Annotated in this window: 31 protein-coding genes; 15 read left to right on the top strand and 16 right to left on the bottom strand. The window is 58.0% G+C overall.

What is annotated here, in order from left to right; translation table 11 throughout:
* The first annotated feature begins 444 nt into the window (after nucleotides 1–444).
* A complete protein-coding gene (locus ABJK56_RS06510) occupies nucleotides 445–1587 on the top strand; it encodes a DUF1559 domain-containing protein (RefSeq protein ID WP_347243854.1) in 1143 nt (380 codons plus the stop codon).
* 153 nt (nucleotides 1588–1740) lie between these two features.
* Here the strand turns inward: ABJK56_RS06510 and ABJK56_RS06505 are convergent, their stop codons facing one another.
* Nucleotides 1741–2778 (bottom strand): GGDEF domain-containing protein, encoded by a 1038-nt coding sequence (locus ABJK56_RS06505; RefSeq protein WP_347243853.1) that lies wholly within the window; start codon nucleotides 2776–2778, stop codon nucleotides 1741–1743.
* Nucleotides 2779–3107: 329 nt separating this feature from the next.
* A complete protein-coding gene (gene ribB, locus ABJK56_RS06500; RefSeq protein WP_347243852.1) occupies nucleotides 3108–4331 on the bottom strand; it encodes a 3,4-dihydroxy-2-butanone-4-phosphate synthase in 1224 nt (407 codons plus the stop codon).
* 1137 nt (nucleotides 4332–5468) lie between these two features.
* On the opposite strand from ribB, the gene ABJK56_RS06495 reads away from it, so the two are divergent.
* On the top strand, nucleotides 5469–6923 hold the full coding sequence (locus ABJK56_RS06495) for a Mur ligase family protein (RefSeq protein WP_347243851.1): 1455 nt from the start codon (nucleotides 5469–5471) through the stop codon (nucleotides 6921–6923).
* A 284-nt stretch (nucleotides 6924–7207) separates the two neighbouring features.
* Here the strand turns inward: ABJK56_RS06495 and ABJK56_RS06490 are convergent, their stop codons facing one another.
* Together ABJK56_RS06490 and ABJK56_RS06485 are read right to left on the bottom strand one after the other, a co-directional pair.
* Nucleotides 7208–8323 (bottom strand): 16S rRNA (guanine(527)-N(7))-methyltransferase RsmG, encoded by a 1116-nt coding sequence (locus ABJK56_RS06490; RefSeq protein ID WP_347243850.1) that lies wholly within the window; start codon nucleotides 8321–8323, stop codon nucleotides 7208–7210.
* Nucleotides 8316–8891, bottom strand: a complete 576-nt coding sequence (locus ABJK56_RS06485) for a flavodoxin family protein (protein ID WP_347243849.1) — start codon at nucleotides 8889–8891, stop codon at nucleotides 8316–8318. Before ABJK56_RS06485 ends, ABJK56_RS06490 begins: the two co-directional genes overlap by 8 nt.
* Nucleotides 8892–9204: 313 nt before the next feature.
* Between ABJK56_RS06485 and ABJK56_RS06480 the strand changes: the two genes are divergently transcribed.
* Nucleotides 9205–11535, top strand: coding sequence for a serine/threonine protein kinase (locus ABJK56_RS06480; protein WP_347243848.1), 2331 nt, complete (start codon nucleotides 9205–9207; stop codon nucleotides 11533–11535).
* A 55-nt stretch (nucleotides 11536–11590) separates the two neighbouring features.
* Nucleotides 11591–13546, top strand: coding sequence for an adenylate/guanylate cyclase domain-containing protein (locus ABJK56_RS06475; RefSeq protein ID WP_347243847.1), 1956 nt, complete (start codon nucleotides 11591–11593; stop codon nucleotides 13544–13546).
* Nucleotides 13547–13629: 83 nt separating this feature from the next.
* On the opposite strand, the gene ABJK56_RS06470 is transcribed toward ABJK56_RS06475, so the two are convergent.
* Together ABJK56_RS06470 and ABJK56_RS06465 are read right to left on the bottom strand one after the other, a co-directional pair.
* Nucleotides 13630–13821, bottom strand: a complete 192-nt coding sequence (locus ABJK56_RS06470) for a DUF6800 family protein (RefSeq protein WP_347243846.1) — start codon at nucleotides 13819–13821, stop codon at nucleotides 13630–13632.
* A gap of 216 nt (nucleotides 13822–14037) precedes the next feature.
* Nucleotides 14038–15210, bottom strand: coding sequence for a hypothetical protein (locus ABJK56_RS06465; protein ID WP_347243845.1), 1173 nt, complete (start codon nucleotides 15208–15210; stop codon nucleotides 14038–14040).
* 594 nt (nucleotides 15211–15804) lie between these two features.
* Here ABJK56_RS06465 and ABJK56_RS06460 point away from each other — a divergent pair.
* From ABJK56_RS06460 to ABJK56_RS06445, 4 genes are all read left to right on the top strand, one after another.
* Nucleotides 15805–17019, top strand: a complete 1215-nt coding sequence (locus tag ABJK56_RS06460) for a right-handed parallel beta-helix repeat-containing protein (protein ID WP_347243844.1) — start codon at nucleotides 15805–15807, stop codon at nucleotides 17017–17019.
* Nucleotides 17020–17318: 299 nt separating this feature from the next.
* The gene (locus ABJK56_RS06455) at nucleotides 17319–18443 is read left to right on the top strand and encodes an N-acetyltransferase (protein WP_347243843.1); all 1125 of its coding nucleotides are present in this window, start codon (nucleotides 17319–17321) and stop codon (nucleotides 18441–18443) included.
* Between the two features lie 76 nt (nucleotides 18444–18519).
* Nucleotides 18520–19743 carry a GNAT family N-acetyltransferase gene (locus ABJK56_RS06450; protein ID WP_347243842.1) on the top strand — a complete coding sequence of 408 codons (1224 nt, stop codon included), beginning with the start codon at nucleotides 18520–18522 and terminating at the stop codon, nucleotides 19741–19743.
* Nucleotides 19744–20082: 339 nt separating this feature from the next.
* Nucleotides 20083–23628, top strand: a complete 3546-nt coding sequence (locus ABJK56_RS06445) for a Tex-like N-terminal domain-containing protein (protein WP_347243841.1) — start codon at nucleotides 20083–20085, stop codon at nucleotides 23626–23628.
* On the opposite strand, the gene ABJK56_RS06440 is transcribed toward ABJK56_RS06445, so the two are convergent.
* Nucleotides 23598–25124 (bottom strand): cation-efflux pump, encoded by a 1527-nt coding sequence (locus tag ABJK56_RS06440; RefSeq protein ID WP_347243840.1) that lies wholly within the window; start codon nucleotides 25122–25124, stop codon nucleotides 23598–23600. The two genes, ABJK56_RS06445 and ABJK56_RS06440, sit on opposite strands and share 31 nt — an antisense overlap.
* Nucleotides 25125–25644: 520 nt before the next feature.
* Here ABJK56_RS06440 and ABJK56_RS06435 point away from each other — a divergent pair.
* Nucleotides 25645–26814, top strand: a complete 1170-nt coding sequence (locus tag ABJK56_RS06435) for a uroporphyrinogen decarboxylase family protein (protein ID WP_347243839.1) — start codon at nucleotides 25645–25647, stop codon at nucleotides 26812–26814.
* Nucleotides 26815–26937: 123 nt separating this feature from the next.
* Here the strand turns inward: ABJK56_RS06435 and ABJK56_RS06430 are convergent, their stop codons facing one another.
* From ABJK56_RS06430 to efp, 4 genes are all read right to left on the bottom strand, one after another.
* Entirely contained in the window at nucleotides 26938–28503 is a 1566-nt protein-coding gene (locus ABJK56_RS06430; RefSeq protein ID WP_347243838.1) for a trypsin-like peptidase domain-containing protein, read from the bottom strand.
* Between the two features lie 593 nt (nucleotides 28504–29096).
* A complete protein-coding gene (locus ABJK56_RS06425) occupies nucleotides 29097–30548 on the bottom strand; it encodes an aspartyl protease family protein (protein ID WP_347243837.1) in 1452 nt (483 codons plus the stop codon).
* 417 nt (nucleotides 30549–30965) lie between these two features.
* Complete coding sequence (gene epmA / locus ABJK56_RS06420; RefSeq protein ID WP_347243836.1) at nucleotides 30966–31967, bottom strand: EF-P lysine aminoacylase EpmA; 1002 nt, start codon at nucleotides 31965–31967, stop codon at nucleotides 30966–30968.
* A 34-nt stretch (nucleotides 31968–32001) separates the two neighbouring features.
* Nucleotides 32002–32571: an elongation factor P gene (efp, locus tag ABJK56_RS06415; RefSeq protein ID WP_347243835.1), complete on the bottom strand. Its 570-nt coding sequence runs from the start codon at nucleotides 32569–32571 to the stop codon at nucleotides 32002–32004.
* 195 nt (nucleotides 32572–32766) lie between these two features.
* On the opposite strand from efp, the gene epmB reads away from it, so the two are divergent.
* The 3 genes from epmB (at nucleotide 32767) to ABJK56_RS06400 (ending at nucleotide 35937) form a co-directional block, all read left to right on the top strand.
* Nucleotides 32767–33954 (top strand): EF-P beta-lysylation protein EpmB, encoded by a 1188-nt coding sequence (gene epmB / locus ABJK56_RS06410; RefSeq protein WP_347243834.1) that lies wholly within the window; start codon nucleotides 32767–32769, stop codon nucleotides 33952–33954.
* A gap of 356 nt (nucleotides 33955–34310) precedes the next feature.
* The gene (locus ABJK56_RS06405) at nucleotides 34311–35120 is read left to right on the top strand and encodes a CpsB/CapC family capsule biosynthesis tyrosine phosphatase (RefSeq protein ID WP_347243833.1); all 810 of its coding nucleotides are present in this window, start codon (nucleotides 34311–34313) and stop codon (nucleotides 35118–35120) included.
* A 40-nt stretch (nucleotides 35121–35160) separates the two neighbouring features.
* Nucleotides 35161–35937 (top strand): hypothetical protein, encoded by a 777-nt coding sequence (locus ABJK56_RS06400; protein WP_347243832.1) that lies wholly within the window; start codon nucleotides 35161–35163, stop codon nucleotides 35935–35937.
* Between the two features lie 129 nt (nucleotides 35938–36066).
* Here the strand turns inward: ABJK56_RS06400 and ABJK56_RS06395 are convergent, their stop codons facing one another.
* From ABJK56_RS06395 to ABJK56_RS06380, 4 genes are all read right to left on the bottom strand, one after another.
* Nucleotides 36067–37800 carry an arylsulfatase gene (locus ABJK56_RS06395; RefSeq protein ID WP_347243831.1) on the bottom strand — a complete coding sequence of 578 codons (1734 nt, stop codon included), beginning with the start codon at nucleotides 37798–37800 and terminating at the stop codon, nucleotides 36067–36069.
* A 164-nt stretch (nucleotides 37801–37964) separates the two neighbouring features.
* On the bottom strand, nucleotides 37965–38969 hold the full coding sequence (xerC, locus tag ABJK56_RS06390) for a tyrosine recombinase XerC (RefSeq protein ID WP_347243830.1): 1005 nt from the start codon (nucleotides 38967–38969) through the stop codon (nucleotides 37965–37967).
* Nucleotides 38966–39211 carry a hypothetical protein gene (locus ABJK56_RS06385; RefSeq protein ID WP_095413974.1) on the bottom strand — a complete coding sequence of 82 codons (246 nt, stop codon included), beginning with the start codon at nucleotides 39209–39211 and terminating at the stop codon, nucleotides 38966–38968. Before ABJK56_RS06385 ends, xerC begins: the two co-directional genes overlap by 4 nt.
* 86 nt (nucleotides 39212–39297) lie before the next feature.
* A complete protein-coding gene (locus tag ABJK56_RS06380) occupies nucleotides 39298–40371 on the bottom strand; it encodes a hypothetical protein (RefSeq protein ID WP_347243829.1) in 1074 nt (357 codons plus the stop codon).
* Nucleotides 40372–40693: 322 nt separating this feature from the next.
* Between ABJK56_RS06380 and fliD the strand changes: the two genes are divergently transcribed.
* The 3 genes from fliD to ABJK56_RS06365 all read left to right on the top strand — a co-directional run bounded on the left by fliD (nucleotide 40694) and on the right by ABJK56_RS06365 (nucleotide 45001).
* Entirely contained in the window at nucleotides 40694–43462 is a 2769-nt protein-coding gene (gene fliD / locus ABJK56_RS06375; protein WP_347243828.1) for a flagellar filament capping protein FliD, read from the top strand.
* A gap of 66 nt (nucleotides 43463–43528) precedes the next feature.
* The gene (gene fliS, locus ABJK56_RS06370) at nucleotides 43529–44095 is read left to right on the top strand and encodes a flagellar export chaperone FliS (RefSeq protein ID WP_347243827.1); all 567 of its coding nucleotides are present in this window, start codon (nucleotides 43529–43531) and stop codon (nucleotides 44093–44095) included.
* Nucleotides 44096–44134: 39 nt separating this feature from the next.
* Nucleotides 44135–45001, top strand: a complete 867-nt coding sequence (locus ABJK56_RS06365) for an MqnA/MqnD/SBP family protein (RefSeq protein WP_347243826.1) — start codon at nucleotides 44135–44137, stop codon at nucleotides 44999–45001.
* 268 nt (nucleotides 45002–45269) lie between these two features.
* On the opposite strand, the gene ABJK56_RS06360 is transcribed toward ABJK56_RS06365, so the two are convergent.
* Entirely contained in the window at nucleotides 45270–45497 is a 228-nt protein-coding gene (locus ABJK56_RS06360) for a cold shock domain-containing protein (protein WP_347243825.1), read from the bottom strand.
* Nucleotides 45498–45545: the final 48 nt, after the last annotated feature.

Below are 45545 nucleotides of genomic sequence, written 5' to 3'. Positions count from 1 at the left end.
CACCGCTGGTTAATCCCAGCCGGCCGCAGGATTACACGGGCCCGTCGCTGTACGGCGTCTGGGGTGCCCTGGGAAGCGCTTACGGAAAGGAACCTGTGCAAGTTCCGTGATCGCACGCGGTTTTTAGAGCTCACGCATCGCTAAGACAACTCGCTCGGGTTGGCCTACGATTGGCCAACCCATTTTTATTTTCTTGTCCTGGCCACGCCCCCCTTCTCCCGTCGAGCTGTCGCAATTTGCTCAACTTGAGTGGATGGCGGGCAAGGAAATATCCGCCTTCGAAGGTTTGACGCGCACGTGCCGGGGGAGAGAAAAAAGAAACCATAGTACTTGCAAAACGCTTGACTGACATTAAGTAGTGCGGTTAAACTCCGTGTTTGGAAAAACACTTAGTTGTTATTCGGTTTGGGGATGGGTTCCGGTTCGTACAGAGGAGGAGGCGCCATGAGACACCTCAAGGTGTGTCGCCGCCCGGTTGACCAAGGCTTCACACTCGTGGAGCTATTGGTCGTCATTGCCATCATTGGCATCTTGATCGCATTGCTCTTGCCAGCGGTGCAAGCTGCTCGAGAAGCAGCTCGTCGTTCACAGTGCACGAACAATCTCAAGCAGATCGGCTTGGCACTTCATAATTTCCATGATGTTTATGGGAGGTTGCCGGCCTCGAGCCACGACCCGTTGTTCGCCCAGCCCCCCAATTCCGGGAACTACCCGAACGCTGCTGACCGATGGGGCTGGACTGTGCCTATTCTTCCTTACATCGAGCAGAAACAAGTGTATGATGACTTGATCCAAAATTACATCGGAAAACCGGGGACTCCTCCTTGGGGTGGATTTCGCCCGACCCAGACATGGCTGAATGTTTACATTTGCCCCTCTGATTATGGCAGCGCCAGACGGGTTCCCTCTCTCCAGGGTGGGCGCACGCCAATCAGCTATAAAGCCAACCGGGGAGACCAGTGGCTGAACTGGGACTGGTGGGAAAGCCGAGGAGCATTTGGTCGCGGGGATAAGCTCACCATCACGTTTGCCAATATCTCGGATGGAACAAGTAACACCATGGCCGTTTCGGAGGCCATTATCGGAGTTCCCGGAAGTCGGCTGGTCGGCGAGGGAATCGCGGTGAAAGTGGGCGTTTATAACAGTGCGCCACCATCCCTCTGCTTGGCGCGCGTGGGCCCCAACCGCGAGTTGATCGACCCTCTGGCACAACGGGAGTGGCTGACCGGTTGGCGTTGGCCCGATGCAATTAATCCCTACACATTGTTTTATCCCATGCTGCCGCCAAATGGGCCCAGTTGCAGCGGTGACAACGGTCAGCCCTGGACGTCCGAATTCTGGGGGTTGGTGACGGCGAGCAGCCGGCATCCGGGGGGTGTGAATGTCTTGTTCCTGGATGGGGCGGTGCGGTTTATCAGTGAGACGATCGATGCTGGCGATCCGACTCGCACGGCGACGGCCCCACCACCGGGCTTCCCACCGCTGGTTAATCCCAGCCGGCCGCAGGATTACACGGGCCCGTCGCTGTACGGTGTCTGGGGCGCCCTGGGAAGCGCGTTCGGTAAAGAGAGTGTGCAGGTCCCGTAGTTGAGGAGCCCTGCCTACCAGCGTAGTGGAAGGGCCTCACCACACGGTCGGCGCCCGCAGGTGCCGACCGTCTTTGCGATTGTGCCGTGGCTGAGCGGTGCCTGCGGCACTTTTTCCGGGCTCATTCGCGACCGGGCTGCGGCGGGTGTTGGACTACCTCACACCCAGTTGCGCCAGCTTCGAGCGCAGGAGCTGCACAAGCGACTGCGCTTCCGGGTCCCGATCCCAGGTGGCAGAGTCGCTGGCGTCTTCCGGGACAGTGCTGGCCGGGGAGGGGCGGAAAACCGATTTCCAGGGGATGGGGCGCAGGCCGTCGTGGTAAAACATGCAGTTGCGGCCTGCTTGCTTGGCGGCGTACAGGGCCTCGTCGGCGCGTTCGAAGATACGGTTCTCGTTGTCGGTTTCCAGAAATACCGCCACGCCGCAGCTTAATGAAACCGGTGGGGTGTCGCTCCAGTCCTCGCCCGCATGGTGGCACGATTGACGGACTCGCTCGGCTTCTTCCAGGGTTTGCGAAAGCTGAACGTGTGGCCAGATCAGGGCGAATTCCTCTCCGCCGATCCGCGCCAGCACGGAATGTGCCGGGGCTGCGGCACGCAGGGCCGCGGCAACTTTGACGAGCACTTTGTCCCCTATCTTGTGCCCATAGGTATCGTTGATTTGTTTGAAATGATCGACATCGAAAATGGCCAGTGCGAAAGGCTGACGCTGATCCCGAAACTCCCGTATGAAGCGGAATAACTCCTGATCGAAAACGTGGCGATTCGGCAAACCCGTGAGCGGATCGGAGCGAACTTCCCGCCATTGGGCCTGGAGCTCCTGATACTGCTGCGCGATTTGCGATTCGGCAAGCGCCAGTCGGTCCTGGAGCCGGCGATTGGTTTCAGCCAGCGTCACCAGAGCTGCCACGACGGATTCTGCCGTGACCTTATCGGGGCTCAGATCGTCGAGTTGTCCCATCGTGTGCTGGAGATCGCCACGATGTTCCTGGAGATGGGTTCTTAAAGTCGCCACGATGCCAGACAGCCGTCTGAGCAGGCGCTGAAGTGTCGGAGGAAAACAGTGGCTAACACTCGATTCGGAACGCGCTGTCTTACGACGGGATGGCGAGAAAAGGCCGGTCCAAGCAAATAACGCGACACAAATTCCCGCCACTGTTGCCAGGGTCGCCAATACTGACGATACCGCCATACCGGTCTAACCTCCCACAGATACCGCCGTAGAAAAGTTTGTTCCAGAATCAGATGAACATCACTCCTCTTGGATAAGAAATGGCTGTGAGGACAAGAAAACCTCTTGGCCCCTGATACGCGGGCTGAGATTGCTAAGTAACTATAGCATATTTAGAACAAACGTGCGGGCTTACCCGGCCGGACGATTATTCCAGAAAAATTGATCGTGCGGCCACGCAATCTGAGCGGGGAAGCGCCGGTGGCGCCCCAATCCTGGGTGGAGCGTTCAATGAGTGAGCCCAACGCAAATACTGGAATTTCTTCGAGGGCGCGGGCGTTCTGACCCGGTCAAAAAGAGTCGGGCAAGAGATGTCCCATCTTGTCCCGCTTGGTCGCCAGATATTTGGCATTGAATTCGTTGACAGGGCCGACAATGGGGATTTGATCGACCACCTGAAGGTCGAACCCACCGTAGATGAAAGCGTCTGCTTTCTTGGGATTGTTGGTGAGCAGGCGGACCTTGCTCAGTCCCAGGTCTTTGAGGATCTGAATCCCGATGCCGTAATCACGACAGTCCACCTGATGTCCGAGGGCGAGATTGGCCTCTACGGTATCCATGCCTTCGTCCTGGAGGTGGTAGGCTTTGATTTTTTCGACCAGGCCGATGCCCCGGCCTTCCTGGGGGAGATACACCAGCACGCCGGTGCCTTCCTGGCCGATCATCTGAAGTGCTAGATGGAGCTGATCGCCGCAATCGCAGCGGAGAGAGGCGATGAGATCGCCAGTAAAACACGAGGAATGAAGCCGCACCAGGGGCGCGGCGACCCGGGTGGGATCGCCGAACACAATCGCGATGGGTTCCTGGTTTTCGTATTTCACCCCATAAGCGATGATCTTGCCCAGTCCGTATTTGGTGGGGAGCTTCGCTTCGGCAATGCGGTAGACGAGTTTTTCTCGTCGGCGTCGATAACGGATGAGGTCTTCCACGGTAATGATTGTGAGGTGGAAGCGACGGGCAATTTCATGGAGTTCCGGGCGACTAGCGCGATCCCCGCGGTCGTTGAGGACTTCACAGAGGACACCGGCGGGTGCCAGCCCGGCCAGCCGGGCCAAATCGACCGCGGCTTCGGTGTGGCCGGCCCGACGGAGAACGCCCCCTTCTTTGGCGATGAGTGGATAGACATGTCCCGGCCGGGCAAAGTCCCCCGGTTTGCTGGTAGGATCGATCAGGGCGCGAATCGTTTTGGCCCGCTCCGCCGCCGTAATTCCCGTCCGGCAGGATCGATGATCGACAGGGACGGTGAACGCCGTTCCCAGCGGGGAAGTATTCTCTTTGACGATCAGAGACAGTTCCAATCGTTCGGCTACATCTGGCAGAATAGCCGCGCAGAGGAGGCCCCGGCCGTAGGTGATCATGAAATTGACGATCTCCGGCGTTACTTTTTCGGCCGCGCAAATGAAGTCGCCTTCATTTTCCCGGTGCTCGTCATCCAGAACGATGACGACTTCACCGCGGGCAATAGCGTCGATCGCCTCGTCGATCGTGTTGAATATATCCTGGGACTCCGTCATGGGTGTCGTCCTGGTGTTTGTGCGCCGACGGCCCCGCAGACCATGAGTGGCTACGATCGGGTGAGCCACCCAAAGTGGGCGGTCAATTCTGATTGATCCGAAGCTAAAATAAAGGGACTTGGCGAACTGGGCGAAGGATGCTGCAGTGAACTGGCGGCGACAATGTTGATCCTTCTTTTTTATTGTACGTTTGGGGGTGCGGGGTCCGCTAGCGCCAGAAGATAGATGGTTTGCCTGTTGCGAGGTGCGACGGGGTCTCCAGGTGAAATGGATGGCCGTGCGGGTCGACAAACAAACAAGCGGCGATCCCTTTGGTTTCTGCAAAAGGAACCGCCGCTGTTCGAAAGGAGGTGCACAGAGACGACAGGGAAGCCCGGCGAGACCGGGATCGAGGCCAGCAGTCAACCGTTTCCCGAAGTCCGGTTTAAGCCCCCATCTGCCCCGTTGAGGACTCAGCCCGCATTGGTACGCAGCCCTTCGTTGAGGGAAAACCGTGCCCCGTACATGCCCCGCGCCCCTTCTCTGAGTCCCAATGCCCCAGCGCCCCGTTTGGAAAGAAATTGAGGCTCGTTGCCCCGTTCACGGCTCCGGCCCCTTTTTTACTTGCCCCGTTTAACCAGCTCGCCCCTTCCGCCGAGTTGGATCGCCCCTTTCGAGAATGATTCGGGAATTGGTTCCGATTGCTCGATCCAGGTCTCCGGCGTCTTTCACTTGTAAAGTAACCGAATCGTTGGACAACCCATGTCCAACCTTCTGCAGAATTCGGGAGGCCATCTTGGGAGAGTAGACCAACGCCCGAGGATGGCCATTTCTTCTCGTCGCTCGCATGACCGGTCACTTTCGTGGGTTGGTGCGTCCGGAGTTTGTGGGGAACTGGCGTTGAGCGGCTGCCGTTGTCGCAGTTTGTTTGGGTGAGTGAGCCGGGTCTCGTTGAGCTCGTCAAGTTTGCCCTTGACACAATCGGCGAAATCGGGAAAATCCCGCAGCATCAGCAAACGACGCGGCCACGCCGAAAGGAGTCTGGCGTGACGCGTCTCGCAGGCCGTGGAGCCAAAGTGGAAGTCGTTCGCTACTCGGCCTGAATGTCGAAAAGCAATCCACCTCTGATAATCCACCGAGGTAAGGAGGCCTCGGAGAATGCGGTTGTGTGCTTCAACCGGACAAACGATCGCCATACGGCAGGTTCTGCCGGACGCACAGATGGTGGGTGCCACCGAAGTGTCGTTCACGCGATGTCGGTGCCGTCCAAGTGACGTTCGGCCGGGCGATCTGTTTGTGGTGCTTTATCCGCCGGGAGCGCGGCGCGATGCCGCATTACAGCAGGCACTGACACGGGGATGCGCCGCGGTGCTGGCTGATCATCCGTTAGAAACCCTCCCCGTGCCAGTCATCTATGTGAGTAATGCTCGTGAGGCATTCGGGCGCATTTCGCACGCGCTGGCGGACTATCCTGCTCGAAAGCTCCATGTCATTGGCGTGACCGGTGCCTATGGAAAAACCACCACCGCGTGCCTGCTGACCCGGGTGCTGGTGGAGGCCGGTTTCAACACGGGCATGCTCAGTACGCTGGGTTACTTCGAGGGTGAGGAATCCACATTTCCCCGGGAAACAACGCCGCCTGCGGACGAACTGGCGCTGTCTCTGGCGCGAATGGTGGAGAATCACTGCACCCACGCGGTGATCGAGGTGACCGGCAAAGCGATTCGCGAACGGTACCTGGCGGGGACGGAGCTCGACGCCGCCGTGTTGGTTAATACCGATGCCGAATCAAAGGCAGACCACCGCAATTCTTATTTCCACGTTTTGGAATGGTTGAAGCCCGAAGGGGTGGCCATTGTTAACGCAGATGATTCTGGCTGTCGGAGTTGGCTTTCGGGGTTGGCCCATCCTGCGCTGACGGTCGGTCTGCAGATGCCCGCCGAGATTAAAGGCCGGGAAATAAGCCGCCAGTTGGGAGAAGAAATTTTTTATTTGATTGCGGGTGAAGAGACTTTCCCGGTTCGGACGCGGATGTTCGGCCGACATCACATTTTGAGTTGCCTGGCGGCTGCCGCAGTGGGACTGGTGTATCAGATCCCGGTGGAAGTGATCGTGAAGGCGCTGGAAAGCGTGGACCAAATTCCGGGGCGACTTCAGCCGGTCCTGGCAGGCCAGCCGTTTTCCGTGTTTGTGGATGCGGCCGACAGTACCCAGGCGATCCGCGCCACCCTGACGACCATCCGACCGCTCGTGTCAGGGCGATTGATCTGCGTGGCCCACCCACCGCGTCGATGTCAAGGCGATACAGCGGCCTGGGTCCAAACGCTGGAGGAACTTGCCGATGTGATTGTGCTGACCCTTCCGGGAGTAGGGGAGGGGCATACAAATCTCCTGGCAGCGGGCGCGAAACATCTTCGGGACCGCCGTCGTGCGATGTTGCTCCCCGATCGGACGGAGGCCATCGGCTGGGCCCTGACACAGGCCCGGCCCGGGGATTGCGTCCTACTCCTTGGAAATGGTCATCGACTGTGGAAAGCCACACGGAATGGTGAACTGATTGTAGACGACTACCGCTTTGTGCGGCAGTGGTTGGAGCAGGAATACCCTGCATAACGCGGCGTAGCGTTATCGGCTGAGGCACATCCTCTTTGTGGCCGGAAGGTAGATGTATCGGGGATTGATAGGAAAACAGAGAGGAGTGAGAAATCACGCAGCCAGCGGTAACCCCATCGATTGCGTTGGGTGTGCGGGAGCCCGATGCAGCCCTCCCTCCTGGGGTGAAGCATCGAGCTTGTCGGGAGATGCGGTTTCTGGGTCGGCCGCTCCGACGAGCGCTTCTCGATGGGGTTTGATTGCCTGACGGCCGGGGCGGTGCGGGTCACACCGCCCCTGGCCTGTCAGGGAGATTTCTCGTCGCTGCTTTTTTCTCTCTGATCGCCTTTCCTCTTGAGCGACTTCATTTTCGTTTTTCGAGAAGGGCCAGTTGCCGGCGCTTGCCCTGCTTGTCCCGTCGGGTTCCGGGAGTCTTTCCTCGATTTCCTCGACTGGGATGACTTTTCCTGACGCCGGTTCGCTGGTTTTGCTTCGCCGCGCTGTGGAGTTTGTGCAGGAGATTCCTTTTTCCCAGATTGTTTCTGCGAACTGTGGAACCGGGCCAAAGGACCTGGCTGGTCCGGTGTGATCAGTCCCGTCGGAAATACCTCATAGCGAAGCTTCCGCAGTCGGCATCCCCGTGGCGGCACCAGCCGATCTTCGGGGCATACCTGCAGGAGGACGCTCTCGGCTCCGGTGTCGGGGACGGTGTAGCGATCCACAACGCGCAGGGCGTAGCCGTGCATCACTCCATAGTGCCGGGCCTGACCGCGTTCTTCCACCCACGTGGGACCTTTGAGAAGCAGCATGCGATCGAAACAGGACCAGTACGGCTTGAACCACCTCATGAGCTCGAGGAGCGTGGCCACAGCCCTCACAATGAGGGAGTGAAACTCCCAGCCTCCGGCTGCCAGAAAATTCTCGGCCTTGCCCACCAGAATAGGCAGCGGAAGCTCGAGTTTCTCGCACATATCGGCGACGGCTCGGGCCCGCTTTCCCACCGATTCACACAGGGCAATTTGAAGATCCGGACGGAGAATCGCCAAAACAATTCCCGGGACACCGCTTCCCGTGCCTACGTCGAGGACCACTTCATCGGGCTGAAGGACCCGAGCGAAAGAGAGCGTGTCGATAATATCCCGGCCCACGAACTTCCGGTAATCCGTATGCCGGGTGAGATTCATCTGCGCATTCCATTCGTTGCGAAGGTGGAAATAGCGATCAAGCTGGCGGATCTGCTCGGGAAAGAGCGAAATGCCGTATTCCGCGAGGGTCTCTTCGAGAGTCTGCGGAGTTGTGGCGGGAGGCTCCGCGGCCGATTGGGCGGGCTGCACGACATTCGGCTGGTCGCCCGTCACAGGGGGCTGAGTTCCATTGAAATCGTCTTTTTCGAAATTGGAAGTCGTGTTGTCTTCAATCATAGAGTTTCTTTATGACCCAGGCCATGTTTTCACCAAGGATTCGCATCGTTCGCAAGCCTTCTTCATCCTTGTTCACATCTCCCGGCTCGAGTCCCCGGCCCAGATTCCAGTAAATAGATCCCACGACAATCATCTGAGCGATGAGAAAGTAGTGGTTGAGCGAGTCAAACGTATGGACGGCGCCACCGCGTCGGACGGCCACGACGGCCGCGCCGACTTTGCGGCGGAACATGTCGCCAGCCGCCCGGGCGACCATGCCAGTTCGTTCCATGAGTGCTTTCATATTGGCCGTCACATCCGCAAAGTAAACCGGTGAGCCAAGGATCACTCCCTGAGATTGGGAAATCTTCTGGATTGCCTCGTTAATGAAACCATCGTCCTTCTGATGGCATCGGCCGGGCTCCCGAAAACAGCGATAGCAGGCGATGCATCCGCTGATCTGTCGGCCGGCCAGCGAGATATGCTCGGTTTCGATGCCTTCATTTTGGAGGACATTCAAAACGGTATTGACCATAATGCTTGTATTGCCATCTTTGCGTGCACTGCCATTGAACGCGATTACCTTCATGCGTGTCTCCTCCCGAAAGGCCTCTCATAAACCCCACATTGGAGCGGATTCCCGCGATTCCGCCGCAGAGCCGTAAAGGTTTGTCATAAAGAGGCGGCGGGTTCAGCCCGAAGCAAGCATCTTTTCATGAACCCATTCCAGGAAACCGCGCACTCTGTTTGGGTGCGGAGAAAATCGATCCAGGGGAATCGAAATTTCATGTTACCATATTTCGCAAAAAGCAAACACGATATACTGACAGTGTGGGGGCCGACGGAACGGGGCGCAAAGATTGATGAAGCCTCCTTCTCCACACCTTCGCATAATCTGTGCAATGCCAGATGATCTGACCATTCCGCAGGGCGATTTCGAACGGCAACGTTCCCAGGCCCTCAGTCTGGAAGGGCGACGTCCCCCGATCGAGGTGCCCGGTTACGACTTTGAACGGTTGCTTGGTTCCGGCGCTTACGGGGAAGTGTGGGTGGCGATTGAGCGGAACACGGGACGGCGAGTCGCCATCAAGTTTTACGCACACCAGGGAGGATTGGATTGGTCGCTGCTCTCCCGGGAAGTGGAGAAGCTCGCGTTCCTGTGCGCCGATCGCTATATCGTGCAGCTTATCGGGGTGGGCTGGGATTCCGACCCGCCCTATTACGTCATGGAGTACATGGAGCGGGGCTCGCTGGCCGATCGCCTAGCCCACGGTCCGCTGCCGGTGGCCGAGGCGGTTCGCATCTTCAGGGAGGTGGCTATCGGTTTGCTCCATGCCCACGGCAAAGGTGTGCTGCACTGCGATTTGAAGCCTGCCAATGTCCTCCTGGATCAGGACGATAAACCCCGGCTGGCCGATTTCGGGCAGTCACGGCTCTCCCATGAACAGTTGCCCGCTTTGGGAACGCTCTTCTACATGGCGCCAGAGCAGGCCGATCTCAACGCCATCCCTGATGCTCGCTGGGACGTTTATGCCTTGGGGGCGCTGCTGTATTGTATGCTGACGGGCAAACCGCCGCACCGCGATGAAGATACCGCGCGTTCCATCGAACGCATCACAAACCTGGAAGAGCGGCTGCGGGCCTACCGGGAGTGGATCAGACGCTCGGGTGTTCCCACGGACCATCGGCAGATTCCCGGTGTGGATCGCGAATTGGCACAGATTCTCGAACGGTGTCTGGCACCCGATCCGAATGAGCGCTTTCCCAACGTTCAATCCGTGCTGGCGGCCCTGGATGCCTGGACCACGGAGCGAACGCGGCGGCCGCTCATGCTCCTCGGATTTGTCGGCCCCGTTTTACTCTTGCTGGTGTTTGCTCTGTTCGCATGGCGAGGGTTTTCCACCACGGTCAGGCAATCCCGCGAAGCGCTCACGCGGCGAGCCCTGGAAAACAATCAACTGATGGCCCAGTACGTGGCGGATCTGGCAGGCAAAGAACTCCGCCGGCGGTTCGAGGCGGTGGAGGAACTGGCAGGAAACACACGCTTTCAGGACCTTGTTCGTCAGACACTTCAGGACCCTGAGTTCCGAGACCTGGCCGAACAACTCAGTCAACCGAACCTCGGCGAAAGCGAGGCGGAGCCGCTGCGAAGGCGCTTCCGAAACCATCCGCTCCGGGCGGCGTTGCAGCGAGAGTTCGCCCAAATGATACCGGGATGGATGCGACCGGGAACGGGTGAAGATGTCCAGGGTGTGGATGAGGTGGCGAGCTGGTTCTTTTGCGATCCGAGAGGGATTTCCACTGCCCGCGTGCCCGAGTCTCTCACCATCGGCAGAAATTATGCATGGCGAAGTTTCTTTACCGGTCGGGAACGGGACATGCCACGAAATTGGCGTCCTGCGGCGGATGAACATCTGACTCAGCCGCAACTGTCGGCGGTGTTTCCCAGCGATGCGACCCAACAGTGGATCGTGGCGGTGGCGGCTCCTGTGATAGACAACCGTACCCGACAGTTCCTTGGAGTGGTGGCGCTGACTGTACGGGTCACCCGATTCGTGGAGCTGCAAGGCACTGCCACTCAATTCCCCGTACTGGTGGAGATGCGGCCAGGTGATTATACGGGCATGATTCTCCAGCACCCACTTTTCGATAAGGTTTTGCGCAAGGAGCTCCGTTTACCGGAGCGCTTTCGGAAGCAGGAGTATCGCTTACGTCGGGAAGATCTCCCTGTGCCGGTGCGAAAGCTCAACGACTTGGGCCAAGGTCCCGCCGTGAATTTTGTGGATCCACTTTCCCGGGATGAATTGGGGAGGGAATACCGCCGCAGGTATCTGGCACAGGTGGCTCCTGTCCAGCTTGGCCGTGAAGATGGCAGTGTCCAGGATGTGGGATGGATCGTGCTTGTGCAAGAGGATTACGCCACGGCCATCGAGCGACCCCTAGAAGGGTTTCAACACGCGCTTCTCCGCTATGGGGTCATTTCAGCAGGACTGGTGGGAGTCATCCTGTTGGGATTATGGACGTTGACGGCGCGTCTGCTGCGGGAGATTCGGCGACACCTGCTCTCTGCAGGGATTGTGATGCCGCTTCGTTCAGCGGCCGCGTCGCCTGTGGTGTGGACGCCGGAGAGCGACGCCCTGGCCCAGACACAATCCTGGCAGGGGCGAGGAGCGCAGTCCACAGAGGATGCCGGTCCTGTGACGCGGGCTTCAGAACCGCGTCAAACCGAGTAGCAGGCAGAATCCCGAGAAAAGACACGAATGGTGGTCAAAAGAGACTGCGAGCAAAATGATGTTGGGTGGTGAGGAAATCTATCTGATTGCCCAGGGTGAAGACCCCAGTGATCGGTGGCGAAGGCCACTTCCATTCCGTACGCCTGTGTGTTTGGGGAGAGCGACCGGGTCCTGGAGTATACCGTGGGATCCCCATATTTCCCGCCGACATGCGGAAGTGGTGTGGGACGGCAATCTCCTCCATGTCCGGCGGCTTTCCAACGCCCGCAATCCAGTCTTTTTTCATGGCGAGGAGCGGGATGCCTTCGAGGTGAGGCCAGGTGAACATTTCGTTATCGGTCGCACGCGATTCGCGCTGAGTCGCCAGCGGGTCGCCGTGAGCAGCGATCATCCCACACCCACCCAGCAGGAAGCGTTCGGCCCTCAGTTGTTGAGGCAAATCGTCTTCCGCAATCCCAATACGCGCATGGAAGTACTCTCGCGATTGCCGCGGGCTATTTCTACCGCCGCCACAGAGCCAGCCACCGCGGCCCGGCTGGTGAGTTTGATCCTGGCCGGAATGCCCGATGCGGAGGCCGTCGCGGTAGTCGCCATTGAGTCACCATCCTCGCTGCGAAGGTCTGAAGATACCGGGGATGCAGTGAAAGAGATAGCGGATCATCCGGCAGCTTTACTGGCCCAGGAACCCAGCAACGAGGCGACACTCGCCCTTCGTGTTATCCATTGGGATCGGCGCCTGCTGGCGGATGGGGAATTTCGTCCAAGTCGCCGTCTCATCCTCGAAGCCTGGAACAATCGCCAGAGTGTCCTCCACATTTGGCGGGAAAAGCAGCGCCGGCTGAACCTCCCAGGAAAAACCACCAGCACCCGGCCGTCTTCCGTGGCTGATACAACGGCCATTCAGCCCAAAGCCTATCACCCACTTTACACAATGGAAGAGAATGTCGACTGGGCGATTTGCACGCCGATTCGCACCGACGTTTGCAATTGGGCGATCTACACGGCGGGAACATTCCATCGTGAACTGGGCGCAAGTGACACCACCCCGGAGGATCTGCGCGAGGACGTGAAGTTTCTCGAGTTGGTGGCCGAAATGACAGGGGCGATCCTGCAATTAAAATCGCTCGAGCGGCGGCAGGCCGTACTGGGGCAATTTTTACCTCGCCCGGTACTCGATCGGTTGAGCGAGGAAGATCCGGAGACGCTCCTCAGTCCTCAGGAGGTGGACGTCACCGTTCTGTTCTGCGACCTGCGTGGGTTTTCACAGGAGACCGAACGGCATGCGGAGCGGCTACTCCCGCTCCTCAATCGGATCAGCGCCGCACTCTCGGTGATGACGCGGCATATTTTGGAAAAAGGGGGAGTGATCGGCGATTTTCAGGGCGATGCAGCGATGGGGTTCTGGGGATGGCCCATCCCCCAAGAAGATCACGCCATTCGTGCTTGTCAGGCGGCCCTGGCTATCCGCAGAGAATTCGAGCAGGCCTCGCAATCACCGGATGGCCTCCTGACAGGCTTTCAGATCGGGATCGGAATCGCCAGTGGACGTGCTGTGGCAGGGAAAATTGGCACGGCGGAACACGCCAAGGTGACCGTCTTTGGACCCCCCGTTAATTTGGCTTCCCGCCTGGAAGGGTTGACCAAATTGCTCCATGTTCCGGTCCTTTTGGATGAAGCTACTGCGGAGACCATTCGCACGTCGGTACAAAAAGGTGGCTTCCGCGTCCGCCCCCTGGCCAAATTGCGACCCTACGGTTTCGACCAGGCGGTTCTGGTCCATGAACTCCTGCCGCCAGGCGACGAATACCCGTTACTTACAGATGAGCACCTGCAGCTCTGCGAGGCTGCCGTGCGGCACTTTTTAGAAGGGCGATGGGACGAAGCGTTTGATCTTCTTCACCGGTTGCCGGCGTCGGATCGCGGAGCAGATTTCCTGACCAGCTACATCACGCAACACCACCGCCAGCCGCCACCAGGTTGGGACGGTACTATCACTTTGTCGAGCAAATGAATGCCGTGACAGCACCAAATCGACACCATGGCGGGAGCGCCTCCGGCCTTGGCGGCCCGCCGGGTGGAATTGCTTTCTCGCGATTACCGCTGCGTTTCGAGAAGCCCCAGGTTTCTGAGCACAACCTCGGGATCCGGGGCCAGCTTCCGGATCTTTTCAATAATAGCTGCCCGTTCCGAGGCTGTCGCTGTCAAGAGTTTTCTTTTGAAAATACGGTATTTCTCTCTGCGGTGGCGTTTTCTTCTCAGTTCGCGTTTTCGTTCGCAGATCGACACAGACCTGTCCTCCGATCTGGTTTTTTCTGACAGACTTTCGGATTTTATTTACCGGTATTCCGCGGGCGACAGAACCCACCTTCATCCGCGGGAGCGCGGGGCAACTGCGAAACAATCCGGCTCCGCTGCCGGCCGCGTTTTATTTTTCTTTTAACGGCCGATAGGAGCCCCGTCAATGACCACCATTGGCCAGCGAGAGGCTTTCTCGGCTCGGGCTCACCAATTCGGCTGCTCGTCTTCTTCGGGGACTCTGACGACGAGGCTCTCGTCCGACATGGCCATGGCGAAGCCGGGGCTGAGATCGGGCAGCGCTCCTTTTCCGGCCACGATCTGGCGGCGCTCGCCCGGTTTGGGGAAAAAGATCTCAATGGCCATCGTCAACTGGGAGATATCCGGACCTGTGCCACGCCGATTGAATTCCAGGACGATGAAGCTCTGGAGCAACTGGGTGAAGGCGCGGCCGAGCGGCCAGCGGATCCGCATGATTTCCGCCAGTTCGTCGAAGAGCTGATAGATCCTCGCCCGGGTGAGGTTGAACATTCTCCCGAGCTGCCGGACGCTCAGAGGGGGTTCTTTGATACCCAGGCGGCGTTCCACCAGATCCACGGTCTGCTCCACGGCATCCACACGGGCCTGTTCGAGAAGGGGTGTAATGAAATTCTGCCGGATCTCCTCTTCCGAGGGAACCTTGCCGTTCTGCCACGTTTCCAGGATCCACTGCTGCATCTGCAGAATGCGCCGTGGTGCCAACTCGATGGCGAGATGGGATTGAGGAGTCACGTTTTTGAGCGCCTCATGGATGGCGGCGAAGACTTCCAGGACTGCCGCTAGACGCCGTTCACCAAACGATCGCTTTTCTCGCAGATCGTTGATTGTCATGTCCACAAATTCGCCGAGCGGCGCATCCCAGATGACCCGGGTGATCCGTTTCAAGGAGGGCGCCAGCCTACCGAGCGGCACTTTCTGAAGCCGATGCCGCACCACCGTGGCACGCCACTCCGCCCAGGTGATTTCTGACACCTCATCCCAGCGGAAAGCACTTTCTTTTTCCGTGTCCAAAATTTCCCCCGCAATGACCTCCGGGACCACAGGATGGACGGGGATCGTTGCCGGATCGGTATTGGCGGCCCTTTCCAGGAGCATCAGCAGGCCCTGAAGTTTCTTTTTGCCGATTCCTGGGGTTCCTGCCAGGTCAGTGAAAGAGCTGGAAATGATCTGTCTGAGCGTGCGATTCATGAGCGCCAGCGGCAAACGACGATCGCTGGGGAGGGCCCAGAATGCGAGCGTCTTGTTGTACAAAGGCTCGTACCGCGGGTCCGCCAACTGTTTGCGGAGTTCGTCGAACCGCATGGCCAACTGGAGTTCATCGAGCGGGGGCAGGTTCAACATAGGAAGACCTCCGATTGGTCGGGTACGGCGCACTCTACGACCGCGTCCACACTCGGCTTCCGCCGATTGAGTCCGCCTTTCGGGGAGTTGCCCGGCCCATCAAAAAGACACCTCTCACTCTGTTCCGAAAATTCGCTGTTCCGAAGGTATGCCACTTACTCGGAAAATTTTTGCGAAAGCCGAAGACAGCTCCATTTCCCTACGATGTAATTGCCATGACAGTTCCTGGCGTACGATCTTCTGAAAAATTTAACCTGGGGCAGTGCAGAAAGTTCCGCTTTTTTCTTGCGGGAAAAACGATCCCTCGGAGAATAATGCGGAAGGGGGAAACAAGGCCGGCAGTGGTTGCGGGTGATCTGCAAAAAAATGCCCGAAGAAATTCGGGTCCACTCTGCTACAGTATAGGACGAATTTGGTCTTCATGCCATGGGGTGTCGTAAGACGAGGACGTCTGGCGGCTGGTTGGGGTGTTACGCCTGGGCCAGCCGGATCGGTTGAGATGTTTGGTCAGGCCAGTACAATGGCCCCAGGGAAACCATGCCGGTCGAGTTCCCCAGTCCAAGAAACTGATCTAACTCATCGGAGATAGCGTGAATGAAGACGAGCCGCCTCTTTTTGGCAATTACCTGCCTAATCGCTGCGGGAATTGTGACGCCCATAGTTGACAATTTGGCAGCGGCGGGGGAGGGTGACGGTGTCACCGCGCCGTTTTCTGCTACGACCATCACTGTACGCAATGATAGCGAATTCCGCGAGGCGGTCCGCCGGGCGCAACCGGGGATGGTCATTCGCATTCAATCGGGCCAGTACAAAAGTGACGTTTGGATCGAAAACCTTCACGGTCGGCAGGACGCTCCCATCGTCATCGAAGGAGCTGACCCTCAGAATCCACCGGTGTTTGTCGGTGGAAGCACAGGCTGGCAGATTTCCGAAGGAAGTTATATCATCCTTCGGCATTTGCACTTTCGGGGACAGAAGGTGAATGGGCTGAATATCGACGACGGGGGTAGTTTTGACACCCCGGCCCATCATATCCGGTTGGAGCACATTGTTGTGGAAGATGTCGGCCCGGTGGGAAACTGCGACGGGATCAAGCTTTCTGGAGTCACCGATTTCGTGGTGGTCAACTGTCGAGTAGAGGGGTGGGGTGGCCAGGCCATCGATATGGTGGGGTGTCATCGCGGCGTCATTGAGCGTTGTTTGTTCAAAGGTAAGAAAGGGTTTTCCCAGGATACAGGTCCCCAGGCCAAAGGTGGGTCCACACAGATCGTCATCCGGCAGTGCCGATTCGTCGATGCGGCCAAACGATGCGTGCAACTGGGGGGATCCACAGGGCTCGCGTTTTTCCGGCCGCAAGGTGTTCTTTACGAAGCGAAGGACCTGCTGGTTGAGGATTGTCTGTTCGTGGGAGGCGAAGCCGCCGTGTCCTTTGTGGGGGTCGATGGGGCGGTTTTTCGCCACAACACGATCATTCGGCCGCAGGTTTGGGTGGCGAGAATCCTTCAGGAAACCCGGGAGCCGGGCTTTGTACCGTCGCGGAATGGCTTTTTTGAACGCAATCTCATCGTGTTTCGCTCCGATCTGCGGGATTTTGTCAATGTAGGACCATACACCGCTCCGGAGACGTTCCGGTTTGCAGAAAACTGGTGGTTTTGCGAGGACCGTCCGGCGGCCTCTCGACCGCGGTTGCCCAGTCCTGAAAGCGAAGGGGTTTACGGTCAGGATCCCCGACTTCGGCAGGTGGATGAGGATCGGTGGGTGGTGGAAAACCCTGCCGCCCGGGATTTCGGAGTGCGGCAGAATCCCTGAGTTGGCCGGGGCTTTCGGCAATCAATAAACTGTGTTTCAATGGGGCGTGAGCAGTCGAGACGGGAGCGGAGGCACGTTTTGTATGGAAACAGCGGTTGTCGAACCGCTTCGCGGCCTGAGAAGACTGGACAGCGGATGGCGTAGTTGTGTGTTGTTAACCCAGAACTGTGCCGAAACGTCCATTGCAAGCGCGTATGACACGATATCCTTCTGCGAGTCCGTTTCACGTTGACCGGCCCGGAGTGTTGGCCTTAAAATCCGGCAATATGGAAAAGCGGGTTGCCAGGAATGGAGACGTTATGTCGGAAGTCAGCGTTCGTCCTGTCCGCACGAGGTGGGAACAGAAGCAGTTCCTTGAATTTCCCTGGCGACTCTATCGCGACGATCCGAACTGGGTTCCTCCTTTGCGAAATAATCAGCGGGGACTGGTGGGGTTCGCCCCCCATCCGTTTTATGAGCGAAACGAGGCTCAGGCGTTTCTGGCTTTTCGGGGCAACGAAGTGGCTGGGCGGATCCTCGCGATTCTGAATTATGGGCACAACGAGCGGTTTAACGAAAAGCGGGGGTTTTTCGGGTTTTTTGAATCGGTGGATGACGAGCGGGTGGCCCACGCCTTGTTTGACGCCGTCCGAGCGTGGTTCGCCGAACGAGGGATTGAAAAACTGCGAGGACCAACCAATCCGAGCCTCAATTACGAACTCGGTTTGCTCATCGATGGATTCGATTCGCCCCCGACGTTCATGATGACATATAATCCGCCCTACTACGAGCGGCTCATCGAATCGTATGGCTTCCGGAAGACCCAGGACCTTTATGCCTACTGGGGGCATGTGAGCATGCTCCCCAAGATCCGCGAGAAGCTGAAACCGGTCTGCGATAAAATCGTCGAACGGTATAATGTGAAAATCCGAATGCTCAACAAGAGACGGTTCCTGGAGGATGTTGAGCTTTTCCTGTCTATTTACAATCGCTCGTTAATAAATACCTGGGGGTTTGTGCCAATGACCCCGGCGGAAGTCCGGCACATGGCGAAAGGACTGCGCTGGTTGATGGTGCCCGAGCTGGCCCTAGGAGTGGAGGTAGACGGTCGAGTGGTGGGCGCGGTTTTCTGCCTACCGGATTATAATCAGCGCATCAAGGAAATTGACGGCCGACTCTTTCCGTTCGGATTCATTCACCTTTTGCGGAACAAGCGAGCGATCAAACGGGTACGCGTGATCAGCACGAACGTCTTGCCGGAGTATCAGCTCCTAGGGTTCGGACTGGTTCTTTTGGATGGCTTGGTCCCTAAAGCGCTGGAATGGGGGATTGAGGAAGCGGAATTCTCGTGGGTGCTGGAATCCAATGCGCTTTCCCGGGGGAGCCTGGAAAAAGGCGGGGCCAAACTGACAAAAACCTATCGGCTTTATGATTTTGGACCCTAAGAGGGCGGTGAGGGCGGGCGGTTTCTGCCCATCACCGCACGAAACCCAGAAACCAACATCCGCCCGGATTTCAGATATGTCGTCCTTTCATCTGTCCAATTTGCTGAGTTTTGGCCTGGAACCTCGGCCCATGCTGAGGCTCCGGTTGCCCCAGGATCGTGATGCGCCTATCCGCGTGAGACGGGTGCAGAGCTGGCGGGATCAATATTATTTCACTCGCTTGCCCTGGCTCATTTACGAGAATGATCCCTATTGGGTACCGCCGCTGTTCATCGAAATCAAAGAGTTTCTTAATCCTCGCAAGCATCCCTTTTACCAGCACGGAGTGGCGGCCCAGTTCCTAGCCTGTCAAGATGGTTGTCCGGTAGGCCGAATCCTCGTCAGCGAGGACCCACGCTACAACGCGAAACACGGGACCAAGGTGGGCTGCTTCGGGATGTTCGAATCGATCGAAGATCCCCGAGTTGCTCATGCCCTTTTTGAGGCGGCGGCCCAGTGGATGCGCCAGCGGGGATTGACCCACATGATGGGGCCGATCGATTACTCCATCAATTATCCCTGCGGCTTGCTCATCGAAGGTTTTCAGTATCCGCCGCGGATCATGATGAATCACAATCCCCCGTACTATGCGGAGTTGTGTGAGTCGTGGGGACTGCAGAAAGCTAAGGACCTCTACGCCTGGTGGTTCGTTAAAGACAATGAAAATCTTCGCTGCTGGATGCAACGGGTACGGCGGTTCCAGGAGCGGTCGCACATTAAAATCCGGCCGTTCAACCTGAGTAATTTCGAGGCCGAGATGGCCCGATGTGTGGAGGTGTACACCGTCACCCGTTACGATCAGTGGGGCTTTATCGATCTGACCCCGGCTGAACTTCGCTATTTTGCCAAACGACTGGCGCAGTTTGCCCGGCCGGACCTGGTTCTTGTGGCAGAAGACAACGGCAAGGCGGTGGGGTTCTCCATTACGGTTCCCGACCTCAACGAAGCCATTCGCCCCCTCAATGGGCGTTTGACATCGTGGGGGATGCCGATCGGAGCTGTGCGGCTCTTTCAAAGGCTTAAGCAGGTGAAAACCGCCCGGGTGATGGTCCTCGGGGTCGTTCCCGGATATCGACATCGAGGAATTGCCGAACTGATGATCCTCCAGACAATTGAACGCGGAATCCGCGATGCGGGCTTTGAATCCGCGGAATTGAGCTGGACCCTGGAGGACAACCACGCCATCAACAACACCATCCAGGCGGTAGGAGGAAAGCTTTACAAGCGCTACCGCATCTACGAAAAGTGCATCGCAGAGTGAAGACGCAAAGCGAGAGACATTCTCCCGTATCCACCTTTTTAGAAAATCGGGTATACTCATCCGTTAGGTACACACCTTGAGTCCATCTTTGGGTTGGACCCGCCGGGAAGTGGATTGGTTGGTTTCCGTCATTGTGAGGAAGTTTAAGGAGGTTCGCGCGGCGCGTTCTATCTGATTGCATTCAGCCGAGCGGAAGAGGACCGAAAAGGTTCCCGAGACACCCGGTCAGGGTGGCTCTTTCGTCCCCCATCAGTCGAGCACGTCAGGTGTCTCAACTGGATTGGGGAGGTCGGCCAGCGGTACGCGAGCGCATCTTGACACACGTCGCCCGAAATAACTATGGCCACAGCTGAAGTCACTGTTTCGTTCCGTTCACTGGCGCGGGATCTGAACATTCCAGAAGCCCGGATTCAGGCAGTCGTCGAGCTTCTCGATGCCGGAAATACGGTACCGTTCATCACGCGGTATCGAAAGGATCAAACAGGTGGTTTGGACGAGGAACAGATCCGGACCATCGCCACCCGCGTGAAAAAGTTGCGTCAGTTGGCGGAACGAAAGCAGACAATCCTCCGGGCGATCGAGTCGCAGAATAAGCTGACGCCTGAACTGGCGAAAAAGATCATCGCGGCCAACAGTCTCCGGCGGCTGGAAGATCTCTATCTGCCTTTCCGACCAAAAAAGCGGACTCTAGCCACCGTTGCCCGGGAACGCGGATTGGGACACCTGGCGGAAGAAATCCTCACTGCTGACCCCATCTGCGCGGATCTGGACAAGCGGGCTGCGGATTACGTCGATCCTGAGAAGAAGGTCCTCAACATCGCGGATGCCCTGCTGGGAGCGGGGCACATCCTCGCGGAAATGTTCAGCGAGAAGACGGAGCTCCGTGGCCGTCTCCGCGACATCCTCATGCGGACCGGCGTGATCCGCACGGTGCGGGTGGTGCCCGAAGCGGAACAGGCCCCCGCTCAGTCCGTGGCTGTAGTCCCTAACCCAGCGGTATCCGTCGCTCCACCTGATCAAAAACCGGGGGATGGCGCAGCGCTGTCGGCGGCCGGCTCGGAAGGACAAACCGCTGAAACATCCCCTGCGGGAGAGGTCGCCACTGCGGGGATGGTCGAGCCGTCTGTTCCCGCAGAACAAACGCCCGGCGGAGAAGCGATTTCGGCAGCCGCTGAAACAACCGGCGCCCCTTTGGAAATCGGCCCCACAGAAAAAGCGAGTGAATCAGTTGACGCAGCGGAAGCGGGAGCCGATGCATCGGCACTCGGGCACACCGCGACCGACGCCGGTACAGAAATTCCCTCCCCGGCTCAGCCCGCTCCCGAGATCGCGGCAGCTCCAGAAGAATCTCGGGGAGAAAAGTCAGTTCCGGCTGGTGAAGCGGCCTCCAACCCGGAACAGGGGGAGGCATTGCTGGAAGTCGCTGCCTCGTCGGATGGTATGCCGTCTGCCGCGGCGTCTCAAGCTGTGGCGGCGTCTCCGGAGAGCACGCCGACCCAGGCGACATCAGCTCCAGCTACCACGGCCACACCGGTGGATCCAAAAAAAGCGGCGAAGGAAGCGGAAAAACGCCGGAAATTGGAGAAGCTTGCCAAGGAGTTCGAGGATTACTTTGACTTTTCCGAGCCGATTCGCAAAATTCCCCCCCACCGCGTGCTGGCGATCAATCGGGGTGAAGCTTTGAAAGTCCTCCGTGTGCGCATCGAGGCAGACATGGAGGCGATGGAGAAGGCCGTCGAGGAAATCTGCATTCCGCCCGGCCATCCCCACGCCGATTTCCTGCGGGGTTGCGCGAAGGATGCCCTGGTTCGCCTGATCCTTCCCAGCTTGGAGAGGGAAATTCGCCGGGAATTAACGGAGCGGGCAGAAAACCATGCCGTCAAGGTCTTTGCGCAAAATCTCCGGCGATTGCTCCTCCAGCGTCCGGTCCGCGATCGCCGCATCCTGGCCATTGATCCCGGTTACCGTCAGGGGTGCAAGCTGGCGGCCCTCGATGAGTGCGGCAATGTGCTCGATCATGGCGTCATCTACCTTATTGAGAAAAAAGGTCACAATCGAGAAACGGCGAAGAAGACGGTCATCGAGATGATCGAGAAGCATCAACTGACGGCCATTGCCATCGGAAATGGCTCTGGCAGTCGGATGACCGAAATGTTTATCGCCGATCTCTTGGAAAACGAGCTGAAAGGCCGGGGGATTGGTTACACCATCGTCAATGAAGCGGGGGCCAGCGTCTATTCCACAAGCCAGATCGGTCGGGAAGAATTGCCGCACCTGGACGCGATTTTCCGCGGGGCAGTCTCCATTGGACGACGTCTGCTGGATCCCCTGAGTGAACTGGTCAAGATTGAGCCGGCTAACTTGGGCGTCGGCCTGTATCAGCACGACCTGAAGGAAAAACACCTCCGTGAATCTCTCGATGAGGTTGTGGAGTCCTGCGTCAACTACGTGGGAGTGGACGTCAACACGGCCAGCCCGGCGCTTTTGGGATATGTGTCGGGCCTCAATAAGCTCACCGCTCGGCGGATCGTGGAATACCGTCAACAGCACGGTCCATTCAAGACCCGTGAGGAACTGAAAAAGGTGCCCGGGATCGGGGAGACCACCTTCGTTCAGGCGGCGGGATTCCTCAAGATCACCGGTGGAGAGAATCCGCTCGATGCGACATGGATTCATCCGGAAAGCTACGAACTTGCTAAACAGGTCCTCGAGAAACTGGGATTTGCACCAGACGATTTGACAAGACCCGTCCGCAAGGCAGAGTTGGCCATCAAAATCGCGGAGGTCAACGCCGAGGAACTTGCCGCTGAGCTGGGCTGCGGTGTGCTCCTGCTGAAGGATATCCTTGCCCAGTTTGTTCGGCCGGGGCGCGACCCCCGCGAGGATTTGCCGCCACCGGTGTTCAAGCAGGGAATCGTCAAGCTGGAAGATCTCACTCCTGGCATGGAGTTGATGGGCACCGTTGTCAATGTGGTCGATTTCGGCGCGTTCGTGGATGTGGGGTTGCCCAATACGGGACTGATCCACCGCAGTCGGATGAAGCCGTTCGCGCGGTCGGTCGATCCGCATTCCGTTGTTGCGGTGGGGGATGTAGTCCGCGTTTGGGTGGTGGATGTGGAACGGGAACGGCGACGGATTTCCCTGAGTCTCGTGCCGCTCGAACAGATGGCGGAGAGACAGACTGGCGACGGCCGACCAGCGCGGAAAAAGAAGGCTGCGGAGCGTCGGAAAACGGCCAAACCAGTTGCCGCCGCACAGCAGAGAGGGAAAGAAACCGAGGCAGGTACCGGCGAGCGAACGGGTGGACGGCGGGGTGATCGCTCCGAACGCCCTGGGCGGAGAGAAGCCGCGGCCCCTCAGCAGGGTCCGGCACCACTGAGCATCTCCCGGCCGGTAGAACTGCCCCGGCGGCTGGGTAAACCAGAAACTCCGCCACCGGCCGAACCACTGAGCGAAGAAGTCCTCTCCGGAAAACAGCCGATGCGGAGTTTTGCCGATCTTTTCCAGTATTTCGCGGCCAAGGGTGTTGTTCGACCGAGCACGCCGTCAGCTAAATCTTCTCGAGAGAAGCGAGGCGGCGGCAAGAAAAAGCCGTCCATGCGAAACGGCGAGTCGTCCTTCGCCGCTCCGGGGCCGGATTTGCCGGTTGCGGGAGACGACCAGCAGAAGTCGAATGCGTTACCGGAAAATGCTTCGCCTTCGCCCGCGATGGAAAGCGCTGCACCTTCGGTCGCTGACAATACCGGAACGGGCCAATCCGGCAATGCGATTTCCAATGGGGAGCGCCCGGCAGCCAAAGAACTAGAACAAGCGAAGATCAATACGTCACCGGCAGCCACGGGCGACGATCCCGCTCAAACCGACTCTTCGGCTGAATCGCCCTGAGCGGTGTCGCCGTTGGCCCCGCGAATGGCGGTTTCCTGAGACGCTGTCGTCTGACTGTTGCAGCCGCACTCATCGCGATGCTGGCGTGGCTCAAGGTGAACGGTAATCCGCGCAAGCTGGGGAAACCGCTGATGGAGAAATTGTTCCAGTCGGCGGGAGATTTCGTGAGCCTCACCGATGGGGAGTTGGCCATCCATCGCCAAGTGAAACGTGAGCGACTTCCCCTGGGGTGTTTCCCGCATGCTCAAGTGATGGCTGGAGAGCTCTGATCCGTATGCCCGGCTGAACTCGCCGATGGCCTCGTGGTAGGGGGCCAATGTGGGGTCCTCGGGATGGGCAACCGCCGGCGTGCCTGCATCCTGGTGTTCTGGCTCAATGTGGGTGAGGACCGAGGTCACTTCCGGAAGATCGTTCTTGATCTGGGTCTCCAGTTCCGAAACTCGGTCGTGGGCCTGTTCGAGACTCCATCGGGAATCGACTTCTACGTGCAGCTCCAGCGAATTCCCCTCCGCGGTGCGAAAGGTTCGAATATCATGAACGGCCAGCCCCAAACTGGTGGCTAGCATGCGAACAGAGGTGATGAGATCTTCATCGGGTCGGGCCACGGGTTCCACGTGCACCACCACATCAGCCCCAGGAATCCGCGACTGCACGGCTGAACTGACTTGCTGCGCTACGGCGTGCGCCTTTTCCAGCCCCAGATCGCGCGGAATCAGGATGGTCATGTCAGCGAAGACGCTGGGACCACTCTGCCGAACGCGGACATCCCGCACTCCTTCGACGCCTGCCACTTCGATCGCCGAGCGTTCCACCAAGCCGGTGAGCTGCCGGGAGGTGCGATCGGTCAGCGCATCCACCGCACGTTTCCCCAGCCGCAAACACACGATTGCCACGAGAAGGGACACGATAATCGCAGCCACCGAGTCGGCCTGCATCAGCCAGGGCCATCCCAGCCACTCGGACAGCGACACGCCGATCAAGCCCCCTAGGACGACGAGCGACGACCAGACGTCGGACGCGAAATGAAGGGCATCGGCCTCCAGCGCCTGACTCTGGTGTTTTTCTGCTGCTTCCTGTAAACGATGGGAGCGCCATAAATCGACTGCTATCGAGCCGAGAATGATCACATAGGCCCAGACGCTGGGCGTGATCTCCACTTCACCTCGAAAAAACAGGCGGTGGATGGCTTCGTAAATCACCCACACGCAGACGACAACAAGCAGCAGCGTTTCGCCCAGTGCGGAAAGATTCTCGTACTTGCCATGGCCATAATGATGCTCAGCATCAGGAGGCCGTTCTGCGATCCGCACCGCCCAGAGTGTCATGCCGGTGGCGACCAGATCGAGGCCAGAGTGAAGTGCCTCGGAAATGATGCCCAAACTGTTGGTGAGAATCCCAATCACGAGTTTCGCAGCGGTCAGTCCCCCGGCAGCCAGCAGTGAGATCAGCGCCACGCGTGTTTTTTCGTGACTGTCTTGCACGTTCTGATGCATCATGCCACCTCACGGCATCCTGACTCCAAGAATCTCCATCATCGGCGATACCTGCGCCGCTGCCTCATCTTGCTTACTGCGGCGGGCGTGTCGCCGGGTTTCACTCTTCAATGCCTTGTGCTTACTCGGGTGATTTGAGGGAGGCCTCTGAAACTGCCCGGTTGATCTTCTCCTGCGTGCGTTATCGATTTGTGAGAAAAATAGGATCCTATGGCTGCCGGCATCAGACTGACACCAGGGACCGGCACGCATCCCGTTGGCCTTGGTTCACTTTTGTTTGTCCCACTTTTGCAATTATATCGCCCCAGCGGACGCCAATGCCGAACAGAAATCGCCACACGACTTGTGTGGACGTTTGTGGTGGAGTATTTTTCAAGCCAGGACTCGGAATGTGCTACCCTCCCGCAGTTGTCACCCGCAGAAGGGTAAGCGACGATCTGTGTGCGGGTAACGGGTTCGTGGGAGATCATTGGGGGGCGTCCGACAGAGGTTTTGCTGAAAAGGAGAAAGAGAGACTCGGGCGATGAAAAAGGAAACGATGCTTCCGCGGGAACGGGTGTTAGCGGCTCTCAATCATCAGGAGCCCGATCGCGTGCCCTTGGATTTGGGCGGCAACCAAACCGGCATCCACCGTCTGGCCTACGAGGCCCTTGTGAAGCATCTCGGCTGGGAGGAAAAGATCGAAATCATGGACGCGGTCCAGCAACTTGCCAGGCCATCCGAACAGGTGCTGCAGCGCTTTCGCATTGACACCCGATACATTTTTGCTAAACCCTCAGAAAACTGGAAAGGCGGAATTACCGAAGCCGTCCGCGATGGCAAGCGATGGTATGATCTGGTGGACGAATTCGGCGTGCGGTGGTCCATGCCCGCGGAGGACGGTCTTTATATGGACATCACCTACCATCCCTTGGCAGAGGCCACCTTGCGGGACCTCGAAGACTATCCTTTTCCCCGCGGTGATGATCCTTCACGTTTTGTGGGCCTGCGGGAGGAAGCGCGGCGGCTTCGTGAAGAGACGCCCTACGCCGTGGTGAGTGGTATCTCCGGAGTGGTGTACGAAATCTGCTGGTACATGCGGGGCCTGGAACGGTGGTTCATGGACATGATCGAACAGCCAGAATTCTGCGAGGCGCTTCTCGATCGCACCCTGCAGTTCTGGCTGGACTGGTTCCGCGTATTTCTCCAGGAGGTAGGCGACCTCGTCGATGTCATCATGATCGGCGATGATCTGACCGGTCAGAACGGGCCTCTCTTCAACCCCGAGTTTTACCGCCGGGTTGTCAAACCCCGGCAGAAGAAACTGGTCCAGTACATTCGCGCGCGCACCCGTGCCAAAATTTGGTATCATACCTGCGGTGCATGCTCGGTCTATATTCCGGATTTGATCGATAACGGGATTGACATCCTCAATCCCGTACAGATCAGTGCCCGGGACATGGATCCCCGAACGCTCAAGGCCCAATGGGGTGATCGCCTTGTTTTCTGGGGCGGTGCTATCGACGCGCAGCATGTGCTCCCATATGCCACCCCGCAGGAGATTCGCGAGCACGTTCGTCGCAATCTCGAGACCTGGAAACCCGGCGGCGGATATGTTTTCAACAATGTCCACAACATTCAGGCCGGGGTCCCTCCGGAGAATATCGTCGCGCTCTACGATGCGGCGTATGAATACGGCTTTTACGGGAAGTGATCGCCTGCGTTACTGCAGCAAGCGTTCGAGCAGATATCAAACAAAAGAACGGCGTCACAGTCCCGGGAGGACCATGACGCCGTCGGACGGGTTGGGGAGAAATCGGGGGCTAGTAGGCTCGGCTTATTCGCTCACGCGAATCGCCACGTACCGTGAGACACCTTCAGGCGTGACTACCCGGAGGAGAACACCCTCACTCAACGGTTTGGCCTGAAGGGCCTTGCTCAAATCGCTGACACTGGTCACTTTCTGGCGATTAGCTTCCACGATGACCATGCCCTCTTCAAGGCCAGCCAATTGGGCCGGGCTACCCGGGGTCACGTTCGTGATCACCACACCCTCTTTGACGTCGATGCCGAGTTGCTGGGCCACATCAGAGGTCAGCGTTTCCACCTGGATGCCCAGTTTAGCAAAGTTCTCGTTCTCCTTTGGCAGAGCGCGACCGCCACGGCGGAGACGGCCGGGCACGCGCTCCATTCCATATTCGGCGGGCTGTTCGCGAACGACGACCTCCAGAGTCATTTTCTTGCCATCACGCAGAATCTCCACCTTGTGGGGCGTGTCGATCGTGGCCTCCTCGACGAGGCTTTGCAACTCATTGGGCATGGTGACCCGTTTCCCATCGAAGCTGAGGATCATGTCACCCGACTTGATCCCAGCCACGGCCGCCGGCGTGTTGGGATACACTTCGGCCACCAGCACGCCTTCATGCGGTTCCACGCCAAGCTGAGATGCCAGATCGCCTTCAATCGGCTGAATCGCCACGCCCAGATATCCGCGTCGCACAACACCTTTTTCTGCAAGCTGTATGGCCACAAACTTGGCCAGATTCGACGGGATGGCAAAGCCGATTCCCTCATATCCACCCGATCGGGTGCTGATGGCGGTATTGATGCCGATCACTTCCCCGTCCAGGTTCACGAGCGGACCGCCGCTGTTGCCCGGATTGATGGCGGCATCCGTCTGAATGAAATTCTCCCGTACGGCAATTCCAAGTCCACGTCCCTTCGCGCTGACGATCCCGGCGGTTACAGTTCCTTCCAAACCGAAGGGCTGCCCGAGAGCCAACACCCAGTCACCCACCTGGACCTGATCGCTATCCCCCAGGACCGCCGCCTTCAGTCCCGTGGCTCCCTTGATCCACACCAGGGCCAGGTCTGTTTTGGGATCGGTTTTTACGTCCACGGCCTGGAATTCACGGCCGTCGTGGAGTCTCACAATGACTTTCCCCTGCTCATCCACGACATGCGAGTTGGTGAGAATGACGCCGGCAGGATCGATGATCACTCCGGAACCGAGGCCCTGAATGACGCGCGGCGGCATGGGGCCGCGACGGAAGAAATATCGGAATTCCGGCGGAAGCATTTCGTCGAACGGAGTTCCCTGGAAAAGATCCTCGTCGAAGGGGGACAGCGTTTCATCCCGCCCGCCGGCTTGGGCAAACGTCCTAATCATGACCACGCTGGGTAAAACCTCCTGGGCAGCCTGGCGAAATGCCGCCGATAACTGATTGGCGAATTCATGCTGGGGGGAAGCCGCCTTTGGCTTGGGGGCGGCAAGATTGAGTTTGGTGGTGCGCTCCTGACTCTCCAAACTTCCTACCAGAAGGCCGCTCCCTGTAAGGAGTGTCACAATTCCGATGAGCGCCAAAAGGTAGTGTTTCCGCACCGCGTCGATCCAGCGCGACATGGCTGTCTCCTCCTTTCTGAAAAACGGGCAAGTGAGGTTGGTTCGCATCCTGGGCTATAGCCCATCGCTCTTCCAGAGCGAAACGTTTTCGAAGTACGGTTTCCTCCGAAGCGACAACGGGTCATCGCGACCGCTTCGGACCTCCTTATCATAACCAAATGGCGTCTTCCGCTTTTGCTGCCATCCTGGCCTATCGGATTCATCTACGAACTTGGTTGCCGATCGGGCGCGAAATGTGGCAAGAGAGTTTTGCCTGTCTTCAAAAGCGCTACAGAGGTTCTGTTTTCGCGCCTGTTTCCTGTCAAAGTGACAGTCTGTTGCCAGATTAGAACCCGCTTCCAGGCTCTAAGAATGCCGAATGTCTTTTGTGCAAATCAGATACCACTAACCGGCCACTTTTGGGGGCCTAGCAGCACGGCGACTCCCTCGCCTTCCGTTTGCGCACAACATGGGGGCAAGGCAGCGAGGGAAGCGGAGCGAGAACCCCCATGCGGGGTCTCATGCGGCCCCAGCAGTGCAGCGGCAGAGTCAGGGGCGAAGACGAATGAAAGAGGCCACGCGCCGGCGGCTTATGCGCGTTCCCTGCCACTGCCTCACGCCGCAGTGCGGGAGAAGCCACGCTCCAAAGTTTTGCGACGGCGATTCCAGGTCAGGCCTAGTGCAGCGGCCCCGAGAATGAGCAAACAAGCTGTATTGGGTTCCGGAATGACCTCCCCACCCGTGGGACCCCCCTGAATTTCAAACCGGGGAAATGACAACGGACCGCTTGAGATACCAAACAACTGGCCAAGGAGTGGATTAGCTTCAGCGAGGCTTTCCAGCGCATCCTGTTCCTCGGGAGAAAGTGTTTCCCGAGTGAGCAGAAAAGTCGCCTGAAGCGAAGGGCCGAGCGGGTCGTACGGGTCGTAGAGGAGTTCCCGCGCCCAGCTCCACAGATTCATTCCCAGGATGCCATCCAGGCCTTCCACTAAATCGACGACAAATACAGGCGCGTTGGTGAAGCGGAGTTCCCCGTCGACCACTCCGTCGAAATCCGTGTCAATAGGTAGCGCTAACCAGTCGACGGTAAAACCGGGCACCGTGATGGGGCTCCCTGCCGCTCCCATGATGTCGATCGTGGTCTCCGGTGAATTCAAATCAAAACCGAGTGCCTGTGCAATCGCCGTGCTGATGACACTGATTGAGGCTCCGGTATCAAAGAGAAACACCGCATTGCTCACGGTGGCCAGGGCTTCACCGAGAGACACCTGCTCCTGGACGGGGTTGGGAGCGACGGTCACCTCGTTGCCGGGATTGCTGTAGTTTTCCGGGCCGAAGAGCGTCAGGGGAATCCGTACCGGATCGGTCGTGCTCCCCGGAATGGCGGCAAGACGTGTGCCCGCGGGCACGAAACTCAGGTCGGGCATGTAGAGCACAATTCCCGCAAAGAGGGATGCCCAGCTTGGATCGTCAGCGAAAAAGGCCCCTAAATCGAACTCATAGCCGAGCATGTCGACCTTTGCAGCGGGAAAAGCAGACGTGCCCGCTATCGACCCGAAATGCACCGGTGTCCCGGCAATATTTGGAAGCTGTGCGCTACCGGTGTCCGTTCCCACAAAAACTTGCACTCCAGGGACTGTAACGCCGCCGGTGAGATCATAGTTGAAATCCAGGCCCAGTCCCGCATCCCAGGAGAACGACACCGCGTGCAGCCCATCCGTCCAGAACGTCATCGGCATGGAAACGTCGCCGACAATCACGCCGTCAATGGCGTCAGCCACCGCTCCATCAGGCACCTTGATGGGCACGGGTGCTCCCAGTAAATCGAAGAAAGCTCGATCGGTGGCCGAAAGTGTGACCACACTCGCGCCGGTATCATAGATCCCGAATGCCAGCGCCCAATCTCCGCCCCAGTTGTAGCCTTGGATGACCTCGATCTGATTGCCAAACAGATCAGTGGCCGGATCGAGATCGATTTGCACGTCGCCGGCTCGGGTGATTCCGGCAAATCCGAATCCGGCAATGAAAGCTGCGACAAGGACGGGGCGAACCAGTCTCGCTACCATCGCACTTGCTCCTGTTGAACGAGATGGCACGCCGTGCCGGATGGGAAACCGTTCGCACGGCATGACAAGTCTCTCCAGTCGCCCCTCATTTTAACCGTGTATCCAGGGCTTGCAACGGATTTCTTAAGAATTATTTGACAAACCCCGAGAAAGCCCTTCGATCGCGGCATACAATCCTATAATCTGGTGTGATGTTCAAAAGAATACTGAGAGGATCGTCTTTCCCGCGTCTCGAGCATTGCCAGGTCTTTGGCCAAAGGCCCGCGGGGACTGTGCCGGCCGATCCAAAGACTTGGTGCACGTGCCGATGACGGGATGAATACCCCACAAACGTTTGGCCGACAACGGTGCCACACGTCGCTCCACGCCCGGGTTTGTTATGGGCTTTGCACTCACAAGATGGGGAGCTGGGCGACTTCACGCAATGTCGAACGGAAAGGCGAGGACCTCTCGCAGGGACCGCACTCCGGCACGCAGCATGACGACGCGGTCAAATCCCAGAGCCACGCCGACGCAGGGCGATAAGCCGTGCTCCATCGCGCGAAGCAAGCGGCTTTCCTCGGGCAGAGGGCTCTTTCCATCGCTGATCCGCTGGGCGTTCGTTGCGCGAATTCGCCTCCGCAGTTCCTCCGGGTCACGCAGCTCGTGGTACCCGTTGGCCAGCTCCACCCCCCGGAAAAAGAGCTCAAAGCGCTCTGCGACCGGTGGGGTGTCGGCTCGGACAACAGCCAGCGCGGCCTGACTGGGTGGATAGTCGCACACAATCACAGGGCGATCGTGTCCTAGCCGGGGTTGGACGCACTCCGACCAGAGAAGATCAAGCCACCCGTCGCGGTCATCCACGGCCAGAGACTCGGGCCAGGCAATGCCGAGAAACCGGGCGACGCCCTGCAGTTGCGATCCGCTGGCTTCCAAAGGGTAGATTCCGACTGCGTCCCGGAAAACATCGCTGTAGGTGCAGATGGAAGGGCGCCCGCCTTTGAGGATTCTTTCGGCCAGGTCGGCGAGAAGTTCCATCCCCGACTGGTAATTGTCACCGACGCGATACCACTCCACGATGGTGAATTCGGGATTGTGGAGCGGGCCCTTTTCTCCACGTCGAAACGCCCGCGTGATCTGATAAATGGCTCCCGGCCCGCCAGCCGCCAGTAACCGCTTCATCCCGAATTCTGGAGAGGTTTGCAAAAAGTATCGGGGCGTACTGGGCCTGATTTCTTCCGGCCGTTCCACATCGCACACCCAGAAGGGATCGAGATGACGATCGACTACCGTATCCTGGGAAAGAAGCGGGGTTTCCACCTCGAGGAATCCCCGCTCCTTGAAAAATTGCCGAAACTCTTCCAGAAGTTCTGCCCGCATCCGCAAAATTTCCCACCGAGCGGTGGGTCTGAAATCATTGTCGGGCGAACGGGTGTCCATCATCCGGAAGAGTGAATGAACAAGTCGGCCGATGTTATTCTTTCACGCGTTCAATGTACTCACCCGTGCGTGTGTCAATTTTAATGAGGTCGCCAATTTCCACGAACGCCGGAACGATAATTTCCGCGCCGGTCTCCAGTTGGCAGGGTTTGGTCACGTTGGTGGCCGTGTTGCCACGGACGCCAGGTTCGCAGTATTCCACCCGAAGAACCACGTGGTTAGGCGGCGTCACCGAGATCGGCCTACCATTAAAAAGCAGCATGGTACATGGCATGCCCTCTTTGAGATATTTCCAGGCTTCATCCACCTGATCCTTAGTCAACTCGTACTGCTCGTACGTGTTGTTATCCATGAAGATGAACGAATCGCCCTGCCGGTAGAGGAACTGGGCTTCGATCTCTTCCACGTCGGCGGCTTCAATGGTATCGCCACTCTTGTACGTGCGGTCGATAACTGTGTTGCGGATCAGGTTCTTTAGCTTGCATTTATAAAGAGCCTGACCTTTCCCCGGCTTGACGAAGGTACATTCGATCATCAGGTAAGGTTCACCGTCAAGCTGAACCTTCAAACCTTTGCGAAATTCACTGGTGTTGTAAGTGGCCACGTTCCAACCCTCTCGTTCTGGATTCTGTTTGTGCTTTCGCGGAATATCTTCTTATTGCACAGGCGTGCGCTGAACCGTTATAAACAGCGCCGCGATGTATTTCGGTATTTTGGCAGACGCTTCCCAGCACCTGCCGATGCCGCTACGATAACGAAAAGCCGCGTTCAGGATAACGGCTTGCCGTGGTGTCGAGCCATGGCTCCCATTTGCGGCAACAGCGTCGTGCTATGCACACCGGTTTTTGAGCACAGTCTTAAAGTCAGGTCAAGCGCTTGTCGTCTGTTCGACGTCAACCCCGTGAAATTTTCCTCTGCCTCCGCCATGTCTGAAGTTGCTTTGCTAAGCGAGTCTCAGTCCGATTTTCTCAGGATACCAGACTGGAAAACCGTTTTGGCAGAGGCCATTCGGGACCCGCAGGAGCTGTGCCGCGAGCTGGAGCTCCCGAGTTCGCTGGCCGAACACGCCCACCAGGCCGGGAAAGGGTTTCCCCTCTTGTTGCCTCGGACTCTCCTTCCCCGGATTCGGAAAGGCGACCCTTGCGACCCCGTGCTTCGTCAGTTCCTCCCCGTGTGGGAAGAAACTCAGGCGGCCGAGGGATTCACGACCGATCCCCTTCAGGAACAGGCTGCGCTGGCGGCCCCCGGGATCCTCAGCAAATACCACGGCAGAATTCTTATCGTAACGCACCCGGCCTGTCCCGTCCATTGCCGGTACTGCTTCCGCCGGCATTTTCCCTATGTCAAAGCCCTTGGTGGCGGACCAACGCGGACAGAAACCTCATACAGCACGCGACCCCGTTTGATTGCTAGCGCCGTAGAATACTTGACCATCCATCCTGAAATAACCGAGGTCATTTTCAGTGGTGGGGAGCCCCTCATTATTGACGATTCGGATTGGATCGCGTGGTTAGAGGCCCTAGAGAGTATTCCCCACGTAAGAAGGGTCCGTGTCCATACCCGCATGCCGGTTGTCATCCCGCAGCGGGTGACGGCCGACCTGGTCGCCACCTTCAAGCGATGTTCGTTGACGAAGGTCGTCGTCCTCCACGCTAATCATCCCCACGAAATTGACGAGACTGTCGCGGAGGGGATTCGTCGTCTCCGGGAAACAGGTGCATATTTGTTCGTGCAGTCTGTTCTCCTGGCGGGAGTGAATGACTCGGCGGAGGTACTTGCTGAGCTTTACGAGAAGCTCTCGGAACTGGGCGTGATGCCCTATTATCTGCACCAGCTCGACAGGGTGTCCGGTACCCATCATTTTGAGGTGTCCGAAGAGCGGGGTCGCGAAATTATGGCGGCCCTTCGCCAGCGCCTACCGGGCTACCTTGTTCCTCGCTACGTTCGGGAAGTTCCCGGCGCCACGTCGAAAGTGCTCATATTTTAGGTCGGAGAATCTAAACGTTTGGTGGCATCCTTCGCCACAGCCCCTATTTTGGTGTTGCGCCTCTTCTACCGAGCGGCCAGTAGTCACTCGGTCCGAGAGTTGCAGTGGATGAGAACCCTGGCCGTTCAAAAAAGATGGCCCCGTTCACAGGAGGGGGAATTCGTGAATTGCCCGGTCACTACTCGGGCGTATGGGTTAACGAGAAGTGGTTGGGGAAGAAGTCGGCCCTGACTGCCCTTGACCTGCGTCAGCGGCAGTGCCTAATCTTCCGCTCGTTGAGGTGATGGATCGCAGTGTGATCGGTTTTACGGACCGGTCACCAGGAAACGTTTTCCGTACCGATGAGTCGGCCAAGGATGGAACACGCGGGTTCTCTGCCCCCGGGTTGGGTGGATATTCACTGTCACATTCTTCCGGGATTGGACGACGGGCCGCCGAACTGGGATCAAACTCTTGCCATGGCCCGGCTGGCCGTGCGAGATGGCATCGCTTGGATCGTGGCGACTCCCCATCAGCGGGGGCGTTACGAGGAGAATACGCCAGCGGTGATCGCCGCTCGTTGCGAGGAGCTGAAACGCAAGCTTCTCGAGGCCGCCATTCCTCTCGAAATTTTCAACGGGGCAGACGTGCGGATTGATGAGGGCTTGGTCGAATCGTTAAAAAGGGGCGAGGTTTCCACGCTGGGGGGTGGCCGCTATTTGCTTTTGGAGCTTCCCCACGACGTGTATTTTCCCCTTGATTCGTTGTTGCGGGAATTGAAACGGATTGGGGTGACGGGGATTCTCACCCATCCCGAGCGAAATACAGCCCTTTTGCGGCACCCCGAGAAACTACAAGAAGTCATTTCCGCCGGTGCGCTGATCCAACTGACGGCGGGAAGCCTGACGGGAGCCTTTGGTCCGGCTATCAGGCAGTTTGCTGAAGAGCTTTTGCTGGCTGGGCGGGTCCATGTGGTGGCAAGCGACGGCCATGGAGTTCGTGGGCGGCCGCCAGTGATGGGGGAAGCCGCCCGGCATATCGCGCGACGATTGGGCCGCGATGTGGCGGATATTCTCTGCCGTCGCAATCCCGCGAGGATTGTCCGAGGGCTGCCTGTCCAAAGCCTGGAACGAGTTGAAGCGGTGGAGCCTTTCTGGCGACGGGCATGGCGGCGACTGGCCGGTTGAGTGCGACCTCTCTGGTCAAGGAACAAGCCTACAACAAAGCATGTGCAGTGTGTTGGCGGCATTATTTCTGGCTATCCTGACGCAACCTGGTCTTCTGGGGTCCGTCGTCACGGCCCAGGGAGTGTGGGTGGATAGTCGCACCGTCGGCGGGTTTAACATTTACGCTCGATTTCCTCTTAGTCAAATTGAGGATCTTATCGACGATCTCGGGCATCTGGCCGAGGATATTGAAGCGGCTCTGGGAATTGAACTGGGTCAACGCCCGGTGACGGTATTGATTTTTGATTCCCAACACGAATATCAGCAATTTCTCCGGCGAGAATTCCCTGACGTTCCTTACCGTCGGGCATTATACCTGGAGCGTTCCGGACGCGCGTTCGTGCTGGCTTATCGGAGTCGGGAGCTGGCCACTGACCTGCGCCATGAGGCAACACACGCCCTTTTGCACACGGCTTTGCCCATGGTCCCCCTGTGGCTTGATGAGGGACTGGCGGAGTATTTCGAGGCCCCGCCGGGCGATCGGATGTTTGGGCACTCCTATTACAAGACCGTACGCTTCTGGGCCCGACTCGGGTATGTGCCTTCTCTGAACAAACTCGAACAGATCGCCAGCATGGAGGACATGGATAGCAGTGCCTATCGCTGGGCATGGGCGTGGGTGCATTTTTTTATCCACGGACCACCTGCCGCACGACAGGAGCTGACGGATTATTTGCGGACCATCCAGAATTACGGGGTGCCAGGAAGTCTCGCCCAGCGCACAGAAGCACGCCTCGGATCGCTGCGTACCTTATTCCTCGACCATTTCCGCATGTAGCCCCAGGTCGGTTTCAACGGGTGAGAGATGGAATGAAGAAGCCCAGGATGGGTTAACTGAGGCAACGGTCCATCCTCAATAGTCCAGTTAGTCGGAACAACAGTGTGCCCACGTCTGTCAGTGGCGGTATCACTTAGCTTTTCGCTTGGTTGCATCGGACGCCTGACTTTCCGCCAGATCACGTTTGGCATCTTGTTGATACAGCTCCCACAGACGGTTCCAAAGTTCTTCCAGTTCTGCGACTTTCGCTGGCAGTTTTGCCGCCAGATTGTTCGTCTCGCCGCGGTCTTCGGCTAAGTTGTACAGTTCCCAGGGATCGCCCCGGGCGGCAACGAGCTTCCAGTCGCCGGCGCGGATGGCCCGATTGCCCTCGTGGAGGAACCAGAAGAAGTCGTGCGCTACAGTGCCATCTTGGGTGAACAGCGGGACGATGCTCTTTCCCGGTGGCTGTGGACGCTCCTGCCCGTTCCAGCGATCGGGCATGGAAATTCCTGCCAGTTCAAGGACCGTTGGGAAAACATCCACGAAGTGAACGGGTGTATGCCGGAGCTCGCCGCGGGCGGTGATTCCCTGCGGCCAGTGGACGATAAGCGGGGTGGAAATACCGCCTTCGTGGACCCACGTTTTATGACGGCGGAAGGGGGTATTGGAAGCACTTGACCAGCCCGGACCCAGGCAGAGAAACGTCTTTTCGCTACCCATCGGAGCGTTGGGATCATGGCCGTCGCCACGCACCATGATCTCGGCACTGGCGCCGTTGTCGGAGGCGAAGAAAATCACGGTATTGTCGAGGACACCCATTTTCTGGAGTTGCTCCACAACCATGCCCACCGCCTCATCCATGATGTGGACCATGGCAGCGTGGATCGCCATCTTGGTGGTTTGGAATTCTTTCTGTTCCGGCGTGAGGTCTTTCCAGGGGATGGGATATTTCACCTCGGCTGGGCCGAGGATTCTGAATGCCTCTGGAAAGTCATACGGAGGTCCCAAATGGACCTCCATGGGTGGTGGGCTGTTGCGGACCAGGCCCATTTCTAAAAGCCGCTTGCCCCGCTGCTCTTGAATGACATTCCATCCCACCCGATAACGATCGCGGTACTGGGCAATGACTTCCTGGGGTGCCTGGAGTGGGAAGTGCGGAGATGTGAAGCACAGGTAGAGGAAAAACGGTTTTTCGCGATACTCTGTCGCGTGTTCTGTGAGATACTTCACCGCATACTGGGCAATGGCCGTCGTCGCGTAGTACCCATCGTTCGGGCCAGGGGTGGGAAGGGAATGGCCATCTTCCAGATGATTCTTGGGATGAAAGAAACGATCATGATCGTTGAGCACGTAGCCGTGATCGAAGCCACTTGTCCAGGGTTGTTTATCAATGTGCCACTTACCCGAGTGATAGCATCGGTAGCCGTGTTGTCTCAGGACTTCGGACAGGAGCGGGGCCCACGCCGGCCGTAATCCGCTACCACCACTGCGAACACCGGGAACGGTATCGCGCCGCACCTGCTGGGGGTAGTATCCCGTCATGATGGCTGCGCGGGAAGGCCAGCACCGGGCGGAATTGTAGCACTGCGTGAATCGCAGTCCGTTGGCCGCCAGACGATCGAGATGAGGCGTCTCAATCTCGCCCCCATAGCAGCCCAGGTCGGAATAGCCCATATCATCCGCGAGAATGATCACAAAGTTGGGTGGTGTCTTGGCGGATGCTGCAGCCGAAGTGGCCTGTTCCAAAGCATTCGTCGGCACCGTGTTGGTGGCGTAAATCGAGGATGTTTCTACCAACAAGGCAACCGCAGTTACCGCGGTCAGGAGAAATCCTCTGGTGACACGGACGGCATCAGGAATTGCTCGTTGTGACGTATGCATCGGATTGGCCTCCCCAGGGCGAAGAGCAAGATGCGAATCGTGTTGGCGCAGCACCGTTCGGTGTGAGGCATCTGCGCGCTCGGTTCCAGTTATACCATGAGGAGAAGACGTGTTCCACTGGTCAGGTGAATCTGTTGCGGGATGAGCGTGTGAGTTGCGCCGTTCTATCTTGCCCGAGGATGGGCCTTTTCGTACACGGCCTTCAGGTTGGCGGTGGTTAAGTGGGTGTAGATCTGGGTGGTGACGAGGCTTTTGTGTCCCAGCAACTCTTGGACACTGCGAATATCCGCCCCCGCGTTGAGGAGGTGTGTGGCGAAACTGTGGCGCAGCGTGTGAGGCGTCGTGCGACGATCCAGACCAGTTTGTCGGAGGTATTTTTCCAGCATTCGGGCGACACTTCGGGTCGTCAACCGCTGACCAAAGCGATTGACAAAAAGGGGGCGATCAGGCTGATCACGCAAACTGGGATGAACCTTTCTTACGGCCAGCCAGCGGCGGATGGCTCGGACTGCGAATGAACCAAGAGGGGCGAGCCGTTCGCGACGACCCTTGCCCCGAACCCGAACAATTTCCGCGGCTAAATCAATGTCGCTGTCATTCAAACCGATGAGTTCGCTGATCCGCAGCCCTGCGGAGTAGAGCGTTTCCAGGATCGCCCGATCGCGCAGCCCCATCGGAGAAGAAGCCGAAGGGGCCTCCAGGAGCTTTTGCACATCCTCAGTGGAAAGGACATGCGGTAAATTGCGTGGCTTGCGGGGATTGCGGAGCGGTTTAGCGGGGTTCTCTTTTACCCACCCTTGACGCATCCCGAAACGGAAAAAGCTCCGCAGACTGGCGAGCCGTCGGGCGATGGTTCCCGGGGCGTAACCTGCCTCGTGCATAGCTGCGACATAGCCTCGCAGATCGAGAGTCGTTACCTCATCGGGAGAGGGGCACCGGCCGCCATAGGCTTCTGTGAGGTACTCCGCAAGAGCCGTGAGATCTTCGCGGTAACTTTTGATGGTGTTGGCCGAGGCGTTTTTCTCGACGGCGAGATACCGCAAAAACTGCCCGATGGCCGACTGCATATCCGCCTTCCGGAAAATCGGGAATTTCTCACGGAAAGAAATCTTGTGCGAAAGCGACAGGAGCGATTCTGCAACTCCTGACTGTCCAACGGTGCGGGTCACGCGTGATCGTCCGGGTCGGCCGGCTGTTTGGCTTTGAATCGATTCTGCAGGGCCCGTCGCCGTGCCTCCTGGCGGATTTTCTGACTCAGTACGGCCGCGTCGTACCAACTGAAGCTCAATTCGGGATGGGCAGCGAACCGTCCCAATGTACGGATCATTTCCAGACGGTTGTCATCATCATAAAGGAAGATGTAGCGCTCCCCTCCCTTGATCAAAGCGATGACATTGATTTCTCGGCTCACGACTCGGGCACTCCTGTGGTAGTTGAATCTCGCCGAAATGTGAAAAATGCCAGATTGTTTTTGCCAGGTTCCGACCTTTATTTCTGTTATCGGACGTCGGGAGGCCGCCACGTCACTTCCATTTCGTCGGCACCTCCCCGTGCGGTCAACATTTCCCAAATATGCAGACGGCAACAAAAACGCAGGAATTCCTCACTTTTCGCAAGGTAGGGCTGCCATCCACTGAGCTGCGCGTCATTACGGAATCGCGCATACTCCCGGAGCAACCGGGTGAATCGCTCGTCTCCCCCGTTATAAACCCGGGTGTGGACGAGGAACGGCTCATTCGTCGGTATGCAGGGTGGATTTGCGGGAGTTGCTTGGGGGACGAGCTTTTCTGGAGAAATCTCGTTTTCTGCCGCACCCGACGCGGATTTCGAGACGGCACTGTCGGACGTAGCCGGAGCCTTTTCGCCGCTCGAACTCCAGGCGGTGGTAGTGGCGGCATCACACTGCGGGGTGGCTTCCGCGAGAGCACCACGGGCATAGGCAATCTGTGCTTCCAGAAGCAACCGACGGGGGATATGACGCTCGTCGTCGGTCCCCCACGGGAGGCCGTACCCGGGTGGAACGGGGTGAAAGCCCGGGTTGGCCGCGTACCATTCCACCTGCAGACCGCAGCGAGGCGGGTAGTAGGGGGAATACTCGGTCACGGCACCGACGACGACGGCGTCAGCCCCCAGGACCTGGGCCAGACGTCGGGCGTCCGCCGCGCTGTTGAGGCTGATCCGGTGGATGGTCATGGCTCGCTCCACCACGCCCACCGGTATCACTTCAAAGCCGGGAATTTCTTGGAGTTCGTTGTAATACGCGATGGCCACCTGACGACCGTCGAGAGTAGGTTCGGTGGAGAGGTTAAAGAACGGGGCGACAGCCACTTTATGGATTTGCGGAAAAGGATTGTGGATCATCGGCTGCACCGCAGGTCTGGGGATGAGGGTGCACCCTGCCATGATGACCAGACCCAGCAAGAACGCTGAGGGTGTTGCCGCGATCAAGCGTGAGAGTTTGGAGGATCGCCGTTGTTCTCCGATGCCAGAAAGTGCCCCACGACGCGGGAGCTCCCGCATGGGGCACAAGGAGTCGTTTTCGGTAACAGATTGGCGGCGATCCCGAATCATTTCCGCTCAGGACAGCTTGATCAATGTTCTGCCGTTCGTCACCACGCGGTTTATCTGTCTTGTGTAAGTTTTCAAGATTGAACCAACGTGGGGCCAAACAGGCGGTTGGAGGCGATTTCTTTATCGGTAAAGTCGACGTAAATCCTCTACTTCTTTTTTTCGGAAAACGTGAGTAGCGTTGTGTAGGTACTACATTTCCTTCAAAGAGGCCAAAGCCGGACAGGTCGTTGGTCTGGCGGAGCCGTTCAATATCCCTGAGCCATCGAGCCGATGTTAAACAAGGTAGATTTTGTGGGGCGAGAAATCTGCGCGGGAGTTCCATATGGGTCGGATTCAATCCAACGTCGGACTCATCACCGGTGTCCCGATCGGCGACACCGTGGATAAGCTCATGCAGATTGAGTCCAGGCCCCGCGACAACCTCCAAGAAGCGAACAAGAAGATTGACGCGGAACGGGCGGCCATCACCGAACTTTCCGCCCTCTTGATGGCCGTCCAGTATCCCGTTAAGAACCTCGGCAAAACAGCCATTTTCGACAAGCGGACAGCCACCAGTAGCAACGACGCGGCTTTGGGTGTCCGTGTGACCGGCTCACCCACTCTGGGTTCCTATATCTTCACGCCGCTGCGCACTGTTCAGCTGGAGCAGTGGCTCAGCAAGGGGGTGCGGGAGCAGACCGAGCCGCTGGGAGCGGGAACGCTCTCCTTTCGATTTGGCCCGGGAGTCGATCGATCGCTCGACCTTGACCTCCTCCGCGGGGGGCAGGGGTTTCAGCGCGGGCTTGTCCGGATCACAGACCGGAGTGGGGCGTCTGCGGAGATCGATCTGACCACGGTGCAGACTCTCGACGATGTCATCAACGCGATCAATAGCAACACGCACATCAACGTCCGGGCGGAGGTAGTGGGGGATCACATTCGTCTCACCGATCTGACCGGCGCCAGCGTGACGAACCTCCGCGTCCAGGACATCGGCGGCGGGCAAGCTGCTGCGTCGCTCGGTTTAGCGGGGATCGACACGGCTTCCAGCGTTGCCGATGGGCAGGATATCGTCTGGTTGACTTCGGACACACTATTGAGCGAGCTCAACGACGGGCTGGGAATCTCGGCCAGCTCCACGCTCCCCGATATTTCCTTCCAGCTTCGTGACGGGACGACCGGGGTCATCGATTTCGACCCGTTGCCCCCCAGTGGTGGAACCCGACAGACAGAACGGACCCTGGGCGATATCGTCAATAGAATCAATCAGGCTGCACCGGGCAAGCTGCAGGCTGAGATTTCTGCAGATGGCAAACGCCTGGTCCTGCGAGATCTGACCAGCGGAACGGGACAATTCACCCTTTCGGCGCTTTACGGCTCTCAGGCGTTGAAGGAGCTTGGCCTGGACGTCACTGCCAGCGGGGACACGATTACGGGACGTCGCTTGATCGGAAGTCTGAAGTCTCCAGCGCTTTCCCAGCTCAACGGGGGAAAGGGATTAGGTGATCTCGGGACGATTCAAATTACGGATCGGGCGGGCAATCAGGCGACTGTGGATCTTTCTGCCGCAGAAACCCTGGAGGACGTCATCCGCGCCATCAACGCGGCCGGGATTGGTGTGCAAGCTGCCGTCAATGCGGCGCGTAACGGACTGGTCATCAAAGATATCTCAGGTGGGACGGGCAACCTCAAAATCGAGACACTCGATAGCTCTCAAACCGCGGAAAAGCTCAAAATCGCCGTGGATGATGCAGTCAGTGTCAAAAATAGCGGTGATCTTCATCTGCGGGTGATCTCGGTCAATACCAAACTGAGTGAATTGAACGGGGGACGGGGGGTGGCAATGGGGCGGTTCACCGTTACGGACAGCAAGGGGGTGAGCACCACTGTGGACCTCGCGGCCATCGGTGCCCAAACGATCGGCGATGTCCTCGCCGCTATCAATCGGGGAGCTGCCAACGTCAATGCCACCATCAACGCTACAGGGGACGGTATCCTTCTTCGGGATCTGGCCAACGGGACTGGCACTTTGGTGGTCAATGATGTCAACGGGAGGGCCGCCGCGGATCTGGGAATTCTCAAAGAAAGCACCCTCCAAGATTTTTCTGGGGAAAGCGACTACGCCATCGACGGAGCGCTGACCTACCAGGTGACGCTGGAAGCCAACGATTCCCTGCAAACCTTGCGGGACAAGATCAACGCACTCAATGCGGGGGTGCGAGCGACGATTATCTACGACGGTTCCAATCGACCCTACCGACTGTCTCTGGTAAGCGAGCGCGGGGGACACCTGGCGCAGATGGTCGTGGACGAGGGGTCCTTGGATCTCGGATTGACACGCTTTGCGGAGGCCCGGGATGCGCAACTGGCCGTCGGACAGGCGGGAACCACGGGAGCGGTGGTGCTTTCCTCTTCCAGCAACAAATTCGCGAATGTCGTGCCCGGACTGGAACTGGAAGTCAAGCAGTCCTCCTCGATGCCAGTGAGTGTCCAAGTGACCACCACAGATACCGATGTGGTGGCAAGCGTGCAAGCCTTTGTGGATAACTACAACAAGTTCTGGAAGCGTTATCAGGAGCTGACGAAATACGACACAACCACGCAAAAGGGCGAAATTCTGGCCCAGGACCCGACGGCCATCCGACTGGGGAGTGAAATCTCCTATATTCTCAGTTCGCGATTTGTGGGAGCAGGAAGTATCCAGTCACTCGCGGAGATCGGAGTAAGCATCAAGGACGATGGCAGGCTCGACTTTGATAGCTCCAAACTTAAAGAAAAGTTTGCCAACAATCCTGACGCGGTGGAAAAGTTTTTCACGGATAAAACTTTTGGCTTTGCGGCAAAGTTTGACAAACTCGCTGAAAGTTTAGTGGGGCAAGATGTATCGCTGATGGCGCAACGATTCATTGCTCTCACGCGGAAGTACGAAGAAAACCAACAGAGAATCGAATGGTGGAACGCCAAGCTTGACCGAAGAAAAGAGCAATTGTTGCTCTACTTTTACCGTTTGGAGTCCGCCATCGCCAAGATCAAGAGCAATATCGATATCGTCTCGCAGATCCAGCCCATCCCCATGTATTTCACCAGTGGCGGCCGAAACAATAATCGGTGAGCACCGGGGATGTTGTGATAATCTGCACGCTTAAATCCGCGAACGCTTCGGGTTGGACGGTCTGTTATGTCGGCATCGATTGGAGATAGCTACCGCGAAGCGGATATTCTGACGGCGCCACCGCAGCGGCTGCATCTCATGCTGATCGAGGGCGCCATCCGATTCATCGAGCGTGCCCGGCATCTGTGGCGGGAAAACCAGTTCGATGCGGGGTTTGAATCGCTTATTCGCGCTCAGGAGATTGTCGCTGAAATTCTTTCCGGGATCAAAACGGACAGCGGTTTGCCCATCGCTCGACGTGTGGCGGCGCTTTATACCTTTGTTTATCGATGTCTTGTCGAAGCGGGACTAAAGAGGGAGGAAAAGCCCCTGGAAGACGCTCTCCAGGTACTGGCCATCCAGCGAGAGACCTGGCAGGAGCTCTGCCATCGTCTGGCGGCCACTTCCAAAACGCAGGAGAACGTGCAATTTTCTTCTGAGGAGCAGACGTCCTCCGCGTCGGGCTTTGATTCGGAAGAGTCTTCCCCTGCCCGCAGTCAACCAGCGGCCCCGCATTCGCTCCGTGGCTTGACAGACGCTCCTGCTTCCGAGTATGCCGGGGAATATACTTCGGGCTTTTCGTGGGAAGCCTGAGTTTCCCTGCCACTTTTTCTCGGAAATGCAGGAGGAGTCATGCCCCAAGAGATGGTGACAATCCGGGTAGGGCACAGTCCCGATCCCGATGATGCGTTCATGTTCTACGCCCTGGCAGCGGAGAAGATTCCCACCGGGCGCTACCGGTTTGTCCATGAATTGGTCGATATCGAGACGCTGAATCAGCGGGCGATACGGGGCGAGTTGGAGTTGACTGCTCTCAGCTTCCATGCTTATGCGCGGGTGCGTGAGCGGTACATCCTATGCCGGTGCGGTGCCAGTATGGGGGACGGCTACGGTCCGCTGCTGGTGGCTCGGCACTCGCTGAGCCGGGACGAGTTGCGTCGAGGCCCGATCGCGGTGCCCGGCCGATGGACGAGTGCCTTTTTAGCCCTGCGTCTGTATCTTGGGGAAGATTTTCCGTTTATTGTGGTGCCATTTGATGAGATTCCCCGCAAGGTGGCAGAGGGTCATTATGGCGATCAGCCCGTGCTCGCAGGACTTCTCATCCACGAAGGACAACTGACATTCGCCAGGGAGGGGCTCGTCAAACTGGTGGATTTAGGAGAGTGGTGGACTAGCGCAACGGGGTTACCGCTTCCGCTGGGCGGCAATGCTATCCGGCGCGATCTTGCTCCGGAGATCCGACGGGACGTGCACCGGCTGCTCCGGGAGAGCATCGATTATGCGTTGGCACATCGCGATGAGGCCCTTGCCTATGCGATGCAGTATGCGCGAGACCTCGATCATTCGCTCGCGGATCGATTCGTGGGCATGTACGTGAATCGGTGGACCCAGGAGCTAGGATCGCAAGGGGAGGAAGCGGTTCGTCTCTTTTTGCGGCGGGGATTTGAGGTGGGGGCTCTTCCCGAGTTGATTGATCCGGAGTTTGTGAAAGACGAGTGACAAGGTCCCGTGGGTCAGCGGCAAGAGCCGAAACGAAAATGAGGGCTGACCTGGGCCAAGAAAGAACAACAGGGACCGCAATGGTCCCTGTTGGGTGCATATCGTCACCAATTTACCCCTCGGTCCGGTGCTCGTGGACTCACCGAGGACCTACCCGACGACCCCAGCGTTATTTACGAGCGGATCTTGGGCAGACGAAGAACTGTGAATCCCGATCGACAGTGATCGTTGCGTCTCTGGACGGTCGGGCTTACGAAGCGATCACCGTTCACTTGGGGCGAACGGAAACCGCACGGGGGCCTTTGCCGCGGCCCGGATTCGGCGCTTCAGAGCTCAGATCGTACTCGACTGCCTGACCTTCGTGAAGGTCCTCGAAGCGAGCCCCTTCCACTGCGGAAAAGTGGAAGAAGACATCCGACTTGCGACCGGCACCAGTGGTTTGGATGAAGCCAAAACCACGGTCCACTACCAACTTCTTGATAACACCCTCGGCCATTAAAGCCACTCCTCAAAACGAAACATACTCGCGGACATCTGTCCGCAC

This window comes from Thermogutta sp. (assembly GCF_039793925.1).
In the GTDB taxonomy this organism is placed as follows: domain Bacteria; phylum Planctomycetota; class Planctomycetia; order Pirellulales; family Thermoguttaceae; genus Thermogutta.
Note: the sequence above shows the minus strand (reverse complement) of the source record. Positions and strands in the feature narration are given on the sequence as shown.

Bases quoted from the DNA above. Each gene is read 5' to 3' on its own strand.
- ABJK56_RS06510 (WP_347243854.1), top strand. From the start codon at position 445: ATGAGACACCTCAAGGTGTGTCGCCGCCCGGTTGACCAAGGCTTCACA.
- ABJK56_RS06505 (WP_347243853.1), bottom strand. From the start codon at position 2,778: ATGGCGGTATCGTCAGTATTGGCGACCCTGGCAACAGTGGCGGGAATT.
- ribB (WP_347243852.1), bottom strand. From the start codon at position 4,331: ATGACGGAGTCCCAGGATATATTCAACACGATCGACGAGGCGATCGAC.
- ABJK56_RS06495 (WP_347243851.1), top strand. From the start codon at position 5,469: ATGCGGTTGTGTGCTTCAACCGGACAAACGATCGCCATACGGCAGGTT.
- ABJK56_RS06490 (WP_347243850.1), bottom strand. From the start codon at position 8,323: ATGATTGAAGACAACACGACTTCCAATTTCGAAAAAGACGATTTCAAT.
- ABJK56_RS06485 (WP_347243849.1), bottom strand. From the start codon at position 8,891: ATGAAGGTAATCGCGTTCAATGGCAGTGCACGCAAAGATGGCAATACA.
- ABJK56_RS06480 (WP_347243848.1), top strand. From the start codon at position 9,205: ATGCCAGATGATCTGACCATTCCGCAGGGCGATTTCGAACGGCAACGT.
- ABJK56_RS06475 (WP_347243847.1), top strand. From the start codon at position 11,591: ATGATGTTGGGTGGTGAGGAAATCTATCTGATTGCCCAGGGTGAAGAC.
- ABJK56_RS06465 (WP_347243845.1), bottom strand. From the start codon at position 15,210: ATGTTGAACCTGCCCCCGCTCGATGAACTCCAGTTGGCCATGCGGTTC.
- ABJK56_RS06460 (WP_347243844.1), top strand. From the start codon at position 15,805: ATGAAGACGAGCCGCCTCTTTTTGGCAATTACCTGCCTAATCGCTGCG.
- ABJK56_RS06455 (WP_347243843.1), top strand. From the start codon at position 17,319: ATGTCGGAAGTCAGCGTTCGTCCTGTCCGCACGAGGTGGGAACAGAAG.
- ABJK56_RS06450 (WP_347243842.1), top strand. From the start codon at position 18,520: ATGTCGTCCTTTCATCTGTCCAATTTGCTGAGTTTTGGCCTGGAACCT.
- ABJK56_RS06445 (WP_347243841.1), top strand. From the start codon at position 20,083: ATGGCCACAGCTGAAGTCACTGTTTCGTTCCGTTCACTGGCGCGGGAT.
- ABJK56_RS06440 (WP_347243840.1), bottom strand. From the start codon at position 25,124: ATGATGCATCAGAACGTGCAAGACAGTCACGAAAAAACACGCGTGGCG.
- ABJK56_RS06435 (WP_347243839.1), top strand. From the start codon at position 25,645: ATGAAAAAGGAAACGATGCTTCCGCGGGAACGGGTGTTAGCGGCTCTC.
- ABJK56_RS06430 (WP_347243838.1), bottom strand. From the start codon at position 28,503: ATGTCGCGCTGGATCGACGCGGTGCGGAAACACTACCTTTTGGCGCTC.
- ABJK56_RS06425 (WP_347243837.1), bottom strand. From the start codon at position 30,548: ATGGTAGCGAGACTGGTTCGCCCCGTCCTTGTCGCAGCTTTCATTGCC.
- epmA (WP_347243836.1), bottom strand. From the start codon at position 31,967: ATGGACACCCGTTCGCCCGACAATGATTTCAGACCCACCGCTCGGTGG.
- epmB (WP_347243834.1), top strand. From the start codon at position 32,767: ATGGCTCCCATTTGCGGCAACAGCGTCGTGCTATGCACACCGGTTTTT.
- ABJK56_RS06405 (WP_347243833.1), top strand. From the start codon at position 34,311: ATGGAACACGCGGGTTCTCTGCCCCCGGGTTGGGTGGATATTCACTGT.
- ABJK56_RS06400 (WP_347243832.1), top strand. From the start codon at position 35,161: ATGTGCAGTGTGTTGGCGGCATTATTTCTGGCTATCCTGACGCAACCT.
- ABJK56_RS06395 (WP_347243831.1), bottom strand. From the start codon at position 37,800: ATGCATACGTCACAACGAGCAATTCCTGATGCCGTCCGTGTCACCAGA.
- ABJK56_RS06380 (WP_347243829.1), bottom strand. From the start codon at position 40,371: ATGATTCGGGATCGCCGCCAATCTGTTACCGAAAACGACTCCTTGTGC.
- fliD (WP_347243828.1), top strand. From the start codon at position 40,694: ATGGGTCGGATTCAATCCAACGTCGGACTCATCACCGGTGTCCCGATC.
- fliS (WP_347243827.1), top strand. From the start codon at position 43,529: ATGTCGGCATCGATTGGAGATAGCTACCGCGAAGCGGATATTCTGACG.
- ABJK56_RS06365 (WP_347243826.1), top strand. From the start codon at position 44,135: ATGCCCCAAGAGATGGTGACAATCCGGGTAGGGCACAGTCCCGATCCC.
- ABJK56_RS06360 (WP_347243825.1), bottom strand. From the start codon at position 45,497: ATGGCCGAGGGTGTTATCAAGAAGTTGGTAGTGGACCGTGGTTTTGGC.